60 protein-coding genes and 1 tRNA gene (2 of these 61 cut by a window edge) are annotated in these 55,205 nt (G+C 64.2%); 27 read left to right on the top strand and 34 right to left on the bottom strand.

Annotated features, from left to right (window positions below):
- From glgX to AC0L3J_RS16000, 3 genes are all read left to right on the top strand, one after another.
- On the top strand, positions 1-151 hold the end of the coding sequence (glgX, locus tag AC0L3J_RS16010; protein WP_473347630.1) for a glycogen debranching protein GlgX. 2,087 nt of this gene lie to the left of the window's left edge; 151 of the gene's 2,238 nt are visible here — the last part of the coding sequence; its start codon lies beyond the left edge, outside the window; its stop codon occupies positions 149-151.
- 105 nt (positions 152-256) lie between these two features.
- The gene (locus AC0L3J_RS16005; protein ID WP_473289105.1) at positions 257-550 is read left to right on the top strand and encodes a hypothetical protein; all 294 of its coding nucleotides are present in this window, start codon (positions 257-259) and stop codon (positions 548-550) included.
- A gap of 145 nt (positions 551-695) precedes the next feature.
- Positions 696-1,967, top strand: a complete 1,272-nt coding sequence (locus AC0L3J_RS16000) for a DUF892 family protein (protein ID WP_018453925.1) — start codon at positions 696-698, stop codon at positions 1,965-1,967.
- Between the two features lie 3 nt (positions 1,968-1,970).
- Here the strand turns inward: AC0L3J_RS16000 and AC0L3J_RS15995 are convergent, their stop codons facing one another.
- The gene (locus AC0L3J_RS15995) at positions 1,971-5,087 is read right to left on the bottom strand and encodes a DEAD/DEAH box helicase (RefSeq protein ID WP_473347629.1); all 3,117 of its coding nucleotides are present in this window, start codon (positions 5,085-5,087) and stop codon (positions 1,971-1,973) included.
- Between AC0L3J_RS15995 and AC0L3J_RS15990 the strand changes: the two genes are divergently transcribed.
- Positions 5,086-5,358: a hypothetical protein gene (locus AC0L3J_RS15990; RefSeq protein WP_473347628.1), complete on the top strand. Its 273-nt coding sequence runs from the start codon at positions 5,086-5,088 to the stop codon at positions 5,356-5,358. The two genes, AC0L3J_RS15995 and AC0L3J_RS15990, sit on opposite strands and share 2 nt — an antisense overlap.
- Positions 5,359-5,460: 102 nt before the next feature.
- Here the strand turns inward: AC0L3J_RS15990 and AC0L3J_RS15985 are convergent, their stop codons facing one another.
- A complete protein-coding gene (locus AC0L3J_RS15985; RefSeq protein WP_473289111.1) occupies positions 5,461-5,721 on the bottom strand; it encodes a hypothetical protein in 261 nt (86 codons plus the stop codon).
- 120 nt (positions 5,722-5,841) lie between these two features.
- Here AC0L3J_RS15985 and AC0L3J_RS15980 point away from each other — a divergent pair, with 120 nt between their 5' ends.
- Positions 5,842-6,573, top strand: coding sequence for a DUF3750 domain-containing protein (locus tag AC0L3J_RS15980; RefSeq protein ID WP_473347627.1), 732 nt, complete (start codon positions 5,842-5,844; stop codon positions 6,571-6,573).
- A 243-nt stretch (positions 6,574-6,816) separates the two neighbouring features.
- On the opposite strand, the gene AC0L3J_RS15975 is transcribed toward AC0L3J_RS15980, so the two are convergent.
- The 9 genes from AC0L3J_RS15975 to AC0L3J_RS15935 form a co-directional block, all read right to left on the bottom strand.
- Positions 6,817-7,104, bottom strand: coding sequence for a DUF2934 domain-containing protein (locus AC0L3J_RS15975; RefSeq protein ID WP_473347626.1), 288 nt, complete (start codon positions 7,102-7,104; stop codon positions 6,817-6,819).
- 267 nt (positions 7,105-7,371) lie between these two features.
- Positions 7,372-7,533, bottom strand: a complete 162-nt coding sequence (locus tag AC0L3J_RS15970; RefSeq protein ID WP_007595988.1) for a DUF2934 domain-containing protein — start codon at positions 7,531-7,533, stop codon at positions 7,372-7,374.
- Positions 7,534-7,691: 158 nt separating this feature from the next.
- Positions 7,692-9,413 (bottom strand): FAD-dependent oxidoreductase, encoded by a 1,722-nt coding sequence (locus AC0L3J_RS15965; protein WP_473347625.1) that lies wholly within the window; start codon positions 9,411-9,413, stop codon positions 7,692-7,694.
- A gap of 27 nt (positions 9,414-9,440) precedes the next feature.
- The gene (locus tag AC0L3J_RS15960; protein WP_473347654.1) at positions 9,441-10,229 is read right to left on the bottom strand and encodes a sugar phosphate isomerase/epimerase family protein; all 789 of its coding nucleotides are present in this window, start codon (positions 10,227-10,229) and stop codon (positions 9,441-9,443) included.
- A 29-nt stretch (positions 10,230-10,258) separates the two neighbouring features.
- Positions 10,259-10,915 carry a hypothetical protein gene (locus AC0L3J_RS15955; protein ID WP_473347624.1) on the bottom strand — a complete coding sequence of 219 codons (657 nt, stop codon included), beginning with the start codon at positions 10,913-10,915 and terminating at the stop codon, positions 10,259-10,261.
- Positions 10,916-10,929: 14 nt separating this feature from the next.
- A complete protein-coding gene (locus AC0L3J_RS15950) occupies positions 10,930-11,424 on the bottom strand; it encodes a type II 3-dehydroquinate dehydratase (RefSeq protein ID WP_473347623.1) in 495 nt (164 codons plus the stop codon).
- A 32-nt stretch (positions 11,425-11,456) separates the two neighbouring features.
- Entirely contained in the window at positions 11,457-12,737 is a 1,281-nt protein-coding gene (locus AC0L3J_RS15945) for a TRAP transporter large permease (RefSeq protein ID WP_473347622.1), read from the bottom strand.
- 61 nt (positions 12,738-12,798) lie between these two features.
- Positions 12,799-13,308 (bottom strand): TRAP transporter small permease, encoded by a 510-nt coding sequence (locus tag AC0L3J_RS15940; RefSeq protein ID WP_473289128.1) that lies wholly within the window; start codon positions 13,306-13,308, stop codon positions 12,799-12,801.
- A 75-nt stretch (positions 13,309-13,383) separates the two neighbouring features.
- The gene (locus tag AC0L3J_RS15935) at positions 13,384-14,400 is read right to left on the bottom strand and encodes a TRAP transporter substrate-binding protein (protein ID WP_473347621.1); all 1,017 of its coding nucleotides are present in this window, start codon (positions 14,398-14,400) and stop codon (positions 13,384-13,386) included.
- A gap of 227 nt (positions 14,401-14,627) precedes the next feature.
- Here AC0L3J_RS15935 and AC0L3J_RS15930 point away from each other — a divergent pair, with 227 nt between their 5' ends.
- Positions 14,628-15,287 (top strand): GntR family transcriptional regulator, encoded by a 660-nt coding sequence (locus tag AC0L3J_RS15930; protein WP_473347620.1) that lies wholly within the window; start codon positions 14,628-14,630, stop codon positions 15,285-15,287.
- Positions 15,288-15,341: 54 nt separating this feature from the next.
- Positions 15,342-16,241, top strand: coding sequence for an SMP-30/gluconolactonase/LRE family protein (locus tag AC0L3J_RS15925; RefSeq protein WP_473347619.1), 900 nt, complete (start codon positions 15,342-15,344; stop codon positions 16,239-16,241).
- 32 nt (positions 16,242-16,273) lie between these two features.
- On the opposite strand, the gene AC0L3J_RS15920 is transcribed toward AC0L3J_RS15925, so the two are convergent.
- Positions 16,274-17,011 (bottom strand): SDR family oxidoreductase, encoded by a 738-nt coding sequence (locus tag AC0L3J_RS15920; RefSeq protein ID WP_473289135.1) that lies wholly within the window; start codon positions 17,009-17,011, stop codon positions 16,274-16,276.
- A gap of 224 nt (positions 17,012-17,235) precedes the next feature.
- On the opposite strand from AC0L3J_RS15920, the gene AC0L3J_RS15915 reads away from it, so the two are divergent.
- Positions 17,236-17,775 (top strand): winged helix-turn-helix transcriptional regulator, encoded by a 540-nt coding sequence (locus AC0L3J_RS15915; RefSeq protein WP_473347618.1) that lies wholly within the window; start codon positions 17,236-17,238, stop codon positions 17,773-17,775.
- 1,058 nt (positions 17,776-18,833) lie between these two features.
- Here AC0L3J_RS15915 and AC0L3J_RS15910 read toward each other — a convergent pair.
- The 6 genes from AC0L3J_RS15910 to mnmA all read right to left on the bottom strand — a co-directional run bounded on the left by AC0L3J_RS15910 (position 18,834) and on the right by mnmA (position 22,228).
- Positions 18,834-19,013 carry a hypothetical protein gene (locus AC0L3J_RS15910; protein WP_473347617.1) on the bottom strand — a complete coding sequence of 60 codons (180 nt, stop codon included), beginning with the start codon at positions 19,011-19,013 and terminating at the stop codon, positions 18,834-18,836.
- 131 nt (positions 19,014-19,144) lie between these two features.
- Positions 19,145-19,420, bottom strand: a complete 276-nt coding sequence (locus AC0L3J_RS15905; protein ID WP_473347616.1) for a hypothetical protein — start codon at positions 19,418-19,420, stop codon at positions 19,145-19,147.
- Positions 19,421-19,684: 264 nt separating this feature from the next.
- A tRNA-Met gene (locus AC0L3J_RS15900) sits at positions 19,685-19,761 on the bottom strand.
- Between the two features lie 226 nt (positions 19,762-19,987).
- Positions 19,988-20,344, bottom strand: coding sequence for a hypothetical protein (locus AC0L3J_RS15895; RefSeq protein WP_063994841.1), 357 nt, complete (start codon positions 20,342-20,344; stop codon positions 19,988-19,990).
- 44 nt (positions 20,345-20,388) lie between these two features.
- Complete coding sequence (locus AC0L3J_RS15890) at positions 20,389-21,027, bottom strand: class I SAM-dependent methyltransferase (protein ID WP_473347615.1); 639 nt, start codon at positions 21,025-21,027, stop codon at positions 20,389-20,391.
- 19 nt (positions 21,028-21,046) lie between these two features.
- Positions 21,047-22,228, bottom strand: a complete 1,182-nt coding sequence (gene mnmA, locus AC0L3J_RS15885) for a tRNA 2-thiouridine(34) synthase MnmA (protein WP_473347614.1) — start codon at positions 22,226-22,228, stop codon at positions 21,047-21,049.
- 347 nt (positions 22,229-22,575) lie between these two features.
- Between mnmA and AC0L3J_RS15880 the strand changes: the two genes are divergently transcribed.
- The 9 genes from AC0L3J_RS15880 to AC0L3J_RS15840 all read left to right on the top strand — a co-directional run bounded on the left by AC0L3J_RS15880 (position 22,576) and on the right by AC0L3J_RS15840 (position 32,299).
- Positions 22,576-24,213 carry a flagellar hook-length control protein FliK gene (locus AC0L3J_RS15880; protein WP_473347613.1) on the top strand — a complete coding sequence of 546 codons (1,638 nt, stop codon included), beginning with the start codon at positions 22,576-22,578 and terminating at the stop codon, positions 24,211-24,213.
- A 13-nt stretch (positions 24,214-24,226) separates the two neighbouring features.
- Positions 24,227-24,934: a flagellar hook assembly protein FlgD gene (locus tag AC0L3J_RS15875; protein ID WP_456768113.1), complete on the top strand. Its 708-nt coding sequence runs from the start codon at positions 24,227-24,229 to the stop codon at positions 24,932-24,934.
- A 369-nt stretch (positions 24,935-25,303) separates the two neighbouring features.
- On the top strand, positions 25,304-25,579 hold the full coding sequence (gene sciP, locus AC0L3J_RS15870; protein WP_002714638.1) for a CtrA inhibitor SciP: 276 nt from the start codon (positions 25,304-25,306) through the stop codon (positions 25,577-25,579).
- Between the two features lie 192 nt (positions 25,580-25,771).
- Entirely contained in the window at positions 25,772-27,379 is a 1,608-nt protein-coding gene (fliF, locus tag AC0L3J_RS15865; RefSeq protein WP_007596157.1) for a flagellar basal-body MS-ring/collar protein FliF, read from the top strand.
- Positions 27,380-27,396: 17 nt separating this feature from the next.
- Complete coding sequence (gene fliG, locus AC0L3J_RS15860; protein WP_007596158.1) at positions 27,397-28,488, top strand: flagellar motor switch protein FliG; 1,092 nt, start codon at positions 27,397-27,399, stop codon at positions 28,486-28,488.
- A complete protein-coding gene (locus AC0L3J_RS15855) occupies positions 28,488-29,108 on the top strand; it encodes a FliH/SctL family protein (protein WP_007614077.1) in 621 nt (206 codons plus the stop codon). Before fliG ends, AC0L3J_RS15855 begins: the two co-directional genes overlap by 1 nt.
- A 3-nt stretch (positions 29,109-29,111) precedes the next feature.
- Positions 29,112-29,462, top strand: a complete 351-nt coding sequence (gene fliN / locus AC0L3J_RS15850; protein ID WP_473347612.1) for a flagellar motor switch protein FliN — start codon at positions 29,112-29,114, stop codon at positions 29,460-29,462.
- Positions 29,463-29,506: 44 nt separating this feature from the next.
- Positions 29,507-30,892: a sigma-54-dependent transcriptional regulator FlbD gene (gene flbD / locus AC0L3J_RS15845; RefSeq protein ID WP_456768110.1), complete on the top strand. Its 1,386-nt coding sequence runs from the start codon at positions 29,507-29,509 to the stop codon at positions 30,890-30,892.
- 258 nt (positions 30,893-31,150) lie between these two features.
- Positions 31,151-32,299: a M20 family metallopeptidase gene (locus AC0L3J_RS15840; protein ID WP_473347611.1), complete on the top strand. Its 1,149-nt coding sequence runs from the start codon at positions 31,151-31,153 to the stop codon at positions 32,297-32,299.
- 115 nt (positions 32,300-32,414) lie between these two features.
- Here the strand turns inward: AC0L3J_RS15840 and AC0L3J_RS15835 are convergent, their stop codons facing one another.
- The 13 genes from AC0L3J_RS15835 to AC0L3J_RS15775 form a co-directional block, all read right to left on the bottom strand.
- On the bottom strand, positions 32,415-32,573 hold the full coding sequence (locus AC0L3J_RS15835) for a hypothetical protein (protein ID WP_018453881.1): 159 nt from the start codon (positions 32,571-32,573) through the stop codon (positions 32,415-32,417).
- 95 nt (positions 32,574-32,668) lie between these two features.
- Positions 32,669-33,250 (bottom strand): flavin reductase family protein, encoded by a 582-nt coding sequence (locus tag AC0L3J_RS15830; RefSeq protein ID WP_473347610.1) that lies wholly within the window; start codon positions 33,248-33,250, stop codon positions 32,669-32,671.
- Positions 33,251-33,282: 32 nt separating this feature from the next.
- Positions 33,283-34,119: an ATP-binding cassette domain-containing protein gene (locus tag AC0L3J_RS15825; RefSeq protein ID WP_473347609.1), complete on the bottom strand. Its 837-nt coding sequence runs from the start codon at positions 34,117-34,119 to the stop codon at positions 33,283-33,285.
- 20 nt (positions 34,120-34,139) lie between these two features.
- Positions 34,140-34,946, bottom strand: coding sequence for an aliphatic sulfonate ABC transporter permease SsuC (gene ssuC, locus AC0L3J_RS15820; protein ID WP_473347608.1), 807 nt, complete (start codon positions 34,944-34,946; stop codon positions 34,140-34,142).
- Positions 34,943-36,109: an FMNH2-dependent alkanesulfonate monooxygenase gene (gene ssuD / locus AC0L3J_RS15815; RefSeq protein WP_473347607.1), complete on the bottom strand. Its 1,167-nt coding sequence runs from the start codon at positions 36,107-36,109 to the stop codon at positions 34,943-34,945. The genes ssuC and ssuD overlap by 4 nt, the downstream gene beginning before the upstream one ends.
- A complete protein-coding gene (locus AC0L3J_RS15810; protein ID WP_473347606.1) occupies positions 36,106-37,059 on the bottom strand; it encodes a sulfonate ABC transporter substrate-binding protein in 954 nt (317 codons plus the stop codon). Before AC0L3J_RS15810 ends, ssuD begins: the two co-directional genes overlap by 4 nt.
- A 38-nt stretch (positions 37,060-37,097) precedes the next feature.
- On the bottom strand, positions 37,098-38,060 hold the full coding sequence (locus tag AC0L3J_RS15805; protein WP_473347605.1) for a sulfonate ABC transporter substrate-binding protein: 963 nt from the start codon (positions 38,058-38,060) through the stop codon (positions 37,098-37,100).
- 360 nt (positions 38,061-38,420) lie between these two features.
- Positions 38,421-39,587: a cytochrome P450 gene (locus AC0L3J_RS15800; RefSeq protein WP_473347604.1), complete on the bottom strand. Its 1,167-nt coding sequence runs from the start codon at positions 39,585-39,587 to the stop codon at positions 38,421-38,423.
- Between the two features lie 77 nt (positions 39,588-39,664).
- Complete coding sequence (locus AC0L3J_RS15795) at positions 39,665-40,453, bottom strand: helix-turn-helix transcriptional regulator (protein WP_473347603.1); 789 nt, start codon at positions 40,451-40,453, stop codon at positions 39,665-39,667.
- 112 nt (positions 40,454-40,565) lie between these two features.
- Positions 40,566-40,925 carry a DUF2200 domain-containing protein gene (locus AC0L3J_RS15790; RefSeq protein ID WP_473347602.1) on the bottom strand — a complete coding sequence of 120 codons (360 nt, stop codon included), beginning with the start codon at positions 40,923-40,925 and terminating at the stop codon, positions 40,566-40,568.
- 37 nt (positions 40,926-40,962) lie between these two features.
- The gene (locus AC0L3J_RS15785; protein WP_473347601.1) at positions 40,963-42,168 is read right to left on the bottom strand and encodes an LLM class flavin-dependent oxidoreductase; all 1,206 of its coding nucleotides are present in this window, start codon (positions 42,166-42,168) and stop codon (positions 40,963-40,965) included.
- Positions 42,169-42,239: 71 nt separating this feature from the next.
- Complete coding sequence (locus tag AC0L3J_RS15780) at positions 42,240-43,478, bottom strand: acyltransferase family protein (protein ID WP_473347600.1); 1,239 nt, start codon at positions 43,476-43,478, stop codon at positions 42,240-42,242.
- Between the two features lie 87 nt (positions 43,479-43,565).
- Positions 43,566-44,693, bottom strand: coding sequence for an AraC family transcriptional regulator (locus AC0L3J_RS15775; protein WP_473347599.1), 1,128 nt, complete (start codon positions 44,691-44,693; stop codon positions 43,566-43,568).
- A 206-nt stretch (positions 44,694-44,899) separates the two neighbouring features.
- Between AC0L3J_RS15775 and napE the strand changes: the two genes are divergently transcribed.
- The 6 genes from napE to AC0L3J_RS15745 all read left to right on the top strand — a co-directional run bounded on the left by napE (position 44,900) and on the right by AC0L3J_RS15745 (position 50,277).
- Positions 44,900-45,085 carry a periplasmic nitrate reductase, NapE protein gene (gene napE / locus AC0L3J_RS15770; RefSeq protein WP_007596178.1) on the top strand — a complete coding sequence of 62 codons (186 nt, stop codon included), beginning with the start codon at positions 44,900-44,902 and terminating at the stop codon, positions 45,083-45,085.
- A 26-nt stretch (positions 45,086-45,111) separates the two neighbouring features.
- A complete protein-coding gene (locus AC0L3J_RS15765; protein WP_473347598.1) occupies positions 45,112-45,426 on the top strand; it encodes a chaperone NapD in 315 nt (104 codons plus the stop codon).
- A gap of 16 nt (positions 45,427-45,442) precedes the next feature.
- Positions 45,443-47,956, top strand: coding sequence for a nitrate reductase catalytic subunit NapA (gene napA, locus AC0L3J_RS15760; RefSeq protein WP_473347597.1), 2,514 nt, complete (start codon positions 45,443-45,445; stop codon positions 47,954-47,956).
- The gene (locus AC0L3J_RS15755) at positions 47,953-48,423 is read left to right on the top strand and encodes a nitrate reductase cytochrome c-type subunit (RefSeq protein ID WP_473347596.1); all 471 of its coding nucleotides are present in this window, start codon (positions 47,953-47,955) and stop codon (positions 48,421-48,423) included. The genes napA and AC0L3J_RS15755 overlap by 4 nt, the downstream gene beginning before the upstream one ends.
- Positions 48,420-49,073, top strand: coding sequence for a NapC/NirT family cytochrome c (locus AC0L3J_RS15750; protein WP_027570412.1), 654 nt, complete (start codon positions 48,420-48,422; stop codon positions 49,071-49,073). Before AC0L3J_RS15755 ends, AC0L3J_RS15750 begins: the two co-directional genes overlap by 4 nt.
- Before the next feature lie 88 nt (positions 49,074-49,161).
- Entirely contained in the window at positions 49,162-50,277 is a 1,116-nt protein-coding gene (locus tag AC0L3J_RS15745; RefSeq protein ID WP_473347595.1) for an ATP-dependent DNA helicase, read from the top strand.
- A gap of 102 nt (positions 50,278-50,379) precedes the next feature.
- Here AC0L3J_RS15745 and AC0L3J_RS15740 read toward each other — a convergent pair whose 3' ends face one another.
- Positions 50,380-52,077: a caspase family protein gene (locus AC0L3J_RS15740; protein ID WP_473347594.1), complete on the bottom strand. Its 1,698-nt coding sequence runs from the start codon at positions 52,075-52,077 to the stop codon at positions 50,380-50,382.
- A gap of 244 nt (positions 52,078-52,321) precedes the next feature.
- Between AC0L3J_RS15740 and msrA the strand changes: the two genes are divergently transcribed.
- The 4 genes from msrA (at position 52,322) to AC0L3J_RS15720 (ending at position 54,282) form a co-directional block, all read left to right on the top strand.
- Complete coding sequence (gene msrA / locus AC0L3J_RS15735; protein ID WP_473347593.1) at positions 52,322-53,026, top strand: peptide-methionine (S)-S-oxide reductase MsrA; 705 nt, start codon at positions 52,322-52,324, stop codon at positions 53,024-53,026.
- 57 nt (positions 53,027-53,083) lie between these two features.
- The gene (msrB, locus tag AC0L3J_RS15730; protein ID WP_473347592.1) at positions 53,084-53,503 is read left to right on the top strand and encodes a peptide-methionine (R)-S-oxide reductase MsrB; all 420 of its coding nucleotides are present in this window, start codon (positions 53,084-53,086) and stop codon (positions 53,501-53,503) included.
- Between the two features lie 108 nt (positions 53,504-53,611).
- Entirely contained in the window at positions 53,612-53,776 is a 165-nt protein-coding gene (locus tag AC0L3J_RS15725; protein ID WP_081747975.1) for a DUF3309 family protein, read from the top strand.
- 212 nt (positions 53,777-53,988) lie between these two features.
- Positions 53,989-54,282, top strand: a complete 294-nt coding sequence (locus tag AC0L3J_RS15720; RefSeq protein WP_007596188.1) for a hypothetical protein — start codon at positions 53,989-53,991, stop codon at positions 54,280-54,282.
- Positions 54,283-54,392: 110 nt separating this feature from the next.
- On the opposite strand, the gene AC0L3J_RS15715 is transcribed toward AC0L3J_RS15720, so the two are convergent.
- Together AC0L3J_RS15715 and AC0L3J_RS15710 are read right to left on the bottom strand one after the other, a co-directional pair.
- Positions 54,393-54,950, bottom strand: coding sequence for a DUF4112 domain-containing protein (locus AC0L3J_RS15715; protein ID WP_473294537.1), 558 nt, complete (start codon positions 54,948-54,950; stop codon positions 54,393-54,395).
- Positions 54,951-55,011: 61 nt separating this feature from the next.
- Positions 55,012-55,205, bottom strand: partial view of a DUF5413 family protein gene (locus tag AC0L3J_RS15710; RefSeq protein ID WP_473347591.1) — the 3' end only. It continues 232 nt past the right edge of the window; only the last 194 of its 426 coding nucleotides appear in the window; its start codon lies beyond the right edge, outside the window; its stop codon occupies positions 55,012-55,014.

The following is a 55,205-nucleotide window of genomic DNA, read 5'->3' as shown; positions in this document are numbered from 1 at the left end:
GATGCCCGCATTCGAGTTCGGGCACGTTTATGCGATGACCGGGCGATCCCTCGTGGTGTTCGGTCTCGCCACCGAGAGCATCGCCACCCGCCGTTTGCGCCAGGGCCTCGGCGCGCTGCTGGACGTCGTGGAGGCGCCGTTGCCCGGATAGTTGGTCGTGACACGGTGAGCCGAGGCTGTCGAGTTGATGACGACAGGGAACGCACGCAGGTCACCGGCGTTCGAGTAGATGGGGCATCAGTCGGAGAACACCGAGATGAAGTTCACAGGTGCCGTTATCCTCGCCGCTCTCGCGCTGCCTGGAGCAGCCTGGGCGCAGGCCAGCAAGCCTGACGTTTCGTCCGCGCCGAGCGCGCAGAATTCGGGTGCCGGGATTGCCGGACAGCCCGGCAACAAGAACGGTCCGGCCGCCAAGCCCGGTGAGACCGTCGGATCGAGCTCGACGAGCTCCACTGGCAACACCGCCGTGCAATCGCAGGATCCGGCGCATATTCAGGGCGCGCCCGGCAACAAGAGCGGGCCGCCTGCCAAGCGTCCGGATCAACGCTGAACGGCCCCCCGCAATCCTGCCCATCGAGTTCGAACGACCTGCGCCTGACATTATCGGCGCAGGTCGTTTTGCGAGGAACGAACGCTGAAGCCGCCCGTTCGGGACTCACCTTCTTTCCACTCCCTCCTGCACCCGAGAGTCCACCATGTATCATCACGTCAAGAAGCTGATGTTCACCGTTCGCGTCGACGAGCCGGATCCGCGCTTTGGCAACATGCTGCTGGAGCAGTTCGGCGGCGCCAATGGCGAGCTCGCCGCCGCGATGCAGTACTCGATCCAGGGATTGAACTGCGAGGATCCCGATCGCAAGGACCTGCTGATGGACATCGGCACCGAAGAGCTCAGCCATCTGGAAGTGGTCGGCACGCTGGCGCGGATGCATCTCAAGCCGTCGAAGTTCGACCGCCAGGCAGCCGAAGCCGATCCCCTCATCGCCATCGCGGGCGGCGGCGGGGTCAATCTCTTCAACTCCCAGGGCAATGCCTGGACCGCCGACTATCTGAAGATCACCGGCGAGCTCGACGTCGATCTGCGCAGCAACATCGCCGCAGAAGCGCGGGCCAAGATCGTCTACGAGCGGCTGATCAATTTCTGCGACGACGCCGGCAGCAAGGACGCGCTGCAGTTCCTGATGACCCGCGAGATCACGCACATGAAGGCATTCGCACTGGCGCTCGAGAGCATGGGCAAGCCGGCCTTCAGCATCGGCCGCATCGCCCCGACGCCCGGCCTCGTCGACCAGTTCTTCAATGATTCCACTGGCGCCGGCGATCATGGCGAGATCGACACGCGCGGCCCCTGGAACGAGGGCGGCGACTGGGTCTTCACGGAGTCGCCGGCGATCCAGGCGGGCGAACCGGGCCCGGCCTCGGCCATCGTCACCGAGAGCTCGCCCCCGGCGGACGAAGCGGGTCTCGGCGATCTGCTCATCAACGAGCTGCGCGATATCCTGCATGCCGAGAAGCAATTGACCAAGGCGCTGCCCAAGATGGCGGAGGCCGCCCGCTTCGACCAGTTGCGCGAGCTGTTCGAGCAGCACCTCGCGGAGACCGAAGCGCAGGTCGAGCGCATCAACGAATGCTTCGAAATGCTCGGCAAATCTGCCCGCGCCAAGCCCTGCAAGGGCATGATGGGCCTCGTTGAGGAAGGCCAGGAGATCATGGCCGAGGGCGAGGACAAGGAGGACGCGGCGGCCGACCTCGCCCTGATCGGCGCAGCACAGCGTGTCGAGCATTACGAGATCGCCGGCTACACCACGGCGCGCAACCTAGCCCAGCAGCTTCGCCACAGTGCCATTGTCGCCCTGCTGTCGAAATCGCTCGCCGAGGAGGAGAACGCCGATCAGCTTCTCAACCAGGTGGCTCGCTCGCTGATGTCGGTGGCGAAAATGCCCGCGGCAGTCGAGCAGACCGAATGATCCTCAGGGGTCGAGGAGTTCGAGGAATTCCTCGACGCGCCTGAACGGGTCCTGATCACGGCGACCGGCGTAGACGACGCGGTCGCCGTCGCGCTGCAGCAATTGGCCCTCGGACTTTCCCCTGAATTTCCGCAGCCGCCCCGGCAGGAACGTCGCGGCGACGGCCTCGGGCCCGACATCGAGCCTGACGATGCCGCGCCGTTTGCAATCGATCCGGAGCCTGGCGGATGCGAAGAAGTCGCGGGCCTCCGGAGGCAGCCTGCCGAAACGACGCGAGATCTCCTCCTCCAGATCTTCCAGATCGTCGTCGCTTCGGCATCGGGCAGCGCGGCCATAGATCTCGAGCCGGACCGCTTCCGATTGCACGTAGCCTTCGGGCAGCATGTCCGCCAATGGCATATTGAGATCGGGCACCCACAGATCGGCGCCGGTATCGCTGCCTCGCTCGGACGCCCGCTTCAGCAGATGACTGTAGAGCACCGGTCCGAACACCTGGACGTGGCCGGACTGCTGTTCCGAAAACAGATCGCCGGCGCCCCTGAGGTCGAGGTCGCGCTCGCTGATCGCAAAGCCGGCACCCGGCTTGCTGAACTCCTCCAGCACCGCCAGACGTTTCTCGGACTGCTCCGAGGTCGATTCCGTCAGCAGATGAGCAAACGCGCGTGTGCCGCCGCGTCCCACCCGTCCCCTTAGCTGATGCAGCTGTGCAAGCCCGAACTTTTCGGGCCAGCACACCACGATGGTGTTCGCGCGTGGAATATCGAGACCGCTTTCCACGATATTGGTCGCCAGCAGCACATCCGCCTCGCCATCGACGAAACTCATCATGCGGTCGTCGATCTCGTCCACGGGCAGTCTGCCGTGAAGACAGACGATGCGCAGCTCCGGTGCCACCGATTGCACCCGCGCCAGCATCGGCTCCAGATCCTGGATGCGCGGGCAGATCAGGAAGCTCTGACCGTGCCGCCTGCGCTCGCGGAGCAGCGCCGCGGCAATGGCAGCGTCCGACAGCGGCGCGATCCTGGTCACGATGGGAAGGCGATGAACCGGCGGCGAGGCGATCACGCTGAGATCCCTGAAGCCGGCAAGTCCCGCGGCGAGCGTGCGCGGGATCGGCGTGGCGCTCATCCACAGCGAATGGGCCCCCTTGGCGAGGCCTGAGAGCTTCGCCTTCTCCGCCGCGCCGAAATGCTGCTCTTCGTCGATGATGACGAGGCCAAGGTCGGCGAACTTCACGTCCTTTGCCGCAAGCGCCTGGGTGCCGACCACGACTTTCAGCGTGCCGCGCCGCAGCCCCTCCTTGGTCTCTCGCGTCTCCGGGCCTGAACTGGCTCGCGACAGGCTTCCCACCTCGATCCCGAGAGGACCGAACCGCTTGCGGAAGGTTTCGACATGCTGCCGCGCCAGCACGGTCGTCGGCGCCGCGATCGCCACCTGCTTGCCCGACAGCGCCACGGCCGCCGCCGCCCGCAGCGCGACCTCGGTCTTGCCGAAGCCGACGTCACCGCAGATCACCCTGTCCATGGGATGGCCCGCCGCGAGATCGTCGAGGACGTCTTGAATCGCCTGGCCCTGGTCCACTGTCGTGAAATAGGGGAACCGTGCGACGAATTTTTCGTAAGCTGGCCCCGGCGGCACCAGTTTGGGTGCGCGACGGCGAAGGCGCTGGCTGATGTGTTTGGCGAGCGCCTTGGCGGCGACCTGGATTTCCGCTTCCGCCTCGGTGCGCCGCGCCCACCAGCTGCTGCCGTCCGCCTTGTCGAGCGTCAGCTTGCCGGGCTCGCCGGCATAAGGCCAGATCACCGCGAGATCGGACGGCGGTACGAGCACGGCATTGTCGCCCGCGAATTTGAGCCTGATCATCTCGCGTCGCGATCCCTTGCCCATGTCCAAGGTCTGCAAGCCGTCGAGCACGGCGAGCCCGCGTTGCAGATGGACGATGGCGGCGCCCTTTTCGGGCACGTCGGGATGATCAAACGCTGGGTTCCAGGCGCGCGCCATCGGCTGGGGATGATGAGCCCGGCTGCCGAGCACGTCGGACGCGGTCACGACGACAAGCGGCTTGCGGCCGGCGCCAATGAACCCCGCGTCGAAATCGGCCAGCAGCGCGCCTTCGCGGCTCCGTGCCTTCGTCACCTCGCTCCAATCGGCCAGGCGCTCCGCCTTGATGCCGCTCATGCGCTCCATCGCGCGAAGGTCATCCTCGACGGCGGCGACGAACAGCAGCCGCGATCCGCCGCGCTGCATGTCGGCGACAAAGGCGCGAAGCGCCTTGCGCGGCGAGGCAAGCTTCGAGAACTCCGGCGTCGAGATGAAGGCGGCCTTGCGCGGCAGCACGCTGATGCGCTTCTTCAACTGCTTCCAGTCCGCCTGCCCCAGATACTCGCGCTCCGCGTCCCTGCGGCCGGCGGCGTCCTCGATCGTGCCCAGCCAGCTCTCGGCGTGGGCCGATACCCCGGCATCCGCGATCCATCGCGCGCGGCTGCAATAATCCGGCAGTGTCGCCCGCTGTCCGCGCGTAGCTCCCAGCGCGATCCGCTCGGACATGGGATCGATGATCAATTCGGCGGTCTCGTAGACGACCTCGTGCTCGATCGGATCGACCGCGACGATCTTGCGGATCGTGTCTCCGGAATGCTCGATCCGGAAGGGAGCGAGCGCGCCGGCGGGAAACACTTCGAACGTCTTGCCGTGGAACAGGACGCCGCCCGGATATTCCGCCTCTTCGTCGAGATCGTAGCCGAGAGCTTCCAACCGCGTCTCCAGCTCGGGCCCGGAATAGGGTGCGCCCACTTTCAGCGTGAGGCTCGACCGCGACCAGCTCGCCGGCAGCGGCAGCCGTTCCATGATCGCTTCCGCGGTCGACACCAGGAAGACGGGCTTCTTTGCCTTGGCGAGACGCCGCAGCACCGAGCTGCGCCGACCCGCGATCTCGCGGGATGGCTCGAGGCCATCGAAGGGCAGCGTGTTCAGGCGCGGAAACACCAGCACGTCGACCGTGGGATCGAGGGCGTGGATTACGCCGCCCAGCCGCTCTGCCCTGCTCTCGTCGTCGCAGAGGAAGACGAGGCCGTCGCGGCCGGACTTCTCCCAGTGATCGAGCAGATGCAGCGCCAGCATGCCGAGCGGCGACGAGGAGGCGACCGCGGAGCGCGAGGCGCTCTTGTCCGGGCGCTTGCTTGTCGAGCCCGTGCTCTTCGAACTTTTGCTCTTCGAACTCTTGCTTTTCGCGCTCTTGCTTATCGAGCCTTTGCTTTTCGAGCTCTTGCTTTTTGTCTTTATCGCGCCGGTCGTGGCCCGGGCTTTCCTGGTGGGCGCCAATGTGTATCCAACTTTGTTTCGCAAACAGAGGCGAGCGAGGACGAGCCCTCCCGTCGAGCTCCGTCGATAACGCGCCTCGGGCCTGAGCGCCCAATGACGTCATTACAATTTTGCAATTGCGTTGAAAAGCAGAGACAGGGGGCAAAGGCAAGCGGCCTGAACGGGCAGGCGGCTATTGCAGGACCTTCGGCAGCACCACGACCACGTCCACGCTCTGCGCGAGGATGTGCGTTGCGACCACAGCGAGCTGGTGCGAGAACTCGTCCTCGATCTCGGCTGCGCTGTCCTCGTCGCTGGCAATGGCAAACAGCAGATTGCCGTCGATTTCGTCGAACCGGATGCCGGCGAAGAGGCGATCGAAAATCTCGGCGCCCGCGATGTACGCGATTCGCGCCTGGATGGCCTGGTCCTCGACGAGCGACAACTTCCTCATGGACGCAACATATGGCCGCACCACTCGAATGCAAGAGCAGGAGAGCGCTGGCGCGGCGTGCCTTGCGAACTATATTGGTGGCATCGTCCCGCCTGACCGCGTTTGCCCTTGAGGAAATCCTTGATTCTGTTCCTGCTGCTGATCTTCCTGCCGATCGCCGTGTCGGCCGGCCGCTATTATTTGCGCGGCGACGGCCGCGGCAATTGGCAGACGGCGGATCGCTCCAGCGCCGGCCTGCTGCCGCCCGCATCCGTCAATCCGGACGCGCTGATCCGCGTGTTCGCCGCGCGCACCGTGCGCTGGCGGAGTATTTTTGCCGTTCACACCTGGATCGTTGTGAAGGAGAAGGGCGCCGCCACCTACAGCCGATACGACTACACGGCCTGGGGCGACCCGATTCGTAGCAACGGCTTTGCCCCCGACGGCCGCTGGTTCGGCGCCCTTCCGGAAACCGTCGTCGCCGTCGACGGCGCGCGGGCCGAAGCGCTGATTCCCAAGATCCGTTCCGTCATCGAAAATTACAAGTTCCGCGCCTATGGCGACTACAGTGCCTGGCCGGGACCGAATTCCAACACCTTCGTGCAGGCGGCGCTGGACGCCGTTCCCGAGCTGCGCGCGGTGCTGCCGCCAACCGCCATCGGCAAGGACTTTCCCTACAGCGGACGCTGGGCCGGCATCACAGCGTCCGGCACCGGGCTCTACGCCTCGCTGTCGGGCTATCTCGGCATGACCATCGGCTGGGTCGAAGGGGTCGAGATCAATTTCCTCGGCGCGGTGCTCGGCCTCGACATCCGCCGCCCCGCGCTGAAGCTTCCAGGCATAGGCCGCCTAGGTGTCGCGGCCGGCGCGTAGGCAGGCCGGGTGCCAGCTGGCACCCGCGGTCGGTTGCCACACGTCGTCCTTCCAATGTGTGCTTCAGGTCACAGCAGAATCGAGCGCCTTGGCCTAGAATGATCTTGCATGGCCGCAAACAAGGTAACGGCGGTACGCACGAGGCTGGAGAGGCGACCAACAGCTACGGACTTTTGAAGCCGCCAGGGTGAAGAACTCGGCGGTTTTTTCTTTGTGTATCGTTTCGTCCTATCGCTTCGCTTTCTATCGTTTGTCTAAGGGATCCGAGAGCTTCCGCTGTTCGCGCTCTTGTTCGATCTGCCGTTCCGCTTCGACCCAGAACTCCACGTCCCGATCGGCCGGGCGACCGGCCTGCTCCCAGAGTTCGTAAGCGCGCGCTCGCACCTTGCCGCGCCCCATCACGCGAAGCAGCTTTTGCTTCAGCTCCTCGGCAAAGTTCCTGAATCGCTGGACGGTGGTTTCGTCTTTGACGAGCGCAGCCGCTCGCGTTGCGAGTTCGATCTGGTGCTCTATCTTTTGCCGTTCGTCCACCGCAAACCCCGCCGTAGCCACGGGCCTGCGTCGCAGCCCGTGCTGCTCACAACCTCAATTCCTGCTGGAAGGCTCTGTTCCGCCTTCAATGCCACGTCGTGTCCGCTTCGACGATCACCGCCCTCGTTTCGGGGTCTTCCGTCGTGTTGCAGGTGCAGGGCATGCCTGCACCGCAGCGGCAGCCGCCCAGTTCCTCACTCCAGGCGCGGAGCGGATGGTTTTCGCAGACCCATCCCAGACCACAGCAGAATGGGCATCTCTTGTTGGTCACAGCGTATCCGGCGTCCGCATTGGGTTCGACTTGTCCTCGTTGCGCAACTCCTGCTCGGCCGCGTGCCAGAACTCTTCCTCGCGGCCTTCCGGCTTGCCCGCCTGTTCCCACAATCGGTGCGCGCGTTCTCTGATGTCGTGATCGGTCGGCTCCGGCATTGCATCTCCTGCGAAGAGACACGGCCCCACCCTGGGGGGTATGGGGGCTTGGAGGCGGGGCCGTGCAGGCCAGCAAATCGGCGGCGACGCTGGCCCGCCGAGTCAAGCCTCGATGGTGCGCAAGAGTTCCTAGTTCGGAGCGGCGGACGACGCGGCTTTCAGTTATCTTTTTCCTGAGCTGAAGCGCCCGCGGCATGCATCGCCGCGCACCATCCAAATACCATCGCAGGCCCGATCATCGTGCCCGGGCCCGGATAAGTGCCTCGAAAGATCGAGGATGAATCGGTACCGACGGCGTAGAGTCCGGGTATGGCCGTCCCACGGCTAGACAGGACCCGGGCGGTTGAATCCGTGCACAAGCCGGCACTGCTGGCGAGATCCGTCGGCCATACTGCGACGGCATAGTATGGCCCAGGACCGATCCGGCGCAGGCACGGGTTTGGCACGTTCCGGGGATCACCATTGAACCGGTTCAACTCGCTTGAACCGCGGCCGAACTCTTCGTCCACCCCGCTCTCGGCATAGCGATTGTATCGCTCAATAGTTTGAGCAAGCTCGCCGCCATCGACGCCGATGTTTTCGGCCAGTGCTTCAATCGTTTCGCCTGCCAGCAAATATTTAGCCTTCAGAAATTTATCCAAATCCCTCGTCCTGGGATGAACGAGGCCAATGCCATAGTCGCCGATAAAGGCGCGGTCGCAAATCAGGAAAGCCGGCGTAGCTAATACGGAAGGCGAGTCCGATCGCAACATCGCTTCCACGAAGTCGTGATAGGAGTCGGCTTCATTCACGAAACGGCGGCCCGACTTGTTCACCGCAAGCAGTCCTGGCTTGGCACGATCCAGCATAATGTGCGGGAATACCGAGACATAACCGTCCGCCTGCGTCATGACCGAGCTCGGCATCCACAAGGCGGGGCTATCGAAACTGCGCTCGATCACCGCGTCGACACGTTCGGCCGCGAGCAGGCCGTCCCCGGTATTGCACGATGGCGCGAGTGAAAATCGGTGCGCGCCCTCGGGGAAAAACCTTTCGCGAAGTTCGCGGCTCCAGCCGATGCCTCCCGTTGCCAGCACCACGCCTCTGCGGGCACGTATTGCCAATGCTCTTGAGGACGATGACAAAACGGCCCCGACGACTGCGTCGCCGCTCCGGATGAGCTCAACGAGCTCGGTCTCATATCGCAGATCCACGCCGGAACGACGGAGGCTGTCAAACAACCTCGCGACGAGAGCGTTGCCCATGATCAGACGCGTTCCGCGATTGTGGCGAAGTCGATCGCGCAAATGCCGACCGAGAAGACCAACGACATGCCTGAAGTTCGTCCAGTTGCGGATTGGGGCCAGCAACGCCGGGATGTCCGCCTTTCCGACCATCATGCCGCCGAGGACCATGAACTCTCGCCGCGGGGCCCTGATGCGCTCGAAGTCCTTGCCAAGCTTGCGGCCGTCGAACGGAACGGCGCCGAGAGCACGACCACCGATCGCTGCCCCAGGAAGATCCTTGTAGTCGGGATGTACCGGCGGCGCCGCAAACCGTACGCTCGTCCTCTGCTCGAGATAATCGAGCATGATTGGACCCGTCTGGAGGAACGCATCCACACGCGCGTCCGCGGCGTGTTCACCTAGCAATGCTTCAAGATAGACACGCGCCGCCTCGGTCGAGTCTGGTCTTCCTGCAAGCAGTCCCTGCCGATTGCCCGGAATCCAGATGGTGCCGGCGGAGGCCGCAGTCGTACCGCCGACTGTGTCGGACTTCTCGCAAAGGATCACGTCGAGCCCCTCGAGGGCAGCCACCAGCGATGTCGTCATGCCGGCGGCACCCGCCCCGACGACCAGGAGATCGGTCTCGACGTCCCAGGAGCGATCGGCCTGCGGCATCCCGAACTACCCTTCCGTCCCGAATTCTCACCTCTGGCTGCGCGCCCGCTCCACGACGGCTCTCCCCGCCAGCAACGCCCGGCGTGCTCGCGACGCGGCGTCGACGCTCTTTGCTAGTTGAACGGTCGGAACCTCGATGCTGATGGTCAGGTCATGCGGCATCGCGCTTGCAAGCCCCATCAAGTCTATTCCGCCCTCGCCCGGAAACATCCGCTCCTCGCGAGCGGCATGGATGAGCTGCCCAGTGGTCGGTGGGCGTTCGGCGGGGCCATCGCATAATTGCCAGTAGTGAAAGCGGTGCGCCGGGATAGCGCGGAGGTCCGCAAGCGAACTTTGCGACCGATCGAAATGCAGTGCATCGACCAGAATGCCGGCACCGGGATGATCGACGTCGCCGACGATCCGCATTGCGGTCTTTAGGTCCGGAACGCTGGTCCAGGGCATGAATTCGAGATCGGAGGTCAGGCCGTAGCTTGCTGCCGCTTCACAAAATTGCTGGTAGCGATCCGAAAACCGCGCCAGATCCGGATCGTAGGCCGCGACGAGGATGTGTTTGGCGCCGAGGCGCGCGCCCACCTCGAAGAAGGGCGTGAACGAGGCCATCTCGGTTTCCGGTCTGAACGCAACGACCTCGAGATCGGCGACAGTCACTCCCGTCAACTCCAACCGCCGGAGCGTCTCCCGCAGGAGCGGCGCATCGTCCATCAGGCGATAGGCAACACCGCCAGGCGTGGCGGGCAACAGTCTGAGCCCGACTTTTTCGTAGCCGCAATGCGCGGCCAATTCGATCATCTCGGGCGGCGCAAGCTCGAGCACGGTCAAGGCGGCGAGCGAGAACGTTGCCATCAACCGAAATCCGCGATACGGGCGTCGAGCGCAAACATGCTTTGATAAACTTCCGGTTCGCTCGCCCCGGCCATGACGTCGGGCGCAAGCTCGCTTGCCCGATGCAAGGCAGCCTGCAACGAGGCGACGTCGAGCGCCTCGATCAGCAAAAGCCCCGCGAAGAAGCCCTCGTTCTTCCGCATGCCCTTCTCGGTCGTCCGCACCGACGTCCGCGCCTCGTCGGTCCCACCGATCTGCACCGCGGCAACCCCGTCGCACGCAACGAGCGCCTGAGCCAGACCCTGGGGATCCTTCGGCAGCGTCTCGATCCGGAGCGCCACGACCGAGGTGCCCTCGCCCCGCCCTGCCCGAGCGATCATGGCACCGCCGCCCCGCATGAAATTGCCGAGCTTCGGCATGATGCGCTGGGACCACGGCGTCGGTGCGTTGAGGCGCGCCAGATAGGCCTCGCCGTCGAGGACCTCCGGCGTCTCCAGCTCATACAGAATGAAGAAGCGGTTGACGTCGTCCCTTGCCGCGCGGAAGACACGCGACGCCAGGAAGCCCTTCGTCGTCACGCGCTCGGTCGTGTGCTCACGCGTCAGCCAGTGCCGGTAGTCGGTCAGGTCGTGAGTCTCGACGTCGCTCCAGATGGCGAGAAATCCCGTGCCGCGCATCGCGCCCTCCATGCCTACGCCTTGCCGCGGGCCGCAAGCCCGTGCAGAGCCGGTGCGATGGTCTCAGGCAATTGCCCCAACCGTTGGACGACCGCGAGCATCGCGGCGAGATAGCCATAGGAACCGAGACCGCAAATGACCGCCGTGCAGGCACTCGACGTGATCGAGTGGCGGTGCAGCTCGTCCCGCGCGTGGATGTTCGAGATGTGCACCTCGATCTTCACGCCCTCGAAAATCTTCAGCGCATCGATCAGCGCGATCGAGGTGAACGAATAGGCTGCGGGATTCATGATGATGGCATCCGCGTTGCCATGGGCGGACTGGATCAGGCTGACGAGCTCGCCCTCCATGTTCGTTTGATGGAACGACATCGAAACCCCGAGCTGATCGGCCAGCGCCTTGCAGCTCGCCTCGATCTCATCGAGCGTCGTCGAGCCGTAGATGTGGGGCTCGCGGATGCCGAGGAAATTGAGATTGGGTCCGTTGAGGATCATGATCCTTGCGGCCATTTTCGCTTGTCCTTCTTTTGTTGCCGATGCGTCTAGCCGCTGAACCACTTGGCCGGGACCGTCACCAATCCCGGGAATAGCACCATCGCGAACAGGACGATCAATTGTGCAATCAGGAAGGGCCAGACGCCCTTGATGATGTCCTCCATGCTGATCCTGGAGACGCCGCAAACCACATTCAGCACGATACCGACCGGCGGCGTGATGAGGCCGATCGCATTGTTGATGATGAAGAGGACGCCAAAGTAGACGGGATCGATGCCCGCCGCCTTGACGATCGGCATCAGGATCGGCGTGAGGATGAGGATGGTCGGCGTCATGTCGAGGGCCGTTCCCACGATCACCACCACGACCATGATCGCCAGCATCAGGAGCGTGTTGTTGCCCATGAACGGCTTCAGCAGGGTGACGATCTGTGTCGAAATCTCGGACACGGTGATCAGCCAGGACGACACCAGCGCCGCTGCCACGAGAAACATCACGATGCTCGTCGTCAGCGCCGAGGAGACGAACACCTCGTAAAGCTGCGACGGCTTCAATTCCCGATAAATGCAGGTCGCGACGAACAGCGAATAGACGGCGACGACCACTGCGGCTTCCGTCGGCGTGAAGATGCCAAAGCGCAGGCCGACGATGATAATAACCGGCAGCATCAACGCCCAGAAGCCGTCGACCACCGCTTTCACCATTTCCGCGAGCGATGCTCTTGGCGGGGGCGTCAGGTTCTCCCGGCGCACCACCCACCACCAGGCCAGGCAGAGCCCTGCCCCGAGCAACATCCCCGGGATGATCCCGGCCAGAAACAGTTTTGAGATCGACACGCCTGCGGCGACACCGAAGATGACGAACCCGATGCTGGGTGGAATCACGGGCGCGATGATGCCGCCGGCCGCCACCAGACCCGCCGCATAGGATTTCTTGTGGCCCGCCGCCACCATCATCGGCACCAGCAGGGCGGCCAGCGCCGCGGCATCGGCTGCTGCGGAGCCCGAGAGCGACGCAAGGATGCAGGATGCGAGGATCGTGACGTAACCGAGTCCGCCGCGAAAATGTCCGACTGCGACGAGCGCAACGTTGACGATTCGCTTGGCCAGTCCGCCCTTGTTCATGACCTCGCCGGCAAGCATGAAGAAGGGAATGGCCATCAGCGGAAAGCTGTCCGCGCCGTTGATGACGTTCTGCGCCACGATCTGGGCGTCGAACATGTCGATCGTGCTCATCAGGGCCACGCCGCAGACGATCAGAGCAAAGGCGATCGGCATGCCCAGTGCCATGGCGCCGAGCAGCGAGAAGGTGAAGACGGCAATCGTCATGGCGTGATCCCGGTGATTTTCAGGATTGGAGCGCCGGGCGGTACGATACGGGGAGACAGCATCAGTGCTCCTCCGATTCCCTGACGGCGACCATGTCGGCTTCGCTGGCCTGTCCGGAAATGACGCGGAACAGGTCGTAGAGAAGGATCACTCCGGCCGAAACGCCGAAGATCACGCCCACGCCATAGAAGATGCCGAGTGACAGGCCGGTCGCCGGCGCGCGGTCGTCGATATTGATGATCGTCTGACGCCAACTTCCCGAGAGCAGAAGCCAGTCAGCGAACAGCATCAGGACGTAGCTCACGATGAAGCAGATGCGTTTGCCGTAAGCCGGCAGCATCCGCACAAGGCTATCGACGCCGAGATGGGCGTGTTCGCGCATCGCAACGATCGCACCGAGGAAGGTCAGCCAGACCAGGAGCCAGCGGGACAGCTCCTCGGAGATCGCGATTCCGGAGTTGAAGCCGTAGCGCAGCACCACGTTGCCGAACACCAGCACCACCATCACCGCGAGAAATGCGGCAATGATGCCCTTCAGCAGGGTGCAATAGAGGTCGAGAATTCGTGCCATGCGGGCCGTCCAGGCAAGGTCAGTTCAAGAGCCGGCGACCGGTCGGCTCCTACTTATGCATGCTGACGAGGTCGACTATTTCACGTCCTTGCGGATGCGATCGAGCTCGTCGTTGAACAGCTTGACCGCCTCCGGCTTGAGATTGGCGGCAATCTTGTCGACCACCGGCTGCGCCGTCTTGCGCATGCGATCGAGCTCTTCCGGCGCGACGGTGTTGTACTGCATGCCCTTCGCCTGCAATTCAGACAGGGCCTTTTCGGTCTGAAGGCGCGTCTGCTCCTTTTGATAGCCTCGGCTTTCCTCATACGCCTCGCGCATCAGGCGCTGCTCGGTCGGTGACAGCTTGTCCCAGAACGCCTTGCTCACCAGGATGATGTTCAGGGTGAAGGTGTGATTGGTGGCGGAGACGTATTTTTGCACTTCGTAGAACTTGTTGGAGAGAATGACCGTGAAGGGGTTCTCCTCGCCATCAACGGTGCGGGTCTCCAGCGCCGAGTAGAGTTCGCCGAAGGCCATCGGAACGGGATTGGCCTTAAATGATCCGAAGGTCTCCAGGTAGACCGGATTCGGAATGACGCGAAGCTTGAGGCCGTTGAAATCCTCGACCTTGGTGATCGGCCGCGTGCTGTTGGTGACGTTGCGGAAGCCGAGGCCCCAATAGCCCAGACCGATCAGCCCCTTCGGCGGCAAGGTATCGAGCATTGACGTGCCGAATTTTCCGGTGCCGAGCGCGTCGGCCTGCTCGATGGTCTTCACGATGAATGGAAAGTCGATGAGGCCGAACTCCGGCACGACGGTTGCGAGCGACGTCGTCGAGGCCGACAGCATTTCCTGCGTGCCGCCACGCAGTGCGGATTGCTGCTGCAACTCGTTGCCGAGCTGCGAGGCCGCGAACTCGCGAACCTTCATCTTGCCCCCGCTCTTCGCCAGCAGGATCTCCGCAAATTTCTGCACCCCCGCGCTGACGGGGTGATCGGTGTTGTTCAGGTGTCCCCACCTGATCGTGCGCTCCTGAATGTCCTCAGCGGATGCGCCGACCGTCAGCGCCATGCAAATCGCCGTCGCAGACAGCGCCCGTACCAGCAAGCTCATCGTTTCCTCCCTGTTCGAACGGGCGCGAACGGCGGCTTAAGCCATCATTTTTCGTACCCTCGGTCTATTTAGACAACACACATGCATTCCATGTCAAATGACGATATCCATTTCATATGACGATTTGCTATGCATCTGACATTCGAAATCTGCTATAATGCTGGCAACATTGATGGTTCGGCCGCCTCCGGAGCGGCGACCAATCGGGACAGGCGGGATCAGAAGGCATGACGTCACTCGAGGAACGGCCCCTGTCGGCGGGCGACAGCGGCTATCAGCGCATCCGGGCCGACATCATTTTCGGAGTGCTCACGCCATCCGGACGCCTCAAGCTCGATGCCATGAAGGAAGATTACGGCCTCAGCGTCAGCACGCTGCGCGAGATCCTCAATCGTCTGACGTCCGAGGGATTCGTGGTTGCCGAGGGCCAGCGCGGCTTCGAGGTGGCGCCGATCTCCATCCAGAACCTGCGTGAGCTCGCCGGTCTGCGCATCCTGCTGGAGCATCATGCGATGGCCGAGTCGTTCCGCGCCGGCGACGTGGAGTGGGAAGGCCGCGTGGTGTCGGCGCATCACAAGCTGGCGGCGACCGAACGCACCGTGCTCAAGGAGGGTGACGATCCCGAGCTGCGCAAACGCTACGACGGCGAATTCCACCAGGCGCTGATCTCGAGTTGCGGTTCGCGCGAGCTGATGCAGACCCACGCGGTCGTGTTCGACAAATATTTCCGGTATGCGCTGCGCTACCGCGGCGCAGAGACGATCAACCAGCACAAGGCGCTGCTGGAATGTGCCCTCAAGCGCGACATCAAGAGCGCCAAAGCCGTCCTCACCGAGCACATCAACGGTTGCGTCGCGCACGCCCTCACCTCCTGGAACGAGGATTAATTGCCCACGGCCTGACGTCTTTCGACGGCAGCTCGTGGTTGGAATCGGATCGGGATGGCCACCGACATGATCCCCGCGCATCGGGTCGAGACCGCGGTCGCCGCAGGCGACATCCTCGGTGAGACGCCATTGTGGTGCGACCGCTCCCGCAGACTGTGGTGGGTCGACGTCGACCGGCGGCTGCATCAATCGTTCGATCCGGCGACAGGTGCTCATCAAGTTGTTCCCTACGCATGCAACTTCCTCGGCAGTCAGGCTCTGACGGCGGATGGCTCCCACCTGCTCGCGCAGGATCTGGGACTTTATCGCCGCGCGTCCGATGACGGTCCTCCAGCTCAGCTCTGCGAAGTCGAAAGCGGCCCCGGCAACCGCCTGAACGACGGGCGTGTCGACGCGCGGGGCCGGCTGTGGATCGGCACCATGGACAACCAGCTGCATCGGCCGAACGGAGCGCTGTATCGTGTGGATTCGGACGGCCGGACGGCGCGCATGTTCGGCGATGTCATCGTGACGAACGGCATCGCGTTCTCACCCGACAATCGGACGCTCTATTTCACCGATACGAGGCGATACCGAACCTGGCAGTTCGACTTCGATCTCGACGACGGCGCGATCCACAACAGACGGCTGTTCGCGGATTACAGCGCCTCCGGGGAGAGGCCCGACGGCGCGTGTATCGACGTCGCCGGCGGACTGTGGACCGCATTCTTCTCCGGCGGCCGGGTGGTACGTTATCGGCCGGACGGCCGGATCGATACCGTCATTCCAGTGCCGGCGGCCAATCCGACCTGCGTGTGCTTCGGCGGAGCCGACCTGAAGACATTGTTCGTCACGACGGCCAGAAAGTTTCTGGATCGCGAGCAATTGAGCCGCGAACCCCAAGCGGGTCACGTTCTGGCCATCGATGGCATCGCACAGGGGCTTCCAGAACACCGCTTCGGCAATTCATCCTGAACCTTTGCACGGGCCATCGTGAACCGGCTTCGCTACCATTTCTCGCCGAAGGGACGAATCTCCAGCTCGAAGGTCCAGGCACTTTTGGGTTGCTGATAGAGCATCCAGTAGGATTCGGCGACCGACGACGGCGGCATCAGGAGGTCGGGATCATCCAGCGCGTTCGGACCGAGCGCCTCGATCCGCCGTTGCCGGACCCATTCCGTGTCGACGCCGGAATCGATGATCAGATGCGCCACGTGAATGTTCTTCGGGCCCAATTCGCGCGCCGCGGCTTGCGCGACCGCCCGCAGGCCGAACTTGGCGCTGGCGAAGGCCGCATAGCCGCTTCCGCCGCGCAGGCTCGCCGTCGCACCGGTGAAGAAGATGTTGCCCTGGCCGCGGGGCAGCATCAGGCGTGCGGCCTCGCGGCCGGCGAGGAAGCCGGAATAGCAAGCCATTTCCCAGACCTTGCGGAACACCCGTTCGGTCGTGTCGAGGATCGGAAAGTTGACGTTGGCGCCGACGTTGAAGATGCAAACCTCGAGCGGGGCGTGCTTGTCGGCATCGCCGAGAAACGAGATGATCTGGTCTTCCTTGCGCGCATCGAGCGCGCGGGCGTGAATTTCGCCGCCGGCCTGCTCGATCTCCTTGACGAGCGGTTCGAGCTTGGCGCCGTCGCGGCGTCCCGCGAACACCGTAAAGCCCTCGGAGGCGAACTTCTTTGCAATCTCGCTGCCGATAAAATCACCGGCGCCGATCACGGCCACGGTCGCGTTTCTCTTTTGCATGGGACTTCTCCCGGTCAGGTCTGGATCCGGTCGTCGGATCATAATTCAGACCGCAGATTATCTTATAGTTCTAAAAACGAACTGTCAATTCTGGCGTATTTTCTGCTGAACTAGGCCTTCGCAAGACATTGCCTCGCAGTCAGTACCGATTTAGAATGGTATCTGAACCAAAGACTTCCTGGACGATATCCGCGCGGAAGCCGCGGGCGGAGTGGAGATCTAGAATGAAATGGGGTGAGCTGGAGGACGAGCCGTGCTCGATGGCCCGCACCATCGGCGTGATCGGCGACCGCTGGACCCTTCTGATCCTGCGTGAATGCTTCCTGCGCACGCGCCGTTTCGAGGGGTTTCAGTCTTCGCTCGGAATCACGCGCCACCTGCTCGCCGAACGGTTGAAGAAGCTGGTCCGGCAGGGCGTGTTGCGTCGTATCCCCTATCAGGACTCGCCCAAGCGGCACGAATACATCCTCACCCAGAAGGGGCTCGATCTCTATCCGATCATGATGGCAATCGTGCACTGGGGCGATACTCACATGGTCGACGCGCGCGGACGACCTTTGCTGCATCAACACCGCAAATGCGGCAAGGACTTCGATCCGGTCATGGTGTGCTCCGAATGCGGCGAGCCGCTTTTGGCCAAGGAGGTTCATACCCACCCTGGCCCTGGTGCTCGACGCAATCCGGCAGCGGCGCCGGAGAAGCCCAAGGCAAAGCTGAAGGCAAAGCCAGAGACAAAGGCGAAGGCCCGCCGCAGGGCCGCGTGAGATGGTCGCGTAGCGCGAGCGCCGTTCGACATATCCCGGGAAATGATGCGACTGATCTTCAACAGCGGACAAGAGTTCTCGTTCTCGTAGCGCGTTTCGCCCGAGCTTTGCCTGGTCGTTCCACCCTCTTATCCAAGAGGGCGCAGGGAAGGCCGGGTGCCGGCTGGCACCCGCGGTCCGCTGCGCGAAGATGTAGCGCAAAAGAACCGCACAGCAGCATACAGGTGTAGCCAATCACTCGGCCTTCCCTGCGCGATGGTCGGACGGCTTATGCCGTGCTCTCCCGGGAGCCGAACTTTCCTTCTGGCCTCCCTCGCGTCGCGAATTTGGATGATGCTGTCCGCCCGGTTGGGCTCGCACACACCTCCGCGACAGCTTGACCGTAGCAACGACGGCCAGGACCACACGGTTTTGCCGTACGCACGGCCCGCCATTTCGCCGCAGTTTTCCCGGCCCTGTCGACGAAGCCGGAAACTTACAGGCGAGACGAAGCCTAGCAGCGCCGCTCGTCCGCACGCGGTTGCGGGCTCACAGGGACTACCCGCCCTGCCCGCACCATCTCGTGCCGACGCTGCCGCGTCCATCGCAAGCCCGGCTCGCAATCAAGACGACAACGAGATCGCCCCTCAAGGACGAGCCGGGATGAGCGACATATTACGCCGTTTCCGAATTTCGGTAAAGTAGAATATTTTTGTGGGGAGGGGTTGACGGGGATGGCGAAACAGGGGGCGGCAGCGCCAAAATAGCGCCCGGCATTCTCCGCCGTCAATTGTGAAGGGCTTCTCGATTGCCTGTGCGATAGCCATTTCAGCGGTTTCAACGATATGCGCTTCAACGGCCTCTTTTTCCGACAGAGCAGCAGCAATTGCTTCGAACTAGTCGGACTGTTTTCGTTGAACGCCAGATTAGGCCAGTTCGCTGATTTCCAAGAAGTTACCTCTTCTTCTCTTCCGATTTTTGCCTCTAGCCCGATCGGTAGAGCCAGCGAACCCTTTCAACGTGGTATCGACAGAAATGCATGACGGGTTTCGCAAGCACTCACCTATTCGATGACATGATTACGGCTCTTGATCGAGAATCTTGCTGAGGTGAGAGCAGATTTCATCAGCAAGCTCTTGGATGGCAACCAAATCTCCCTTCAGAAACCCGTCGATAATCACGGCAACACCGCCCCTTGCTTCGACTTTTGCATTATAGCCGTCGACTTTCTGAATGATCTCACCAACCGCATTTCTCATGTACTTTGTCATGAGCACGAGCACAGCACCCGCTGACCGCAAGTCTGGCGATACACCGATTACTGCTTTGTTGCCGTCAATGTGCGCCAGCCCCGCCGCTGCTCGCGCTCTCGCAGCAGTCCGGAGCCGTGCTATCTCGATGTAGAGGTCAAATGCCGCACCATACTTCCTGCCGTAGCCGACGATGGATTAAAGCGCTTGATGTAATTTTTTGCTTTGATCGAATTTTGATCGTCGTCACCATTTAGAAATTTTTGGCAATTGCGCCAATAGACTGCAAACGCGGCTAACAACACATTCCACTGGAATTGCTGTTGCGTCTGCTGAAGATCTTGGATGCAGCGCCGCGCCATGTCGAACTCGTACCGAGCGTGCGTTAGACGCTGCTCAGGAGACTCCTTTTCCAACCTCTCCTCCTCACAGATTGCGCCGAGTCGGCAATCGCCCGACGCCGATCCCGCATCAGCCGAGCTGTCCGGCGCGGACGCTGCCAGGCTTCGATGCTGGGATGGAAGGGCAAGAGTTCGCGAGCATCGAGTTTAGTCGCTTCGCTATCAGTCGCGGCAAGCTCGTAAGAGGGACTGCGAAGGCTAGACGTAATGGGCCATAGTGTAGACCCCAGAGCGAGTACCAAGACGAGGTAGCGAAGTGGGCTAGCTACTTGAAATATTTGGTAGCGGGAGAGGGACTCGAACCCCCGACCCCAGGATTATGATTCCCGTGCTCTAACCAGCTGAGCTACCCCGCCACAGGGTCGCGAGGGCCGAAACAGACCGATCTCGCGAACGCGCGGCATATAAGGAAGGGGGCGGCGGGCTGTCAAGCAAGGTGGGGCGGTTGTCGGGGGGTGATTTGGGAGCGGAATCGCGCCTCTTGGGCACCAGACTCGTGGAGAGTCCCCCTCACCCGAAATTCGCGCTTTGCGCGGATTTCGGCCTCTCCCCGCAAGCGGGGAGAGGCGAAGGAAGAACCGCCTATTTCGGCCGGACCGTCGGGTCGCCGCCGGGGCTGCCGGGCGGCGGGATGACGGGCATGGCGCCGTTCGTGCTGGGCGCCGGGGCGTGCATCTCGGGGTCGACGCCGGAAGGCGGGCAGAGCACGCCGTCCGATTTGGCCAATTTATCGCCGAGCGGTTCCCGGGACTGGCCGGTGGTGGTGCCGTCGGCTGAGCGGTTCGGGCGGTCCTGCGGCGTGCAATTGGTCGCATGCTGCGGGGATGGCGGCGCGGTCGCTTGCGGCGGCGTCGCCGGGGCGGGCGGGGCCTGCGCGATCGCGCTGCCGGAGGCGGCGATCAGGAGGCTGGCCAGAATGATGTTTGATGTGGTGCGCATGGGAGGGAAACGCGCGGGTCAGCCCGCGTGTTCCGCGCACCCGATCACGATTTGAGGTAGCGGATCAGCGAAAAGTGCCCCATCGGCGGCATCGGGCGGCGCTCGGCCAGCGTGACGCCGCCGTGTTTCGCGGCCCAGTTGACCAGGCGCTGCCACGGAAACTCCGGGCGCCAGCCGAGGCGGCGGGCGAGCGGGGCAAACGCCAACTCGGAGAGTTTGCGCAAACCCTTTTCCGCGCCGATGTGGTTGACCAGGATCAGCTCGCCGCCGGGCTTCAGGACGCGCACGAACTCGTCGAGCGTACCTTCGGGATCGGGCACCGCGGTGATGACATATTGCGCAACCACCGCGTCGAAGAAGTTTTCGGGGAAGGCGAGGTTTTTCGCGTCCATCACCGAGAGCACCTCGACATTGGAGAGCCGCAAGCTCCGCACGCGCGATTGCGCCTTGCGCAGCATCGGCTCGGAGATGTCGACGCCGCAGATCTTCGTGGTGCGCGCATAATCCGACAGCGAAAGTCCGGTGCCGACGCCGACGTCGAGGATGCGGCCGCCGATGCGGTCGGCCTCCGCGATGGTCGACTGCCTTCCGGCGTCGAACACCTTGCCGAACACGAGATCGTAGACCGGCGCCCAGCGGCCATAGGCCTTCTCGACCCCGGCCCGCGAGATGTCTGCTGCCATGCCCCTGCCCTATATTTTTTTAGCCGCGGACCGCTTCTGCGAGCGGCCTCGTCGTGCTGCTTGCGGCCTTCGCGGCGGCGCTTTGAATGAAGCCGCCGCCGAGCACGCGGGCCTGCCCGCCAGGTGCGTCGTAGAACACGCAGGCCTGACCCGGCGAAACGCCCTCTTCGCCTGCGACGAGCTCGACCTCGTAATGGCCGTTCGCGCCGCGCAGCCACGCCGGCTGGGGCGCGCGGGTCGAGCGCACGCGCACGAACATTTCGAGGCCATTCCCGATGGCGCGGTCGATGTCGCCATCGCCGATCCAGTTGACGTCGCGCAACACGATCCGGTGCATCTTCAGCGCCTCGCGCGGGCCGACGACGACGCGGCGGTTGGCGGCCTCCAGCCGCACCACGAACAGCGGCGCGGCGGCTGCGATGCCGAGGCCGCGGCGCTGGCCGATGGTGAAATTGGCGATGCCGTTGTGCCGGCCGAGCACGTGGCCGTCGAGATCGACGATGTCGCCGGGGTCCATCGCGTTCGGCCGCAGGCGGGTGATGATGTCGGTGTAGCGCCCGGTGGGCACGAAGCAGATGTCCTGGCTGTCGTGCTTGTCGGCAACCGCGAGACCGAAGCGCCGCGCCAGCTCGCGCGTCTCGGGCTTGGTCATGTCGCCGAGCGGAAAGCGCAGATAATCGAGCTGCTCCTGCGTGGTCGCGAACAGAAAGTAGCTCTGGTCGCGATCGGCGTCGGCGGCACACACCAGCGCGCGCGAGCCGTCGTCGCGGCGGCGCGAGGCGACGTAATGGCCGGTAGCGAGCGCGGTGGCGCCGAGCTCGCGCGCGGTCTTCAGCAGGTCGCGGAACTTGACCGAACGGTTGCACTCGATGCACGGCACCGGCGTCTCGCCGAGCGCGTAGCTGTCGGCGAAATTGTCGATGACGGACTCGCGAAAGCGGTCCTCGTAGTCGAGCACGTAATGGGGAATGCCGAGCTTGGCCGCGACGTCGCGGGCGTCGTGGATGTCCTGGCCGGCGCAGCAGGCGCCCTTGCGATGGGTGGCCGCGCCGTGGTCGTAGAGCTGCAGCGTGATGCCGACGACGTCGTAGCCTTCCGCCTTCAAGAGCGCAGCCGTCGTCGATGAATCGACGCCGCCCGACATGGCAACGACGACCCTGGTATCCTCAGGACGGCCTTCGAGATCCAGACTGTTGAGCATGGGCCTTAAAGCGTTGTGGACGGCGGCGTTGGGCGATCCGCTGGGTGCTTCCGGCGGGACAAAAGCGACCCGCGGGAACTGAGAGTTCCCGAATGGCGCGGCCTGCCCGGTCGAAAGCGGCTGAGAGCTGTCTCTTTAATATAGGCCGCCTTCCGGTGAAGCAATCATGGGGGCGGCCAGGTTAGGGCAATTCTTGCCGGGGAGGCAGAAATGGCGGGGTCGCGGAGGGCCCCGCGGCGGGGCTCAAAATTTCCAAATGATTGATTTTAATAGATAAAACACCTCTGCGCGGGGCTGGCCCGCTCCTTGCTACCTCTCATGGCGAAGATGTTTCCAAGGGGTTGCCTGTGGTCGGTCGTACGTCAGATGTCGTGGCAAGCGCGCAAGTCCAGAGCGCGCAGCAAAAGCCTGCCCGGTCGCAAGCGCCGAAAGACAGCTCCGCCAACGATTCCTTCGGCTCGCTGGTGGACAGCAACACCCAGGCGATCAGCGACAGCGCGGCGCCCTCCGTGCAGGACACCCCGCGGCGGACCGATTCATCGTCCTCCGCCTCGGACAAGAGCCCGCGCGATCGCGCGGCGAGCGACCAGTCCTCGCGGAGCAAGGCCAGCGACGACGCCGACAATTCCGCGTCCGCCAAAAACGACGCCAGGAACGACACCAAGAGCGACGCCAAGAACGACTCGACCGCTGATGCGGCCAAGGCTGATGGCAAGACCAAGGACAAGCCGAAGGCGTCCGACGCCAAATCGGCCGACAAGTCTGCGGACAAGTCCGACGAGACCAAGGGGGACAAGGCCGACGGCAGCCTTGCCGCCGTTGACGCCGTCGCGGCCGCGCAGATTGACGCGACGCAGGCCGCCGTGCCCGATCCAAACGCACTCGTCGTGGCCGTGCCGGTCGATCCGAACGCGGCTGCGAACCAGGCCGCCGGACCAGCCTCCTCGCCGCTGACGATTGCCGCCGCCGGCATCGCCGCCAGCGCATCCATCGCGGCGCAGATCGTCGGCACCAAGACCGATACCGCGACGCCGGGCGACAAGAGCGCCAAGACCGCAAGCGCCAAGGTCGATGCCGACACTTCGGCGACGCTGGCCGATGCCGCGACCGGCACGACCGATCCGACCGCGACCGACGCGAAGACCAATGGCGGCCTGATCGCCGCGGTCGACCAGGGCACGCCAAAAACCTCGTTCAAGGCCGCAGCCATTGCGCAAGGCGCGAGCGACGTCTCCAATATCGGCCAGGACACCGGCAAGACGAACGCCGCGCAGCCCTCGGCGACGGCAGCGTCCGCCACCGCGGCGCATCCGCAAGCCGACAAGCCGCCGATCGACGCGAACGCGGCCGACACCAAGGCTGGGACTTCCGACCGCACTGCCGATGCCGCACCGGCGACGGCAACACCGCATGCCCATGCGGGCACGCCGTCCGCTGTCCCCACCACCGACGCCAGCGCGCAGGCGGCCTCCGCCATTCAAGCGCCGCTGACCAATACCACTTCGGCCGCGACCGCTTCGACCGCGACGCTCACGGCGACCGCGGCCACAAATACGGCCATACCGATCAGCGGCGTGCCGATCGAAATTGCCGCCGCCGCGCGCGCGGGCAAGACCCGGTTCGACATCAGCCTCGATCCGCTCGACCTCGGCCGCATCGACGTCCGCATCAATGTCGACCGCAACGGCCAGGTCACCTCGCATCTCACCGTCGAGAAGCCTGAGACGCTGCAGATGCTGCGGCAGGACGCGCCGCAATTGCAGCGCGCGCTCGACGATGCCGGCCTCAAGACCGGCAGCAACGGGCTGTCCTTCAGCCTGCGCGACCAGAACTCGTCGGGCCAGAACTCCGGCCAGAACAACGACAATGGCGGCAATGCCCGCCGGCTGATCGTCAGCGACGAGGACGCAGTTCCCGCGGCCCCGGTCGGGCGCAGCTACGGCCGCATGCTCGGATCGAGCAGCGGCGTCGACATCAGAGTGTGAGGAGTATTCGATCATGACCACCACGAATGCCGCCACCGCCCCGTCCGTCGTCTCGGGCACGACGGACCTGCCGAAATCCTCGTCGAACCCGAGCCTGGGCTCGAGCACCGGCGCGACGCTGGCCGGAAACTTCCAGACCTTCCTGACGCTGCTGACGACGCAGCTGCAGAACCAGAACCCGCTCGATCCGCTCGACACCAACCAGTTCACCCAGCAGCTGGTGCAGTTCGCCGGCGTCGAGCAGCAGCTCAAGACCAACGATTCGCTGTCCCAGCTCGTCACCCTGCAACAGACCACGCAGGCGACCCAGGCGCTCGGCTTCGTCGGCAAGACCGCCCTGGTCGACGGCACGACCGCAAGCATGACGAACTCGTCGGCAACCTGGCATCTCAACGTGCCCAGCGACGCCACCGTCGACATCACCGTCGCCAATGCCAGCGGCCAGACCGTGTTCACCGGCAAATACACCGCCGGCGCGGGCACCGACGTTCCGTTCACCTGGAACGGTCAGGGCAATGACGGCACGCAATGGCCCGACGGCAAGTACACGATCTCGGCCACGGGCAAGGATGTCGCCAACAACAATGTCGGCATCGCTGCGCAGGTGCAGGGCACGGTGTCGTCCGTCGACCTGACCCAGTCGCCGCCGCTGCTGACCATCGACGGCGCCAGCTACACCCTGAGCCAGGTCAAGAGCATCATCGCGACGGCTAGTAATTAAAGGCTGCGCGCGAACCACACATTCCATGTCGTCCTGGCGAAAGCCAGGACCCATTGCCACCGAAAGTCGTTTTGGTTCGAGAGAGTAACCCCGAGTCGTCGTAGCGACTACTCCCTGGGGTATTGGGTCCTGGCGTTCGCCAGGACGACGTTGAGGGCCTTGCGACACCCCGCAGGCCTCGTTCGTTAGTAAAGTATTTACGAACACCCCCCTCGGCCCGCCCGGACGCACCGTCCCGCCGGTCGAGACGGCTGCGTTCCAGCCATTTTCAACGAGAATTGTATTGAAGCCTTAGGCTTAGCGGATTTTTAAGCCGGCGGGCGTAGGGTTCCTGAGTGAGTTCAGTGGTTGAGAGTTTGTGAGTACGCCATGACAGAACCCCATCGCCCGAGGGTAAAATACGTCATCGGGCCGGACGGTAGTCCGTTGACGATTGCGGATCTGCCTGCACCCGGCACCAAACGCTGGGTCATCCGCCGCAAGGCCGAGGTCGTCGCCGCAGTCCGTGGCGGTCTTCTCTCCCTCGAGGAGGCCTGCAGCCGTTATACCCTGACGGTTGACGAATTCCTCTCCTGGCAGTTTTCGATCGACCAGCATGGTCTGGCGGGACTTCGTACCACCCGTATCCAGCAATATCGCCAGTAGGCAATCCGGAAATCTGCGGCTTTTGACGAAAATCGGCCTCGCCTTGCGAGGCCGATTTTTTTCATGTTTCGTTTTGGCGCGACTTTTGTCGCAGCTCTTAACCTTCGTTAACCATATCGAAACCATCACCTAGGCAATAATTGCCCAGTCGGCCTTTCCTGTGAAAGCAGCCGAATCTGTCGGGGCGGTTGCTTGCAAGGTCTTGCGGACTTTCTGAAGGGTATTGGAGCCGCCCGGTTCGGGGCGATGATCGCGGTCACCGCCGCGCTCGTCGGCTTCTTTGCGTTCGTCATCATGCGCGTCACCACGCCGCAGATGACGACGTTGTTCACCGACCTCAGCGTCGAGGACTCCTCGGGCATCATCAAGGACCTGGAGCGCCAGGGCATCCAGTTCGAGCTGCGCAACGAGGGCACCATCATCATGGTGCCCAAGGACAAGGTCACCCGCCTGCGGATGAAGCTCGCCGAGGGCGGCCTGCCCAAGGGCGGCGGCGTCGGCTACGAGGTGTTCGACAAGTCGGATGCGCTCGGCACCACCTCTTTCGTCCAGAACATCAACCATCTCCGCGCGCTGGAAGGCGAGCTGGCCCGCACCATCCGCGCCATCGACCGCATCCAGGCCGCCCGCGTCCATTTGGTGCTGCCCGAGCGCCCGCTGTTCTCGCGCGAGGCGCCGGAGCCGTCGGCCTCGATCGTGGTTCGGGTCCGCGGCGCGCTGGAAGCCCAGCAGATCCGCGCCATCCGCCACCTCGTGGCCTCGGCCGTGAACGGGCTGAAGCCGCAGCGGGTCTCGATCGTCGATGAGACCGGGCAGCTGCTCGCCGACGGCGCCCAGACCGATCCGGAGCAGGCGATGGGCGACGAGCGCCGCACCGCCTTCGAGAAGCGGATGCGCAAGCAAGTCGAGGACATCGTCTCCTCCGTGGTGGGGACGGGACGCGCCCGGGTCCAGCTCTCCGCCGATTTCGACTTCAACAAGATCACCCAGACCTCGGACAAGTACGATCCCGAAGGCCGCGTGCTGCGCTCGAGCCAGACCCGCGAAGAGCAGAGCATGACCGCCGACAACAACGGCCAGGTCACCGTCAACAACGAGTTGCCGGGCAACCAGCAGAACGGCGGCGTCGCGGCCAAGGACCAGAGCAAGAAGAGCGAAGAGACCAACAATTACGAGATCTCCCGCACCACCAAGACCGAGGTGACCGAGGCCGGCCGGGTCAACCGCATCTCGGTCGCGGTGCTGGTCGACGGCATCTACTCCAAGAACGAGAAGGGCGATCTGGCCTACCAGGACCGTACCAAGGAGCAGCTCGACCGCATCGCCACGCTGGTGCGATCGGCGATCGGCTTCGACCAGAAGCGCGGCGACCAGGTCGAGGTCGTCAATCTGCGCTTTGCCGACGCCCCGTCCACCACCCCGATCGCGGAGCCGAGCGGCTTGCTCGGCATGCTCCAGTTCACCAAGGACGACGTCATGTACTTCGTCGAGCTTGGCGTGATGATGCTGCTCGGCCTGGTCGTGCTGTTCCTGGTCATCCGGCCGCTGGTCAAGCGCATCCTGGCATCGGACGAAGTCGCAGCCGCCATCTCCGGCGTCCTCACCGGTCCGGCGAGCGACGAGGCCGCGCCCGCCAGCCAGCCGCTCCTGCCGAGCGGTGCTGCGAGCGCGATCGACGTCGCCACCGTCCAGGGCCAGGTCCATGCCCAATCCGTCCATCGCGTCGGCGAACTCGCCGAGCGCAATCCCAACGAGACGGTCGCCATCATCCGCCAATGGCTGACCGAACCCGCAAAATAATCGAGAAGTGATCTGACATGGCCGCTGCCCTGCAAAACGCCAATTCCAACGACATCACCAGCGTGATCTCCACGCTCGGTCAGCGTGCCGGCAGCCGCGGAGGCGCAAAGGTCGACGCGGTGGCGGGGCCGAAGCGCGCCGCGATCCTGATGCTGGCGCTCGGCGAGCAATATGGCGGCAAGATCTGGGGCTTGCTCGACGACGACGAGGTGCGCCAGCTCTCGCTGGAAATGTCGACGCTCGGCACCGTCGAGGTCGACACCGTGGAGGACATGCTGCTCGAATTCGTCTCGCGGATGTCGGCCTCCGGCGCCCTGATGGGCAATTTCGACGCCACCGAGCGGCTGCTCCAGCAATACCTGGCCCCCGAGCGCGTCAACGGCATCATGGACGAAATCCGCGGCCCGGCCGGCCGTAACATGTGGGAGAAGCTCTCCAACGTGCAGGAAGAGGTGCTCGCCAACTATCTCAAGAACGAATATCCGCAGACCATTGCGGTGGTGCTGTCGAAGCTGAAGCCGGAACACGCCGCCCGCGTGCTCGGCATCTTCCCCGAGGATCTGGCGCTCGACGTCGTCAACCGCATGCTGAAGATGGAGGCGGTGCAGAAGGAGGTGATCGAGAGCGTGGAGAAGACGCTGCGGACCGAATTCATGTCCAATTTGTCCCAGACCCGCCGACGCGACGCCCACGAGGTGATGGCGGAAATCTTCAATAATTTCGACCGCCAGACCGAGACCCGCTTCATCACCTCGCTGGAAGAGGACAACCGCGAATCGGCCGAGCGCATCAAGGCGCTGATGTTCACCTTCGACGATCTCGTGAAGCTGGATTCCGGCTCCGCCCAGACCCTGATGCGCAACGTCGACAAGGACAAGCTCGGCGTCGCGCTCAAGAGCGCCAATGAGGACGTCCGCAACTTCTTCTTCGGCAATATGTCCTCGCGTGCGGCCAAAATGCTCCAGGACGACATGGCGGCGATGGGTCCGGTCCGCCTGCGCGACGTCGATGAGGCCCAGGCGTTGCTGGTCAACCTCGCCAAGGACCTCGCCGCCAAGGGCGAGATCATGCTGACCAAGAACCGCGCCGACGACGAGCTGGTGTACTGATGGCCGCCCCGGCGAAATTCCTGTTCGACAACGACTTCGCCGCGCCCGACCGGACGCGCGAGAAGGCCGCAACCGCGGCCGAGATCGCCCAGAAGGTCGCGGAAGCCGAGGCGCGCGCCTATCAGGACGGCTTCGCCGCCGGTCAGCGCGAGGCCAAGGCCGAGAGCGACCGCCGTGTCGCGCTCGCCATGGAAGAGATCAACATCGCCATCCGGGGCATCGCTTCGGGCATCGGCAACATCGAATCCAAGATGGAGACCGAGGCGGTCGACGTCGCGGTCGCGGTGGCGCGCAAGCTGTGCGCCGATCTGGTCGCCGCCGAGCCGCTCGGCGAGATCGTCGCGCTGGTCAAGGACTGCTTCTCGCATCTGGTCGCGACGCCGCATCTCGTCGTCCGCATCAACGACGCGCTCTACGATGCCGCGCGCGAGAACATCGAGCGGCTGGCCAGGCAGAACGGCTTTGAAGGCCGGCTGGTGATTCTGGCCGAGCCCGAGATTGCTACCGGCGACTGCCGGATCGAATGGGCCGATGGCGGCGTCGTGCTGGAGCGCGCCGCCATCGCGGCCAAGATCGACGAAATGGTGGGGCGCTACGTTGCGTCCCGCAGGGGGAGTTAAACCATGAGCGACACTGACGGACAGGTCCCGCTGCCCGATCTCAACGGCCCGATGCCGCCTACCGGCACCGACGTCAGCTACAACGAGGACGAATATGCGACGCGCGCCGCCGCCGACCTCGAGGCCGTGTTCGACGTGCCGGTGCAGGTCTCGGCCGTGCTCGGCCGCTCCAAGATGGACGTCAGCGAGCTGTTGAAGCTCGGACCCGGGACCGTGCTCGAGCTCGACCGGCGCGTCGGCGAAGCCATCGACATCTACGTCAACAACAAGCTGGTCGCCCGCGGCGAAGTCGTCCTGGTGGAGGACAAGCTCGGCGTGACCATGACTGAAATCATCAAGACTGAACGCGCCTAAGGCGACGACGCGCGGCAGCGCGACCAGACGGACAGGAGACTGACATGCGGCTTCTCATCGTTGGCACATTGAAGGGCCAGCTCACCACCGCCACCAAGATCGCGATGGCGAACGGCGCCACCGTGACCCACGCCGAGGATAACGAACAGGCGATGCGCGTGCTGCGCGGCGGCAAGGGCGCCGACCTGCTGCTGGTGGACGTCGCCCTCGACATCCGCGACCTCGTGATGCGTCTGGAGGCCGAGCACATCCACGCGCCGATCGTCGCCTGCGGCATCACCAACGACGCCCGCGCCGCGGTTGCCGCGATCCATGCCGGCGCCAAGGAATACATCCCGCTGCCGCCGGACCCGGAACTGATCGCGGCGGTGCTGGCTGCCGTCGCCAACGATTCCCGCGAGCTGGTCTATCGCGACGAGGCGATGGCCAAGGTGATCAAGCTCGCGCAGCAGATCGCGGGCTCGGACGCCTCGGTGATGATCACCGGCGAGTCCGGGACAGGCAAGGAAGTGCTGGCCCGCTACGTCCACACCCGCTCGGCACGGGCCAAGCGCCCGTTCATCTCGATCAACTGCGCCGCGATCCCCGAGCATCTGCTGGAGTCCGAGCTGTTCGGCCACGAGAAGGGTGCCTTCACCGGCGCGATCGCCCGCCGTATCGGCAAGTTCGAGGAGGCAACCGGCGGCACGCTGCTGCTCGACGAAATCTCGGAGATGGACGTCCGCCTGCAATCGAAACTGCTCCGCGCCATCCAGGAGCGCGTGATCGACCGTGTCGGCGGCACCAAGCCCGTCCCGGTGGACATCCGCATCATCGCGACCTCGAACCGCAACCTGGTGGACGCGGTGCGCGAGGGCACGTTCCGCGAGGACCTCTTGTTCCGGCTCAACGTCGTGAATCTGAAGATCCCGCCGCTGCGCGACCGTCCCGCCGACATTCTCGAGCTCGCCCAGCACTTCGTGAAGAAATACGCCGAAGCCAACGGCGTGCCGGTGCGCCCGATCTCGGCGGAAGCGCGCCGCGTGCTCTCCACCAACCGCTGGCAGGGCAACGTCCGCGAACTCGAAAACACCATGCACCGTTCGGTCCTGATGGCGCAGGGCGACGAGATCGGCGCCGATGCGATCCTCACGCCCGACGGCGACCGCCTCGACCTCGCCAAAACCGTGCCGGCCGTGGCGCATGCCACCATGGCCGCCGAGCAGGTGACGCGGGCCCTGGTCGGCCGCACCGTCGCGGACGTCGAGCGCGACCTGATCCTGGAGACGCTGAAGCACTGCCTCGGCAACCGGACCCATGCCGCCAATATCCTGGGCATCTCGATCCGTACGCTGCGCAACAAGCTCAACGAATATTCCGACGGCGGCATTCCGATCACGCCAGCCGGCACCCCGGGTGAATATCCGAGGATGCCGATGGTGGGGGCGTAGGCGCGCTACGCTGATTGAGAGAATGCGAATGCCCGGGGCTGGTCCTCGGGCATTTTCTTTTGTGCGATACAAGGAACGGTCTCGTAGCCCGGATGGAGCGAAGCGTAATCCGGGGGGTAGCTCAGCAATCGGGATTCCCGGATTTCGCTTCGCTCCATCCGGGCTACGGGACTGAACACATGGCCGCACCGCATCCGGCGACTAGGTCAAGCCCCTGCAAGGCCCTATAAACCCGCGTGAGAACCACGCGAGGTAAACATGTCTGAAGCTCAAATCACGGACTGGCTGGCGACGCAGCGGCAGGCGATGATCGACCTGCTGCGCGATGTCGTGAACATCGATTCCGGATCCTATGACAAGGAGGGCGTCGATGCGGTCGGGTCGCGGTTCGAGCGGCATTTTGCCGAGCATGGCATTCCGTTCCGGCGCGAAAGCCACGGCACTTTCGGCGATGCGATTCACGCCGAGGTGGCAAAGCCCGGCAGCAACGAGAAGCCGGTGCTGTTGATGGGGCATCGCGATACCGTGTTCGGCAAGGGCGAGGCCGGACGGCGTCCGTTCACGATTCAAGACAAGCGTGCCTATGGTCCCGGCGTTGCCGACATGAAGTCCGGCGTCGTCATGAACATGTTCGTGGCAACCGCCTTCCACAAATTCGGCGGCAATCCGCACCCGATCAAGCTGCTGATCACCTCGGACGAGGAGATCGGCTCGCCCTCCTCGCGGCCCGTGATCGAGCGCGAAGGTCGCACCGCGCGCGCCGTGTTCAATTCCGAGCCGGGCCGCCCGACCGGCAATATCGTCACGGGACGCAAGGGCGGCATCTTCATGCATTTCGCCATCACCGGCAAAGCCGCGCATTCCGGCGCCAATTTCGCCGCCGGCGTCAGCGCGATCGGCGAGCTCGCGCACAAGATTGTCCAGATCCACGCGCTGACCGATCTCGACAAGGGTATCACGCTCAATGTCGGCCTGGTCTCGGGCGGGCAGTCCGTCAACACCACGGCGCCGTATGCCGAAGGCCAGATCGACCTGCGTTATGTCGATCCCGCCGATCGCGCGAGGGTGATGGCCGCGATCGAGACGATCATCGCGACGTCCTACGTTCCTGGCACCAGCGCGACGCTGACGATCAAGGGCGAGTTCGTGCCGGTGGTGCAGAGCGCCGAGGCAAAGGCGCTGTTCGAGAACTATCAGGCCGCAGCAAAGCAGGCCGGTCTCACCACGCTTGAAGGCGAGTTCTCCGGCGGCTGCGCCGATTCCGGCTTCACGGCCGCGGTCGGGACGCCGACCATCTGCGGGCTCGGCCCGGTCGGCGGGCTCGCGCACACGCCGGAGGAATATCTCGAGCTCGACAGCATCGTGCCGCGCGCGCAGGCGCTGGCGCTGGCGATTTTGCGGGGGTAGTCGCCACGCATTCCGCCGTCATGCCCGGGCTTGTCCCGGGCATCCACGTCTCTCTGGGAATCGCGGCTAAGCGTGGATGGCCGGGTCAAGCCCGGCCATGACGAGGAGAGAGCCGTCACGAATAGCTCGGCGCATCCGGCCTGCGGAAGATCTGGATGGGGTCGCCCGGCACGATCGGATGGCCGCTGAACATCGCATAGGCATAGAGCGCGAGATAGGCGATCGCGAGCGCGCCGACCGCGTAGAAGGCCCAGGTCGCGACGCGTTTCATCATTGCGCTCCATTGCTGTCCCGGCGGGAGGCTCAGGCAGCGCTTCTAGAGCGATGACGGGGAAAAGGCCAGCCTGCACGGTCTGTGGCCGGCGGCGATCAAATGCCGCGCCGGACCTGGGTGGGAACGCTGACGTCCGCAAGCCGGAGTGCGTCTTCGTCCTGATCCACCGCCACATACTGACCATGCCAATAGGCCAGCGCAGCGTTGCGGCTCGAATTCCTGACGTCTCGCACCCGCCCGATGATGATCCCATGCGAATGGCGCTCGAAGATCTCCTCGACTTCGCAATCGACGGCGGACAATGCGCCGACCAGCAGCGGAACACCCGAGACTGCGGTGACCCATCTGGCGCCCGCGAAACGATCGGCACCCTTGAGCCCGCCCTTGCCGGCAAAGCGCTCGGCGATGTCGAGCTGATCGGCCGCGAGGATGTTCACGCCGAAAGCGCCGTGGCGGCGGATCAGCGGGAAGGAGGAGGCGTCGCGGTTGATGCTGACGATCAGCGTCGGCGGATCGACCGAGAACGAGCTGACCGAGGTGACGGTCATGCCGGTGATCTCCTTGCCCCGTCCGGCGGTGATGACGCTGACGCCGCCGGTGAGATGGCGCATGGCGCCGCGGAAATCGGCGGAGGAGACGACATTTTCGGTCATGAGATCGCGGGGCACTACATTCATGGCATCGTCCCCAAGCGGGGGTCCCTCTCTATCTAGGTACGATCGTCCGCCGACAAAAGGTGGCTCAGGATCGAGCCTTCGAGACCCGCGAGCTCGGCCGAGCCGCGTTCGCGGGGCCGGGCCGTGTTAACCACGACGTCATGGGCGATCCGCCCTTCCTCGATCACCAGCACCCGGTCGGCCAGCGCGACCGCCTCGGCGACATCGTGGGTCACCAGGATCGCGGTAAAGCCCTGGTCGCGCCAGACCCGCTCCAGCAACCGCTGCATCGAGATGCGGGTCAACGCGTCCAGCGCGCCAAGCGGCTCGTCGAAGGCAAGCACACGGGGGCGCGAGACCAGCGCGCGGGCAAGGGCTACGCGCTGCTTCTGGCCGCCCGACAGCACCGAGGGCCACTGGTCGCGCTTGTCGGTCAGTCCGACTTCGGTCAGCGCCTTCTCCGCGCGCGAATGCGCGTCGGACGAAGCGCGATCGCGGCCGAGGCCGACCTCGACATTGGAGAGAACGCGGGCCCAAGGCAACAGCCGCGGCTCCTGGAACATCACGCGAATATCCTCGGGCTTCACGGCGTCGCCGAGCGAGATGCTGCCGGCGTCGAACTTCTCCAGACCCGCGATGAGGCGCAGCAGCGTGCTCTTGCCACAGCCGCTCTTGCCCACGATGGCAACGAACTGGCCGGGCGGGATATGCAGGTCGATGCCGCGCAGCACCTCGTTGTCGCCGTAGGATTTGCGCAGGCCACGGATGCTGAGCGGCAGGCCGCTCGTTTGCACCGGGCGCTCCTCGCGCACCACGCGGGCGTGTGGCGCGAAGTTGGCGCGGGGGGCGAGTTCGGTGTTCGAAAGGGAGGTACGAAGGGCTGTCTGCATGTGATTCCCAGTATGTCTGCTCAGCGTTTCCAATAAGCGGGGTGCCAGGAGAGCGTCAGGCGCTCCAGCACGCGGGAGGCGCTGTCGGCGAGCTTGCCGAGCAGCGCGTAGATCAGGATCGAGAGCACCACGACGTCTATCAGCATGAACTCGCGCGCCTGCATCGCCATGTAGCCCAGCCCCGAAGACGCCGCGATGGTCTCGGCGACGATCAGGGTCAGCCACATGATGCCGAGCGCGAAGCGGATGCCGACGAAGATCGAGGGCAGCGCGCCCGGGAAGATCACCCGGCGGAACAACTCTCCGTCGGTCATGCCGTAGATGCGGCCCATCTCGATCAGCTGCGGGTCGACCGTGCGGATGCCGTGCAGCGTGTTGAGGTAGATCGGGAAGAACACGCCGAGCGCGACCAAAAACAGCTTCGCGCTCTCATCGATGCCGAACCACAGGATCACCAGCGGGATCAGCGCCAGATGCGGCACGTTGCGCACCATCTGCAGCGTCGTATCCGTGAGCTTTGACGACAGCTGCGACAGGCCGTTGGCGAGGCCGAAGGCAAAGCCGATGCTGCCGCCGATCAGGAAGCCGATCGAGGCGCGCCAGAACGAGACCCAGATGTTGCGCACGAGCTCGCCGGAGAGCAGCAGCTTCCAGCCCGCAAGCAAAACATCGCTCGGTGCCGGCAACACCCGCGTCGGCACGAAGCCGGTGACGCTGGCGACCTGCCAGATCGCGATGATGGCGAGCGGCACGATCCACTGGATCAGGCCGTCCACGCGCGGCAGGCGCAAACTGCGCGGGAGTGAAACGCTGTCGATCAGGCTCATGATTGCGACACCTGCTGCTGCGGACGATAATCGCTGCCGACCGTCTCGCCGAAGGGACCACCGTTGAAGTGCAGCCTGGTCACGTTGCTGGGCTGCTCCAGCGAGAGCAGCGGGAACACCAGCTCGGCGAAACGATAGGCTTCCTCCAGATGCGGGTAGCCCGACATGATGAAGGTATCGATACCGATGTCCTGATACTCCTTGATGCGGGCCGCGACCGTCTGGGCGTCGCCGACCAGCGCCGTGCCGGCGCCGCCGCGCACGAGGCCGACGCCGGCCCACAGGTTCGGGGCGATCTCGAGCTTGTCGCGCTTGCCGCCATGGAGCTGCGCCATGCGCTGCTGGCCGACCGAATCCATCCGCGCAAAGTTCTTCTGAGCGGTCGCGATGGTCTCGTCGCTGACATGCTTGATCAGCTCATTGGCCGCACGCCAGGCCGCGTCATTGGTTTCGCGGACAATCACGTGGAGCCGGATGCCGAAGGATAGTTTTCGACCGCGAGCCGCTGCGACCTCCCTCACCTTCGCGATCTTCTCGGCGACCAAGGCCGGCGGTTCGCCCCAGGTCAGATATTTGTCGACGGTGTCGACGGCGACGTCGATGCCGGCATCCGACGAGCCGCCGAAATAGAGCGGCGGACGCGGCGACTGCACCGGAGGAAACAGCAGCTTGCCACCTTCGACATGGATGTGCTTGCCCTCGACATTGACGGTCTTGCCGGCGAGCAGCTCGCTGTAGACGCTGAGGAACTCGCGGGTGACCTCGTAGCGCTCGTCATGGGCGAGGAAGATGCCGTCGCCCTTGTTCTCGACGGGATCGCCGCCGGTGACGACGTTGACCAGGAGCCGGCCGTTGGTGATGCGGTCGAGCGTCGCGGTCATGCGCGCGGCCACGCTCGGCGATTGCAGGCCGGGCCTGACCGCCACGAGATAGCGCAGCCGCTCGGTGAACGGCGCGACCGAAGAGGCGACGATCCAGGAATCCTCGCAAGACCGCCCGGTCGGCAGCAGCACGCCGAAATAGCCGAGCTGGTCGGCGGCCTGCGCGATCTGGCGCAGATAGTTGAAATTGACCTCGCGGCCGCCGATGCCGGTGCCGAGATAGCGGCCGTCGCCGTGGGTCGGCAGGAACCAGAGGATGTTGGCGTTCGCTTGCTTGCTCATGAACCTGGCCTCCGCGCCACGTCGGAAATCTTGATGGATTTGGGGATCAGGTTGAGCGCGAAGAACGCGTCCGCAACCTGCTGCTGATCGGCGATGACGGCATCGGTCAGCGGCTTGATGCCATAGGATTGCCGCTTCAGCGCGACCTCGACCACCGGGACTGACAGGCCGATCGCCGGCGCCAGCTGCTCGGCAACCGCGTGGATGTCGCCCTTGGCCCAATCATCGACCGCGCTCAGCTCGGCCAGCACGGCGTCGACGATCTCGGGATGGGCTTCGAGGAATTTCTTCGAGGAAAAATAGAACTGGTAGTTGGCGACAATGTTCGTGCCGTCAGCGAGCGTGCGCGCGCCGGTCGCCGCTTCCGCGGCGGCCTGGAACGGATCCCAGATCACCCACGCATCGACTGCGCCGCGCTCGAAGGCAGCGCGCGCATCGGCTGGCGCCAGAAACACCGGCTCGATCTCGGAATATTTGACGCCGGCTTTCTCCAGCGCCTTGACCAGGAGGTAGTGGACATTGGAGCCCTTGTTGAGCGCGACCTTCTTGCCCTTGAGGTCGGCGACCGATTTCAACGAGCTGTCCTTCGGCACCAGGATCGCCTCGCCCTTCGGCGCCGGCGGCTCGTAGGCGACATACTGGATCGGCGCGCCGGCAGCCTGTGCGAAGATCGGCGGGGCTTCGCCGGTGTTGCCGAAATCGATCGCGCCGACATTGAGCGCCTCGAGCAGTGGCGGGCCGGACGGGAATTCGGTCCACACCACCTTGTAGCCGTCGGCGGCGAGCTTCGGCTCCAGCGTGCCCTTGCTCTTGAGCAGCACCAGCTTGCCGTATTTCTGGTAGCCGATGCGGACCACCTTGTCCTGACCGTAGGAGGTGCCGACCGCGGCGGCGACGATACCGATCGACAGCACGATGGCCGCGATCAGACGCTGGATGATACGCCTCATGTTCAAACCCTTTGAAATGGGGAGATTGGTTGGCACGATCAGGCCGCCGGGTTGCGCCAGACGATGTCGCGGATCACGATCGGCTTCGGGATCAGCCCGAGCTTATGGAAGCGGTCGGCGACGCCCTGCTGGGTCGTGACGATGTCGTCGGTGACGGGACCGACCACGAAATTCGCGCGATTGGCGGCGAGGGTCTGGATGTCCAGCGGGACGCCGGTGATCGCGGCGAGCGATTTGGCGACCTCATCGCGGTGCTGTTCGGCCCATTGTCCAGCTGCGGTCGTCACGTCGATGATCTGTTGCAAGACGGCACCGTGGTTCCTCGCGAAATCGCGGTTGGCGATGAAGAAGGAATTGGTCTTGGTGACATCGCGCGCATTGATCAGGATGCGGCCGCTCTGTTTGGTCTCGCCGATCGCGAAGTAGGGATCCCAGATCGCCCAGGCATCGATGCTGCCATTGGCAAAGGCCGGGCCGGCATCCGGCGGCGTCAGATAGACCGGCGTGATGTCGGCATAGGTGAGGCCGGCTTTCTCCAGCGTCTGCACCACGATGTTGTGGGCGCTGGAGCCCTTGGTGAAGCCGACGCGCTTGCCCTTCAGGTCGGCGATGGCGCGGATCGGCGAATCCTTCGGCACCAGGATGCCCTGTCCGTTGGTGATGGGCTGGCCGGCGGCATAGACGATCGCGGCGCCCGCGGCCTGGGCGAACACCGGCGGGGAATCGCCGACCGCACCGAAATCGACGCTGCCGACATTCATCGCCTCCATCATCGGAGGCCCCGACGAGAACTCGACCCATTTCACGTCGATGCCCAAGGGCGCGAAATGTTTTTCCAGGGCGGCCTGCTGACGCGTGATAACCAGCACGCCAGTCTTCTGGTAGCCGATACGAATGTCCTTCACCGCGCCTTGTGACGCTGCTTGCGCATTGGCGTGCGAAGCGAATGCGGCGGCTGCCGCAGTTCCAACGGATAGTTTGAGAAAGTCCCGACGTTGCATCCGACACTCCCGGCCGCGAGCGGCCGTCCTTCATTCGTGTTCGGGAATGATGGTGCGGCTTATCGGAGGTGTCGAGACGCGCGGAAAAATAGCGATGCAAGCACTGCGCGCGTGGCGGAGCGCATGATTAATCTTTCAATCCATTGAGCGAATGCAGGGGATATTTTTCCGCACGCGAATGTGAAAAACGCACGCGGCCCGACCGAGAATAAAAAAATCGCGAAAACAACCCCATGCACAGTAGCCGGGGCGTGAGAAAACAATGACTTACGTCTTATCCGAAATTGCTTTGACTCGTCGGGCAAAACAGGAGCAGGATGGCATCATGGCGGCGTTGCGGATGGACCGGTCCCTGCGGGCCTAATGCAGCCACCTCACCGGCAGATTTTGCAGCCCGCGAAAGGCCCAGCCGCCGATCCGCACCGGTTCGTCGTCGGCGATCTCGAGCCGGCCGGCACGGGCGAACAAGGTCGGCAGCGCGACGTCGGCAATCATGGCGCGCGAGGCCCAGGCGCCGGCGCAGAAATGCGGGCCGGCGCCGAACGCGACGCTCTTGGCCGTATCACGCCGCACGTCGAACTGGTCGGCGCGCTCAAAATGCTTCTCGTCGCGATTGGCGGAGCCGAACATGAGGAATACGCGCTCATCGGTTTCGAACGCGACGTCGCGGATCGACCACGGCTTTGCGATGCGTCGCGGCGACATGCCGATCGGCGAGATCCAGCGGGCATATTCCTCGAAAGCCTGCAGCCACGTCACCTCGCCCTTGCGCACGAGATCGAGCTGGTCGGGATGGCTCAGCAGCGCCCATACCGTGCCGGCGATCGCCTTGCGCGGCTCGTTCTGGCCGCCGGAGATCGCGAGTTTGACATTGGCGCGCACGCTCTCCATCGCCATGCCCGACGCGAGGAGCACGCCGAGGATGCTCTGGTCGGGATGCTTGCGCATCACCGGCAGGATGTCGTCGATCGCGGCATCGATGCCCGACGTCGCCGCATGGCAACGCGCCTCGACGGCTGCGTCGCCGCTGTAATTGGCGATGCCCTCGATCATGCCCTGTGACCAGGCGTCCATATCCGCAAAGCCGATATTGGTGAGGCCGGTAATCGACTTCAGGCATTCGCCGGAGAACGGCAACGCGAAGTCGCGCATGAAGTCGATCCGCCCGGGCTCGATCGCGTCGATGATGCGGTCGGCATGGGCCTGGAACAGCGCGGCCCAGTGCGCCTTCACCGTCTTCGGCGACACCGTCGGAAACATCGCGCGGCGCTCGACCTGATGCGCCTCGCCGTCCTTGCGCATCATGTTGTGGCCCATCAGCCGGTTCATCAGGCCCGCGGGCTGGTGCGAGGAGAACACGTCGATCTGCTTCTCGGAGATCGAGATATCATCGCGGCTCGTCAGCAGCGTCGAGCCGAGCTGCGGCACGAAGGCGATCGGCGCCTCCTTGCGCATCTTGGCGAGCATCGGATAGGGGTCGGCCCAGAATGCCGCCGGGTCGATGTCGATGCGCGGCGCCGTGCTCAAGCTTCGCTCCATTGCTGATCACCGCCAACGTTAGCGGCTTCAGGAGGCGCCGTCTGTCCCCAGCGATTGGGACAGCTTCAGTTCAGGCCGCGCGGGCCGGCGAGCAGGCGCAGCACGATCGCAAACAGCTCGCTTTGTGACGAGATGCCGAGCCGCTCATAGGCGCGCTTGCGGTACGTCAGGGTCGAATGCAGGCTGATTCCGAGCGCCTGCGAGATCGCCTCGGAGCTGAAGCCGGAGAGGATGCGCCGGCAAACGTCCTGCTCGCGCGGGGTGAGGCTGGCGAGCGGCGCGCGCGTCGCGAAGAGCGCGGCGAGAGACTGCTCGGTCGTCGCCGCCGAGCTGTGCTGGAAATGGCGCGCCACGCTCGCACTGATGGCCGGTGCGATGGCCTCAAGCCGCGCACGCTGGGCGTCGCTGAAGCGGCCCTGGACCGCGATGCGATAGAAGTTGACGTAGAAGCAGGTGTCGTCGACCCAGATCGCGGTCGCGCATTTGTCGACGATGCCGGAATCCACAAAGAACATTTTGCGGTAGCGGGCGCCGTACATGCGCGGCGCGAAGGCGGGCAGCACGAGCGTCGCGCGGCCCTCGCCTTCGAACATCGCATCGCGGTTGGGATCGGATTGGTGGAACTGCCCGGCATAGGCGGCGCCGAGATCGCCGCCGATCGGGATGTTGCCGGCATCGAGCAGGCAGTGTGCGGCGCCCGCGCGGCTCAGCGCGAACACCATGCAATGCCCGACCCCGGCCTGCCGGCGCAGTGTATCGATCAGGATATCAGGGAAATCCGGACGACCGATGGCGAGCACCGCGGACGTGACATCGCCAGCTGCCGGATTTGCGGACGTCCCGTGAGGGCGCATCGTTTTCTCCCCATCGCCTTTTGACGGAATTTATCAGCAATGGCCGCGCAGCGGAAGGCGGGTGTCGCCGGATATCTCCTGCGGCGTCGCCTAGCCGGGCGGACGAAGGAGCTCAATCAGCACTTTTGCGCAAAATCTTGTCCATCGCTTTTCCCTTGGCCAGCTCATCGATCAGCTTGTCCAGGTAGCGGATCTCCCGCATCGTCGGCTCTTTGACATCCTCGACCCGGACGCCGCAAACCACGCCTTTGATCAGGGCTCGCGAAGGATTGATCTTGGGGGCTTTCGCAAAGAAGGTCTCGAAGTCCGTCCGCTGTTCCAGTTGGGCTTCCAGCTCCTTCTGACCATAGCCTGTCAACCAGGAGATGACCTGATCGACCTCTGCTTTGGTGCGTCCTTTCTTCTCCGCCTTCGCAACGTAAAGCGGGTAAACGCTTGCGAAGCTGGTGGTGTAGATCCGGTGTTTTGTCATGAACACTCCGGGATCGCTTGTTGCAGGACGTGACACCCTACCCCGCCGCCGCCTTCGCCGGCGCGACGCTGACGGCGAGCTTGCCGTAGCGGTCGGTGAACGCCTCGGTGTCGATTTCCTCGAGCTTGATCTCGCCGCTCATGACGCCTTGCTTCCATGCCGCCTGCGCCGGATCGTTCTGGAATTCCGGCATCACTTCGCGGCCGAACAGCTCCAGCGATTCGCAGATGTGCTCGTGGCTGTTCTTGCCCGCCTGGTTCAGGAGGATAACCTGGTCGATGTGCGAGCCCTGGAAGCGCTTGAGCTTCTTGCGGATCGTCTCGGGCGAGCCGATCAGGCCGCCGCGCAGCGCCGCCTCCTGCGCCTCCGGATTATCGCGCTTCCACTTGTTGTACTCGTCCCACATGTTGACGGCGTAGGGCGCCGGACGCTGGCGGTTCTGCGAGGCGCCGTAGAAGCGCAACGCGAACTGGAAGAAGGTGGCGCCGTCGGCGCGGGCGCGGGCCTCCTCGTCCGTCTTCGCGCACATGAAGAACGACACCAGCGCCATGTTCGGGTTAATCTCGTAGTCGGCGAGCTTGGCGAGACGCTTGGTCATGGCGTTGTAATAGGCGTGCACCCAGGCATGCGCGGCATCCGCGCTGACGAACTGGAAGCCGAGCGCGCCAAAGCCGTGGCGGCCGGCGCGCTCGATGGTCTGTAATTGCGAGCACGCCATCCACAGCGGCGGATGCGGTTTCTGCACCGGCTTCGGCACGACGTTGCGCAAGGGGATGTCGAAATATTTGCCGTGATGCTCGCTGCCCGCGTCCTTGAACATCGGGAAGATCGCGGCGACGGCTTCCTCGAACACCTCCTTCTTGGTCTCCATGTCGCGGCCGAACGGCGTGAGTTCGGTGATGGAGGCGCTCTCGCCCATGCCGAATTCGCAGCGCCCGTTGGAGAGCAGGTCGAGCACCGCAACGCGCTCGGCGACGCGTGCAGGATGGTTGGTGGTGAGCTGGAGGATGCCGTGGCCGAGCCGGATGTTCCTGGTGCGCTGGCTTGCGGCTGCGAGAAACGATTCCGGCGAGGGCGAGTGCGAGTATTCTTCGAGGAAGTGATGCTCGACGACCCAGGCGTGGTCGTAGCCGAGCTGGTCTGCGAGTTCCATCTGCGAGAGCGCGTTCTGGTAGAGGCTGAGCTCGTCGCCGGCCACCCAGGGACGTGGCAGTTGCAGCTCATAGAAGATGCCGAACTTCATGACGCCTCTCCCAAGTGTTTTTGCCGCTCATATTTTTGTTGCGGGCATCTTAATGGGTGGGGCGGCGCTGTCTACGCAGTCGCAATTCCGCCTTGCGGGAGAAGGTGCTTTTCAGCGCGACGGCCATTCAGGACCACACCGATGAAGGTGAAGCGCACCAGCAGATGGTAGCTCGCCAGCATCGGAGGAAGCGCGACGAGGAGAATGATCGCGAACTTGATCAGCCCGGGCCAGTCGAACTGCGACAGCGCGACCTGCAGCGCCATCACGATCGGCAGGTGGATCAGATAGAGCCAGTAGGATGCATCGGCGAGGTAGCGCCACGTCCGACTGAAGCCGGACATGAAGCGGAGGGCGAGGCCGAGGACCGCGAATGTGGCAACCCAAATCGCCGGTGCGTAGAGAATGGCGGAGATCAGCCTCAGCGTGGCGAAGCTGACCGGCAGTTTCGGCGCGACAGGCAACGACAGCATCACGCCTGACAACGCGAAGCTGACCAGGATCAGGCCGAGCGCGAGCAGGACATGCGCCAGCCAGCGTCGCTCGATGAGCCGCAGCAGATCGACTTGCCGATGCAGGAGCCAGCCGACGCCGAATGCGGTGCCGAAGCCGATCCAGGCCTGCGCATTGGTGATGAGCGATTGATCCGGCGTCCTCACGCCCATCACGTTGATCCATCGTTGGTCGAGGCAGAAGGCGATGCCGATCGGGATTGCCAGAACCAGGGGAGCCAGCGGATTTCGCATGATCTGCGCGAAGGCACGGTCAAGCACCATGCGCAGCGCACCTGATGCATCAAGCCAGACCATTGCGCCGCGCAGCAGCAGCGTCGCGAGATAGAGTTCCAGCAGCACATACAGAAACCAGAGATGGGTCAGGGGAAACTTAGGCAATGCCGGCAGCCAGCCGGACGTGGGGTGGATCGGACCGCCATTTGGAAAGTGAGATGCCCAGATCACGATCAGAACGATCGGCATGAACACGAGCGGCCAGCCGATCACCAACGGCAGGCCGATCCGCTGCAGCCTGTCCTTGACGAAGCCCCAGCTCCCCCGGCGCTGAAAGCTCATGCGGGCAAAGAAGCCGGCCATCAGGAAGAAGGTCGTCATCCGGAAGACGTGGATCGTAAAGGACAGCAGGCCCAGAGTAACGCTTGGATGGGTGTCCTGGATGATCCAGAACCGGGGCGAGGCCGGCACAAACGACAATGTCGCGTGCAGGACGATGCCGAGCAGCAGGGCGCCACCCCTGACTGCGTCCAGAGCATGGAGCCTCTCCGATACAGGGGCGGCGGCGGTCGGGTGGGACATGGATAGGCTCGTTCCGGCTGGATGGGAGTTTATGCTGGACGGTCTAACCAATCGGCACAGCGCGTTCTCGCCTGATCCAAAAATCGGCTAGCCGATTTCGCGGCGCGGCTGGATGAGTGCAGCGCTCTCGGGCCGGCTCAGCGCCTCACGCCGGAATTCGGTCGGGGTCATGCCGGTCTCCGCCTTGAAGGCCCGGTTGAAAGGTCCGATCGACTTGAAGCCCGCATCCATGGCGATGGTCAGCACCGGGACCTCCCGTTGCGTCACGTCGGACAGAGCCAGCCTGGCATCCTCGATACGGTAGCGGTTGAGGAACGCATTGAAGTTGCGATAGCCCAGCCCTTCATTGATCGCCTGGCGCAGCCGATGCTCGGGAACGTCGAGCCGCGCCGCAAGCGCTCCGATCGCAAGGCCTTCCTGGCGGTAGCTTCGCTCCACGGTCATCAGATGATCAAGTCGCCGCAGCAGGATCGGATCGACGACGACCCGCCCCGCGGCAGCGCGATCGGCGGCCGGGGCTTGCCTCGCCACCTCGCCGGATGCGATCGCGGCCGTGGCGTCATTGACGGCCATCGCCGGCGCGCTGAACAGGCCGATGCCGGCAAGCATGGCCACTACGAACAGCCCGAGCGCGGTCGGGAGACTGCCGGGCGCACCGGGAACCGCGACGGGAATTGCGGCGAAGCCAGCGAGGGCGACGGTCGCGATGAGCACGACATTGATCGCGAGCATCGCCAGCCGCAATCGGCGTCGCCGCGCGACCAGATCGGCTCGCCAGGTCTTGACCGTCTGAACCGCGGCAGCGAGGGCCAGCACCAGGGTGGCCAGAGCCAGGACTCGCCCGCCTGCGCCGGCCAAAGCGGGCCAGTTCGCCCAAGCCAGCGTGATTGCAAACCCGAAAGCCACGATGCCCAGCCACAGGACGCCGTGCCAACGCCTCAGCACGAAATCGTCGTCAAACGCCGCGCGCGCCCACAGCCAGAAGACCGCAGGCTGCGCGGACAGGATCGGCAACACCCACCACCAAGCCGTTTTGGGCAGGTTGGGCGCCGTCGCGATCGCATAGAACATGCCGCCTGCGCACATCGCAATGCCCAGAAAAGCCTGTTGGCCGGTTGCACGACGCAGCAAGGCCACGAGAACGATCAACAGGAACACGCCGCTCGCCGCGCCGCGAAGTCCGAGATCGATCGCCGTCAGCCCCGTCGCGTTCACAGCTCGTATCCCCGTTCGATGCCAAATTGTCGCATCGCCTTCGCACGGGCACAACCCGAACTTGTGCTTGTGGTCTGGCGGCAGCCAGCATCGCAACTGGACGGATTGATCCAGATCAAGGCGTCAGTGGCCCTGCTGCATCTAAGGTGCGGCAAGGCAACGGCCCGGATGCCGTCCCAATCCCCACATTCCAAACGAGACCGAATATGTCGGCCCCAGACGACGCGACTTCGCGCGTGCGCCGTAAGCGCATGGAGATTTTCGCTTTCCTGTTCCTGACCGCAATCGTGATGCCCGTCCTCGCGGTCGGAACGGTCGGCTCCTACGGGCTCGGCGTCTGGATCTACCAGATGTTCGCCGGCCCTCCCGGCCCGCCGCCCTCCCCGCATTGATCTCCTCGAAGCGAAAGACAGGCATCATGGCCGAATCCAAATTCAACCGCCGCGCATTGATCACCGGCCGGGTGCTCAGCGCCGACCGCATCGTCGCGCCGCCCGGTTGCGAAATTGCCAGCATCATCGTGCAGGCGCGCCCCGAGCGTCTGGACCAGCTGGAAGCCGCGATCACCGCCCTTGCCGGCTGCGAGATCCACGGCCGCGACGCGCGCGGCAAGCTCATCGTCGTGACCGAGGCGCCTGATTCCGGCAGCCTCGGCACCCTGCTCAACACCATCCAGTCGCTGCCCGACGTCTATTCCGCAGCGCTGGTCTTTCACGCCATTGAAACCGCCTGAGTCAGGAAGAGCCATTATGAAATCGCCAAAGCTCGACCGCCGCCAGATGCTGAAGCTCGAGGCCGCCGCCATAGCGGCCGCCGCTGCGGGCATGCCGGCACCGGCGCTCGCCGCGAACCTCGTCGCCGAGCGCGACGTCGCCGAACTGAAATGGGACAAGGCCGCCTGCCGCTTCTGCGGTACCGGTTGCTCCGTGATGGTCGCGACCAAGAACAATCGCGTCGTCGCCACCCACGGCGACATCAAGGCCGAGGTCAATCGCGGCCTCAACTGCGTCAAGGGCTACTTCCTCTCCAAGATCATGTACGGCCACGACCGCCTGACGCAGCCGATGCTGCGCAAGACGGCCGGCAAATACGACAAGAACGGCGAATTCACGCCCATCTCCTGGACGGAAGCCTTCGACATCATGGAGGTGAAGTGGAAGGAGGCGATCAAGAAGCGCGGGCCGAACGGCGTCGCCATGTTCGGCTCCGGCCAGTGGACGGTCTGGGAGGGCTATGCGGCCGTGAAGCTGTTCAAGGCCGGCTTCCGCACCAACAACATCGATCCCAACGCGCGCCACTGCATGGCCTCCGCCGTCGCCGGCATGATGCGCACCTTCGGCATCGACGAGCCGGCCGGCTGCTATGACGACATCGAGGCCACCGACGCCTTCGTGCTGTGGGGCTCCAACATGGCGGAGATGCATCCGATCCTGTGGACGCGCCTCGCCGACCGGCGGCTCTCCGCACCGCATGTCCGCGTCGCCGTGCTCTCGACCTTCGAGCACCGCTCGTTCGACCTCGCCGACATCGGCATGGTGTTCAAACCGCAGACCGATCTCTACATTCTCAACGCCATCGCCAACCACATCATCAAGACGGGCCGGGTCAACAAGGACTTCGTTGCCGCGCATACCATCTTCAGGCGCGGCCAGACCGACATTGGTTATGGTTTGAGGCCGGAGCATCCGCTGCAGAAGAAGGCGACGGGCGCGGCGAAGGCCAATGATTCCACCGAGATGAGCTACGACGAGTACGTCAAGTTCGTCTCGGAGTACACGCTGGAGAAGGCGGCGGAGATGTCGGGCGTGCCGCTCAACCGGCTGGAGGCGCTGGCCGAACTCTATGCCGACCCCAAGACCAAGGTGGTCTCGTTCTGGACCATGGGCTTCAACCAGCACACCCGCGGCGTCTGGTGCAACAACCTCGTCTACAACATCCACCTTCTGACCGGAAAGATCTCCTCGCCCGGCAACAGCCCGTTCTCGCTGACCGGCCAGCCCTCGGCCTGCGGCACCGCGCGCGAGGTCGGCACCTTCTCGCACCGCCTGCCGGCCGACATGGTCGTCACCAACAAAGAGCATCGCACCAAGGCCGAGCACATCTGGCAGCTTCCGGAGGGCACCATTCCCGAAAAGCCCGGCGCACACGCCGTGCTGCAAAGCCGGATGCTGAAGGACGGCCTGATCAACGCCTATTGGGTGCAGGTCAACAACAACCTCCAGGCCGGTCCCAACGCCAACGAGGAGACCTATCCGGGCTTCCGCAATCCCGACAATTTCATCGTGGTCTCGGACGCCTATCCATCGGTGACGGCGCTCGCCGCCGATTTGATCCTGCCGACCGCGATGTGGGTGGAGAAGGAGGGCGCTTACGGCAACGCCGAGCGGCGCACGCAGTTCTGGCATCAGCTCGTCCCCGCGCCCGGCGAATCGAAATCCGATCTCTGGCAGCTCATGGAGTTCTCCAAGCGCTTCAAGATCGAGGAGGTTTGGCCGGAGGAGCTGATCGCCAAGAAGCCCGAGGTTCGCGGCAAGACGCTGTTCGACCTGCTCTACAAGAACGGCCAGGTCGATAAATTCCCGAGTTCGGAGATCGAGGAAGGCTACGCCAACGAGGAGTCCAAGGCATTCGGCTTCTACGTGCAGAAGGGCCTGTTCGAGGAATACGCCGCGTTCGGCCGCGGCCACGGCCACGACCTCGCGCCGTTCGATGTCTATCACCGCGAGCGTGGCCTGCGCTGGCCCGTCGTCAACGGCCAGGAGACGAAATGGCGTTTCCGCGAAGGCAGCGATCCCTACGTCAAGCAGGGCACGGACGTGCAGTTCTACGGCTATCCGGACGGCAAGGCGCGCATCTTCGCACTTCCTTACGAGCCGGCGGCCGAATCCCCCGACAACGAATATCCGTTCTGGCTGTCGACCGGTCGCGTGCTGGAGCATTGGCATTCCGGCACCATGACGCGCCGGGTGCCCGAACTCTATAAGGCGTTCCCCGAGGCGGTGTGCTTCATGCATCCTGACGACGCGCAGGAGGCGAAGATCCGCCGCGGCGACGAGGTGAAGGTGGTCTCCCGCCGCGGCTTCATCCGTGTCCGCGTCGAGACGCGCGGCCGCGACCGGCCGCCGCGTGGCCTCGTCTTCGTGCCGTGGTTCGACGAATCCAAGCTGATCAACAAGGTGACGCTGGACGCCACAGATCCGATCTCGCTGCAGACCGATTACAAGAAGTGCGCCGTGCGCATCGAGCGGGTGAGCGTGTCATGATGAAACGATTTGGAGTAGCGCTGCTCGCAGTCGCGATCGCAGCCGGCGCGAGTTCGCTGACCGCGCAGACGGTGACGTCGGGCCTGCGCGGCCCGACGCCGCTCAACGACGAAGGGCCGGCGCCGCCGATGCTGCCGAACCGCAACACCTCCGAAAGGGAAGTGCGCAACTATCCGGAGCAGCCGCCGGTGATCCCGCATGCGATCGACGGCTATCAGATCGACCTCAACGGCAACAAGTGCCTGTCCTGCCATGCACGGGCGCGCATCGCGGAATCGCAGGCGCCGATGGTCTCGATCACCCACTTCATGGATCGCGACGGCCAGTTCCTGGCTTCGATCTCGCCGCGCCGCTTCTTCTGCACGGAATGCCATGTGCCGCAGAACAGCGCCAATCCGCCCGTCAGCAACGACTTCACCGACATCGACACGCTGCTGTCGCGCGCAAGCCCGGGTGGCCGCCGATGACGACGACCGCTGATGAGCCCGACGAGGGAATGAAGGCCAAACGCGGCTTCGTCGCGCGAAGCTTGGACTTTGCGCGCGAGCTCTGGCAGGTGCTGATCCGTCCGAGCTCGGTGTTCGGGCTCGGCGTGCTGGTGCTGGCGGGCTTCATGGCCGGCGTGATCTTCTGGGGCGGCTTCAACACCGCGCTGGAATTGACCAACACCGAAAAATTCTGCACCGGCTGCCATGAGATGAAGGACAACGTCTATGCCGAGCTGAAATCGACCATCCACTTCGCCAACCGCTCCGGCGTGCGCGCGACCTGTCCGGATTGCCACGTGCCGCACAACTGGACCGACAAGATCGCCCGCAAGATGCAGGCCTCCAAGGAGGTCTGGGGCAAGATCTTCGGGACCATCGACACCCGCGAGAAATTCCAGGATCACCGGCTCGAGCTCGCGGCGCATGAATGGGCGCGCTTCAAGTCCAACGATTCGCTGGAATGCCGCAACTGCCACAGCGCCGATTCCATGGACATCACCAAGCAGTCGCCGCGGGCCTCGGTCGCCCATCAGCGCTTCCTGTTCACCAAGGAAAAGACCTGCATCGACTGCCACAAGGGCATCGCCCACCATCTGCCCGACATGCGCGGTGTACCCGGCTGGCAATAGGGCGCCCCGCCCGGCTTGAACCGGCGGTGCGAATGGTTAGTTTTGGGGCTGGCGAATCGCTCCGTTTCGCCCCCTCCTCAAGACAGACATGGCCACATTCACCCCGCATCAGGATGCCGCGCTCAAGGCCGTTGGCGACTGGCTCAAGGCCAAGCCCGGCCGCAACGGCACGCCGCCGGTGTTCCGCCTGTTCGGCTATGCCGGCACCGGCAAGACCACGCTGGCGCGGCACATCTCCGACGGCGTCGACGGCGAGGTGAAGTTCGCCGCCTTCACCGGCAAGGCGGCGCTGGTCATGCGCAACAAGGGTTGCGACGAGGCCTCCACCATCCATTCGCTGATCTACCGCACCCGCGAATCCGGCGAGGAACAACCGAGCTTCGAGCTGTGGGACGACGCCCCGGCGTCCAAGGCCAAGCTGATCGTGATCGACGAATGCTCGATGGTCGACGCCGAATTGGGCCGCGACCTGATGTCGTTCGACTGCCCGCTGCTGGTGCTGGGCGATCCCGCGCAGCTGCCCCCGATCCAGGGCGGCGGCTTCTTCACCAATACCGAGCCCGACGCGATGCTGACCGAGGTGCACCGCCAGGCCCAGGACGATCCGATCGTTCGGATGTCGATGGACGTCCGCGAGGGCCGCGAGCTCGACATCGGCCGTTACGGCGAGAGCGAGGTGGTATCGCGCAAGGAGCTCGATCCTGATCGCGTCATGGCCGCCGACCAGGTCCTGGTCGGCCGCAACAACACGCGGCGCGCGTACAATATGCGGGTGCGCCAGCGCCAGAACATCGAGGACGTCTTCCCCGTCGCCGGCGACAAGCTGGTCTGCCTGCGCAACAATCGCAAGAAGGGCCTGTTCAACGGCGGGCTGTGGCGGGTGAAGTCGCGCAACACTTCGCGCTCGAAATCCCGCATTCTCAGCATGAGACTGTCGCCGGACGAGGATCTCGGCCACAAGGTGACCAAGGTCTCGGTGCGCGCCGATTGCTTCGAGGGCGGCGTCGAGGCGATCGCCTGGGAGCAGCGCAAGCCCTATGACGAGTTCGACTACGGCTACGTGCTGACCGTGCACAAGTCGCAGGGCTCGCAATGGGACGACGTCGTGCTGTTCGACGAGAGCTTTGCGTTTCAGGAGAGCCGCGCGCGGTGGCTGTACACGGGAATTACGCGGGCGGCGAAGCGGCTGAGCATTGTGGTGTGAGGCTCCCGTAGCTGCCGTAGCCCGGATGAGCGAAGCGATATCCGGGACAGAAGGACCCGCATGTCGCTACGCTCATGCGGGCTACGAATTCGAGCCCGGCCCTCACTTCCCCACAACGAAATAAAAATCCTCTCTTCCCGGCGGCGAGCCGTAGGAAAACGGCTGCTGCACGTGCTTGGTCACAAGCCAGACGTCGTCGCGGACGATGTCGAACAGTTTTCGGATCTCGACGCGCGGCATCTTGATTTCGCGGGCGAGCGCGGTGGCGAACGGGCTGTCGGCGCCGCCGTCGCCGTCCATCGCGGTCTCGCCGTGCTTGGCGGCGTAGACCACCATGAAGCCGGCGCCGGGCTCGATGTTGGAAAAGCCCTTGTCCACCAGCTTGAGCGACAGCGTGCGCTGCATGGTCGGCGCAAACGGATTGTCGCGGCAGGCATCCAGCATCACCAGACGCACTTTTCGCGCAGCGCCCACCGCCGCGATCACCTGCTCCAGCGCAACCGCCTGGGTCTCGGCGTCCCTGTCGGCGGCAAGCTTGGCATCGACGGGAACGAGATAATTGACGCCGCCGATCTCGAAACCGTGGCCGGCGTAATAGACCACCGCCCAATCCGCCTTCTCCGCCTCGGCCGCAAACGTCTGCAACGCTTCGAAGAACTTGTCGCGGGTCAGGTCGCTGACGGATATCACGGTCTGGAAGCCGACATCGCGCAGCGCGGCTGCGATCATTTTCGAGTCGCGTGGCGGATTGGGCAAGGCGTGGACGTTCTTGTAGGCGCCGTTCCCGATCACCAGCGCCACACGGCGCCCGGTGGATCCGGCTGGCGCCTGCGGGGTCAGCGCGGCCAATCGCTCCTGCGCGATCGCGCGGGCGCGCGCGACGTCGAGCTCGTCGAACTTCGTCAGCGAATAGGCCGCCGCACGATAGTCGGCACGGGCCTGGGCGAGGTCCTTCTTGCGCTCGTAGATCTGGCCGCGACCCGAATGTGCCCGGACATTGTTCGGGTTGATCTGGATCGCAATGTTGTAGTCCTTCAACGCGGCGTCGAAATCGCCCTTCAGCATGTTGATGTCGGCGCGATTGTTGATCGCGTACACGTTCTTCGGCTGCTTCTCGATCAGGCCGTTGCAGTCGGCGAAGGCCTGGTCGTACTTGCCCATCATGCCGTAGGTGATGCAGCGGTTGGCGGTGATCTGCTGCGCGCCCGGTTCGATCTTCTCGGCCTCCGCGAAATCGGCGATCGCGCCGTCGAAATCCTGCATCAGCGTGCGCACGCGGGCGCGGTTGGTGTAGCCGAGCAGGAATTTTGGCGCGTATTTGATCGACAGGTTGAAATCGTCGAGCGCGCTTTGCAGCGCCCCCCGGCGCAACTGGATGATGCCGCGGTTGTTGTAGGGGACACCGTAGGTCGGGCGCTTCTGGAGCGCGAGGTTGTAGTCCGCCATCGCATGATCGTCCTGGCCCGTCCGCTCATAGGCGAGGCCGCGCAGATTGAGCGTGACGACGTTGTCGGGATCGAGGTCGACGGCGATGGACAAGGTCTCGATGGCGTGGACGTAGTCGCGCTTGTTGATCAACGTATTGCCGCGCACGGAAAGCGCGACGGCCTTGTCCTTGCCGGTGAGCCGGTCGGCGTTGAGCAAATTGTCGCAGGCCTGCACCCTCGCCTGTGCATCCGCCTGGCGGTCGCGGCAAATGGCGAGGTCGTCGCCGGGTTTTGGATCGGCCGCCGCGATCGAGCTCCAGCCGGCCAGGATGGCGAGCAGGGCGACGAGTGTCAGGGATGCGACGCGCAGCATGGTGTCAGGTCAGCTCCAGCCATCATTCTTTAGGTCGATCACCGATCGCGCCGGTTCATCTAGCCCGGAGTTCCTGTCCTCGCCAAGCCGGGCCGCTCCAGGCGGCGCGTTTCACAGACTCGTGTCCGTCCGGCCGTAACAATCGCCCGGCCGGCCCGTATCTCGACTATCCGAAAATGCCGGGCAGGCTGTTCGCCCGGCCCCAACCGCCCTAGACTGTCAGACCTTCGGAAAGAGGATCGCCATGCGCCGACCTGCCATCCTGTCCCTGCTCGCCGCAACCACCGCCCTGACGCTGGCCTTTGCCGCGCCGACCCGGGCCGCAGAGGATGCGGTCGTGATCCCCGCTCCTGCCGTTGACGCGGCCCCCGCAAGCGGGATCCAGACCGCCGTGATCGCCGGCGGCTGCTTCTGGGGCGTGCAGGGCGTGTTCCAGCACACCGCAGGCGTCGTCAACGCGGTCTCCGGCTACGCCGGCGGCACCAAGGCGACAGCCGACTACCAGACCGTCTCGAGTGGCCGGACCGGCCACGCGGAATCGGTCGAGATCAAATACGACCCCAAGAAGATCTCCTACGGCAAGATCCTCCAGATCTACTTCTCGGTGGCGCACGACCCGACCCAGCTCAACCGGCAGGGCCCCGACTCCGGCACGCAATATCGCTCGGCGATCTTCACCACCTCCGACGAGCAGAAGAAGGTGGCCGAGGCCTATATCGCCCAGCTCAACGGCGCCAAGGTCTTCAACAAGCCGATCGCGACCAAGGTCGGCGCGCTGGAGGCGTTCTATCCGGCGGAGGCCTATCACCAGGATTATCTGACGCTGCACCCGAACCAGCCCTACATCGCCTACAACGACCTTCCGAAGGTCGAGAACCTGAAAAAGCTGTTCGCGGATAACTATATCGAGAAGCCGACGCTGGTGAGCGCCAGCAAGGCCACCAACTGATCGCAAGATCACTGAACAAGATCACCGAAAACAAGATCATCGAAAAACGGGAGACCCATGCCCGACACCAAGACGAAAACCACGGACGACAAGGTCATCAAGAGCGAACAGCAATGGCGCAGCGAGTTGTCGCCGATGCAATACGCAGTGCTGCGCGAGAAGGCGACCGAGCGTCCCTTCTCCGGCGAATATGAGCACGACCACCGCGCCGGCACCTATACCTGCGCCGGCTGCGGCAATGTGCTGTTCGAGTCCGACGCGAAGTTCGATTCCGGCTGCGGCTGGCCGAGCTTCACCCAGCCCGCCGCCGAGGGCCATATCGACGAGGAGCGCGACGTCAGCCACGGCATGGTCCGCACCGAGGTGCTGTGCGCCAAGTGCAGCGGCCATCTCGGCCATGTCTTCCCCGACGGCCCTGGGCCCACGGGCTTGCGTTACTGCATCAATTCCGCGGCGCTGAAGCTCGAGCCCAAATAAACCTTGCGCGCCGCCGGGTTCCGTCATGGAACCCGGCGGCGCGATGTGCTTTTCTTCCCTGGTGGTGCGGCCGGCCATGGCTTTGCGGCGGCCGCCAGGGAGGATGCCATGACGCTTGGGACCATCCTGATCATCCTGGTGATCATTTATCTCGTCGGCGGCCTGTCGGGCCGCGTCGGTGGCTACGGCTACGGAATGGGTCATTCCGGCATGGGGATCGGCGGCCTTGTCCTGGTGGTGCTGCTCGTGCTGCTGCTCCTTGGCAAGCTATAAACCATTCAAGTCATTGACATTACTGCGATTTTAAGCCTTGCGGAGCTGCCATGCGCGGATTCATCATCTCGCATCGCGGGGGTCGCAATTTTGTCAAAACGGGCTATATTAGAGGACGAAAATGACATGTGCGGCGCCCACTCCAATGGTGGCCTCTGCCCGTCCCAACCCCACGCGCTTAAAGCCCCAGAGAGATCACGAGGTCTTTGACCATGCGTCCACTGCGTCCGTTCAACTTCAACACTTCCGCCGAACTCTTCCCCGCTGCGATCCGCAAGAAGAAGCGTGCAGGCTTCACCTATCGCCGGTTCGGCACCGCGGCCGAAGCCGTCCAGTTCGCGATGGAGCAGTTGCCGACGGACTCGCTGAACGGCGCCTATCTCCAGGTCGAGGAAGCGCGCTTCGACCAGAACGGCATCCGCTCGCTGTATGAGAGCGAAGCCTTCCCGCTGCCCCGCCACCGCAAGCCGGTGGAAGCCAGCACCGACGCCGCCGACGCGGCATAAATTTTCGTAACGCGCTCCGATGTGCGCTGAAAGCGCGATGGCCGAAAGGCCGTCGCGCTTTTTGCGTTTTGGGCAGTGTCAGTCTTGGGGAGTGTCAGACTTGGGGAGTGTCAGATGCGAGGCTGCTTGTCGAGCCAGCGGCGAAGCAGGCGCACGTTGCGCATGTTGGCACGGAACATGACGTCGAAGGCGTCGCCCGCGAACGGCACAATTCCCACAACGCCGTCGAGGGCGACATTGCCGAGCATGCGCGCGGTGATGTACCAGGGCGCCCCGAGCGCCCTCGCCTCTCGCACCAGCCAGAGCGAGATCGCGGTGGTGATGATGTCGCCGACGACGGGGATCAGTCCGATCAAGCCGTCGATGCCATAGCGGATATTGGTTCCGGGCAGCACGAAGGCGACGTCGAGCAGCTTTGCGATTGCCTCGATCCGCGCGATCCGCTGCTCGCGCGTCAGATTGCCAAACGGGTTGCCGGCGAAGGGACTGTCCTTCCCGAACTCGAAGCGAAACTCGCGAAAGCCCTGCTCCAGCGTTTCGGGCCGGATCTCGCGACCGTCCTGATCGATGATCGGTCCACGCCCCTCGGTGCCCGAAGAGGCCGCACCCGGGCGGCTTCCCGAACGGGAGCGACGTGGAGCAAGGATATCGTCATCGGACATGGTCATGGCCTGTAGGGAACGCGCCAGCGCGGCGGAGGTTGCTGCGGCGTGATCGAAGGTCGCGCCCTCAAGTCTGTGCTGCCGCCGGCTGGGGCTCCGGGACATATCTATGCACGAGCCAGGATGAAATCACCGCCGGCACGAACCCGACGAGGCCGTACAGGATGAACTGCACCGCGCCCGAATCCGGCCCGCGCGAGCTGTAGGTCAGCGAGGCCAGGATGAAGGCGAACACGCCGACCAGCAGCATCCGCAGCACCG

Source organism: Bradyrhizobium sp. Kon37, from assembly GCF_055807535.1.
Note: the sequence above shows the minus strand (reverse complement) of the source record. Positions and strands in the feature narration are given on the sequence as shown.

Coding starts and splice junctions, on each gene's coding strand:
- AC0L3J_RS16005 (WP_473289105.1), top strand. CDS start 257: ATGAAGTTCACAGGTGCCGTTATCCTCGCCGCTCTCGCGCTGCCTGGA.
- AC0L3J_RS16000 (WP_018453925.1), top strand. CDS start 696: ATGTATCATCACGTCAAGAAGCTGATGTTCACCGTTCGCGTCGACGAG.
- AC0L3J_RS15990 (WP_473347628.1), top strand. CDS start 5,086: ATGCCGAGCGGCGACGAGGAGGCGACCGCGGAGCGCGAGGCGCTCTTG.
- AC0L3J_RS15995 (WP_473347629.1), bottom strand. CDS start 5,087: ATGCTGGCGCTGCATCTGCTCGATCACTGGGAGAAGTCCGGCCGCGAC.
- AC0L3J_RS15985 (WP_473289111.1), bottom strand. CDS start 5,721: ATGAGGAAGTTGTCGCTCGTCGAGGACCAGGCCATCCAGGCGCGAATC.
- AC0L3J_RS15970 (WP_007595988.1), bottom strand. CDS start 7,533: ATGCCGGAGCCGACCGATCACGACATCAGAGAACGCGCGCACCGATTG.
- AC0L3J_RS15965 (WP_473347625.1), bottom strand. CDS start 9,413: ATGCCGCAGGCCGATCGCTCCTGGGACGTCGAGACCGATCTCCTGGTC.
- AC0L3J_RS15955 (WP_473347624.1), bottom strand. CDS start 10,915: ATGCGCGGCACGGGATTTCTCGCCATCTGGAGCGACGTCGAGACTCAC.
- AC0L3J_RS15950 (WP_473347623.1), bottom strand. CDS start 11,424: ATGGCCGCAAGGATCATGATCCTCAACGGACCCAATCTCAATTTCCTC.
- AC0L3J_RS15945 (WP_473347622.1), bottom strand. CDS start 12,737: ATGACGATTGCCGTCTTCACCTTCTCGCTGCTCGGCGCCATGGCACTG.
- AC0L3J_RS15940 (WP_473289128.1), bottom strand. CDS start 13,308: ATGGCACGAATTCTCGACCTCTATTGCACCCTGCTGAAGGGCATCATT.
- AC0L3J_RS15935 (WP_473347621.1), bottom strand. CDS start 14,400: ATGAGCTTGCTGGTACGGGCGCTGTCTGCGACGGCGATTTGCATGGCG.
- AC0L3J_RS15930 (WP_473347620.1), top strand. CDS start 14,628: ATGACGTCACTCGAGGAACGGCCCCTGTCGGCGGGCGACAGCGGCTAT.
- AC0L3J_RS15925 (WP_473347619.1), top strand. CDS start 15,342: ATGGCCACCGACATGATCCCCGCGCATCGGGTCGAGACCGCGGTCGCC.
- AC0L3J_RS15920 (WP_473289135.1), bottom strand. CDS start 17,011: ATGCAAAAGAGAAACGCGACCGTGGCCGTGATCGGCGCCGGTGATTTT.
- AC0L3J_RS15915 (WP_473347618.1), top strand. CDS start 17,236: ATGAAATGGGGTGAGCTGGAGGACGAGCCGTGCTCGATGGCCCGCACC.
- AC0L3J_RS15910 (WP_473347617.1), bottom strand. CDS start 19,013: ATGAGAAATGCGGTTGGTGAGATCATTCAGAAAGTCGACGGCTATAAT.
- AC0L3J_RS15895 (WP_063994841.1), bottom strand. CDS start 20,344: ATGCGCACCACATCAAACATCATTCTGGCCAGCCTCCTGATCGCCGCC.
- AC0L3J_RS15890 (WP_473347615.1), bottom strand. CDS start 21,027: ATGGCAGCAGACATCTCGCGGGCCGGGGTCGAGAAGGCCTATGGCCGC.
- mnmA (WP_473347614.1), bottom strand. CDS start 22,228: ATGCTCAACAGTCTGGATCTCGAAGGCCGTCCTGAGGATACCAGGGTC.
- AC0L3J_RS15875 (WP_456768113.1), top strand. CDS start 24,227: ATGACCACCACGAATGCCGCCACCGCCCCGTCCGTCGTCTCGGGCACG.
- sciP (WP_002714638.1), top strand. CDS start 25,304: ATGACAGAACCCCATCGCCCGAGGGTAAAATACGTCATCGGGCCGGAC.
- fliG (WP_007596158.1), top strand. CDS start 27,397: ATGGCCGCTGCCCTGCAAAACGCCAATTCCAACGACATCACCAGCGTG.
- AC0L3J_RS15855 (WP_007614077.1), top strand. CDS start 28,488: ATGGCCGCCCCGGCGAAATTCCTGTTCGACAACGACTTCGCCGCGCCC.
- fliN (WP_473347612.1), top strand. CDS start 29,112: ATGAGCGACACTGACGGACAGGTCCCGCTGCCCGATCTCAACGGCCCG.
- flbD (WP_456768110.1), top strand. CDS start 29,507: ATGCGGCTTCTCATCGTTGGCACATTGAAGGGCCAGCTCACCACCGCC.
- AC0L3J_RS15840 (WP_473347611.1), top strand. CDS start 31,151: ATGTCTGAAGCTCAAATCACGGACTGGCTGGCGACGCAGCGGCAGGCG.
- AC0L3J_RS15835 (WP_018453881.1), bottom strand. CDS start 32,573: ATGATGAAACGCGTCGCGACCTGGGCCTTCTACGCGGTCGGCGCGCTC.
- AC0L3J_RS15830 (WP_473347610.1), bottom strand. CDS start 33,250: ATGAATGTAGTGCCCCGCGATCTCATGACCGAAAATGTCGTCTCCTCC.
- AC0L3J_RS15825 (WP_473347609.1), bottom strand. CDS start 34,119: ATGCAGACAGCCCTTCGTACCTCCCTTTCGAACACCGAACTCGCCCCC.
- ssuC (WP_473347608.1), bottom strand. CDS start 34,946: ATGAGCCTGATCGACAGCGTTTCACTCCCGCGCAGTTTGCGCCTGCCG.
- ssuD (WP_473347607.1), bottom strand. CDS start 36,109: ATGAGCAAGCAAGCGAACGCCAACATCCTCTGGTTCCTGCCGACCCAC.
- AC0L3J_RS15810 (WP_473347606.1), bottom strand. CDS start 37,059: ATGAGGCGTATCATCCAGCGTCTGATCGCGGCCATCGTGCTGTCGATC.
- AC0L3J_RS15805 (WP_473347605.1), bottom strand. CDS start 38,060: ATGCAACGTCGGGACTTTCTCAAACTATCCGTTGGAACTGCGGCAGCC.
- AC0L3J_RS15795 (WP_473347603.1), bottom strand. CDS start 40,453: ATGCGCCCTCACGGGACGTCCGCAAATCCGGCAGCTGGCGATGTCACG.
- AC0L3J_RS15790 (WP_473347602.1), bottom strand. CDS start 40,925: ATGACAAAACACCGGATCTACACCACCAGCTTCGCAAGCGTTTACCCG.
- AC0L3J_RS15785 (WP_473347601.1), bottom strand. CDS start 42,168: ATGAAGTTCGGCATCTTCTATGAGCTGCAACTGCCACGTCCCTGGGTG.
- AC0L3J_RS15780 (WP_473347600.1), bottom strand. CDS start 43,478: ATGTCCCACCCGACCGCCGCCGCCCCTGTATCGGAGAGGCTCCATGCT.
- napE (WP_007596178.1), top strand. CDS start 44,900: ATGTCGGCCCCAGACGACGCGACTTCGCGCGTGCGCCGTAAGCGCATG.
- AC0L3J_RS15765 (WP_473347598.1), top strand. CDS start 45,112: ATGGCCGAATCCAAATTCAACCGCCGCGCATTGATCACCGGCCGGGTG.
- napA (WP_473347597.1), top strand. CDS start 45,443: ATGAAATCGCCAAAGCTCGACCGCCGCCAGATGCTGAAGCTCGAGGCC.
- AC0L3J_RS15755 (WP_473347596.1), top strand. CDS start 47,953: ATGATGAAACGATTTGGAGTAGCGCTGCTCGCAGTCGCGATCGCAGCC.
- AC0L3J_RS15750 (WP_027570412.1), top strand. CDS start 48,420: ATGACGACGACCGCTGATGAGCCCGACGAGGGAATGAAGGCCAAACGC.
- AC0L3J_RS15745 (WP_473347595.1), top strand. CDS start 49,162: ATGGCCACATTCACCCCGCATCAGGATGCCGCGCTCAAGGCCGTTGGC.
- AC0L3J_RS15740 (WP_473347594.1), bottom strand. CDS start 52,077: ATGCTGCGCGTCGCATCCCTGACACTCGTCGCCCTGCTCGCCATCCTG.
- msrA (WP_473347593.1), top strand. CDS start 52,322: ATGCGCCGACCTGCCATCCTGTCCCTGCTCGCCGCAACCACCGCCCTG.
- msrB (WP_473347592.1), top strand. CDS start 53,084: ATGCCCGACACCAAGACGAAAACCACGGACGACAAGGTCATCAAGAGC.
- AC0L3J_RS15725 (WP_081747975.1), top strand. CDS start 53,612: ATGACGCTTGGGACCATCCTGATCATCCTGGTGATCATTTATCTCGTC.
- AC0L3J_RS15720 (WP_007596188.1), top strand. CDS start 53,989: ATGCGTCCACTGCGTCCGTTCAACTTCAACACTTCCGCCGAACTCTTC.
- AC0L3J_RS15715 (WP_473294537.1), bottom strand. CDS start 54,950: ATGACCATGTCCGATGACGATATCCTTGCTCCACGTCGCTCCCGTTCG.